Here is a 55183-nt window from a genome sequence, read left to right as displayed (position 1 = left end):
GCAGCCCGGCCGCGCTGGCCACTTCGCCAAAGAACGGCAACCGCACCGACGCGCTGGTTTCGCGATACGGTGGCAGCCGCCACCACACCAGCAGCGGCAAGGGCAGCAGCACGAACAGCCACGGGTACGCACACGCGATCATGCGGGTGGCGCCTGATGCAAGGCGATCCAGCGGCGGCAGGCGGCGGCGGTGTCGCGGGTCTGCTGCGCCGGCCAGCGTCCGAGTGCGGAACGGTCCAGGTATTCGGTTTCGATCAGCGTGGCCAGCGGCGGCACGGCATCCGCTGCGGAGCCGGCGTGGGCCAGCAGGAAATCGCGCCAGGACGCGCCGGAAAGCGCTGCCACGGTCTCGCGCGGCCAGGCCGCCAGGGCGGTTCGCTTGAGCAGTTCAGCCAGCGCCAGTAGCGCCTGCGCCCGATCCGGGCCCTCCGCGCCAAGCCCCGCCTGCAGGCGGGCCAGTTCCCTGATCGCGGCCCGCCGATAGCGATTGGCGCGCCAGTGGCGCCAGATGCGCCCGCCCAGCCACAGCACGGCGCAGAGCAGGCAGATGCCGACCACGAGCCATCCGGCCGTCTGGGGCCACCACGATGGCGGGGGCGGCGTGACGATATCGGCCAGATCGTTCACCGTGTGGATCCTCCCGTGACACGTCGGAACACGTCAAAACACGTCAAAACACGTCGAAACGCGCCGGACCAGGCCGGACCGACTGCATGCGGGCAGGTTACGCCGTGGCAGGAGGAATCCGAATTCAGAGTTTTTGGTGCCGATGTTTAGCGCTTTCGGTAACCGCCCGCGTGCACGGATGCTGCCGCCCTACAGGCCACGTGGCAGGAGGTCGTGTACCGCGTCGCGCATCACGCGCGCCAGCAGTTGCTGGCGCTCGCGCGGCATGCGGGCCAGCGTGGTGGCGATGCTGATGCCGGCCACCGGTTCGCCGTCGCGATCCGCCACGGCCATGCCCACCGCCAGCGCACCGCGCGTGGCGTGGTTGCCGATCACGGAATAGCCCCGCTCGCGCGTGGCGCGGATCAGGATGCGCATGCGGTCCGGCGTCATGCCGCCGTACTGCACCAGCGCGTCGGCATTGCTTGCGATCACGTCGTCCACGGCGCCATCTGGCAAGGCCGCCAGCAGCGCCAGCCCGGCGGCCCCCACGCCCAGCGGCTGGCGCGTGCCTACCTGGATCACCAGCACCTGCACCGGATGTGTACCGACATGGCGCGCGATGCAGCGCGACAGCGCGCCGTCGCGGACGATGCCGAATGCTGCGTCGCCGCAGGCCTGGCTGATGCGGGCCAGTACCGGATGGAGCCGCTCGGCCATGTCCGCCGACTCGCCGCGCTGCGGCAGTGCCGCCAGCCGAGGCCCCTTGACGTACCGGAAACGCCCGCGCTGCACCACATAGCCGCATTCGATCAGCGTGGCCAGCAGCCGATAGACCGTAGGCCGCTCCAGCGCTGCGGCGCGGCAGAGATCCACCACGCGCAGCCCGTCCTTGCCGCCGGCCAGTATGGCGTCCAGCAGTGCCAAGCCGCGCCGCAAGGCGCGCGTGCCCTCTTCGGTGGACTGGGCTTGAACGTCCGCCTGGCGGACGTTTTGATTCGCAGTACGAGCACGCATGGGAAAGAATTTGCTGGCCGGGAAGCAGTCCGCAGTATGCCGCAGAAGCATCGGGACAGCGGGTGCCGGCCACGATATCCAATAACAGGAGACAGCCATCATGACCATCCGCAGCCGGGCGCGCAGGCGCCTTCTTCGCCACGTCGCGCTTATTACCGCGCTCATTCCCGCGCTCTTTCCCACGCTCGTCGCCGCCACGCTGGCGGGCGGCACGACGCCGGCCCTTGCCGCCGATGCCGCGTTCCCCACCCGCCCGGTCCGGCTGGTGGTCGGCTACGCCGCCGGCGGCGCCACCGACGTGCTGGCCCGACTGGTGGCGCAAAAGATGGGCGAGGCGCTGGGCCAGCCGATGGTGGTGGAAAACCGCGCCGGCGCCAACAGCAACGTGGGCGCCGAGGTCGTGGCCAAGGCTGCGCCAGACGGGTACACGCTCTACGTCTACACCATCGCCAACACCATCAACGCCACGCTCTACGACAAGCTCGGCTACGACCCGGCCAAGGATTTCGAGCTGGTCGGCATGATCGCCCGCATTCCCAACGTGCTGGTGGTCAATCCGGGCCTGCCCGTCAAGACCGTGGCCGACTACGTGAAGCTGGCCAAGACATCGCCCAACGGGGTGACGTTCGCGTCATCGGGCAGCGGTTCGTCGATCCATCTGTCCGGCGAGATCTTCCGCACCCGCAGCGGTGCCAACATGCTGCACGTGCCCTACAAAGGCAGCGCGCCAGCCGTGACCGACCTCATGGGCGGCCAGGTGCAGTCGATGTTCGACAACACGCCCTCGGCCCTGCCGCATGTGAAGTCCGGCAAGCTGCGCGCCATCGCAGTGACCAGCGCGCAACGCATGCCGCTGCTGCCCGACGTGCCAACGGTGGCCGAATCGGGCTATCCCGGCTTCGACGTGCAGTCGTGGTTCGCCATCTCCGCCCCGGCCGGCACGCCCCGCCCCGTGGTGGACCGCCTCAACGCCGCGCTGAACAAGGCGCTTGGCAATGCCGACGTGCGCGAGCGCATGCGCGACCTGGCGGCCACGCCCGAACCCGGCACCCCCGAGCAATGCCGCACCTTCGCGATGTCCGAGATCAAGCGCTGGCACGACGTGGTGCAGCAATCGGGCGCGCGCGTCAACTAAGGAGTCCGACAGCACCATGTTTCCGATCGACCTGTTCTGGCGCGCCGCCGACCGCTGGCCCGACAACATCGCCATCGATGCCCCGGACGGCACCCTGCGCTACCGCGAGCTGGCCGCGCAGGTGGCCGCGCTGGCCGCGCACTTCATCAAGCTCGACCCTGCGCCGCAGACTTGCGTGGGCATCTGCGCCGGCAACTCGGCCCAGCACATCGTGGCGCTGCTGGCCGTGCTGGCCAGCGGCAAGATCTGGGTACCGCTGAATCCCAAAAGTACGCAGCCGGAGCTGCGCCGCATCATCGACGCCACGGAGCCCGGCATCCTCGTGCTGGACGCCGCGTACGACGCCTTGCTCGACGGCGCCTCGGGCGCGCGCACTTACACCGATCACGCGCCGGGGCGTGGCGAGACGCTGGCGTCGGCCATCGTGCAGCACGCCGATGCGGCGCGGCCGTTGCTGGGCCTGGACCGCGATGCCACGCAGGCCATCAAGTTCACGGGTGGCACCACCGGCGCGCCCAAGGGCGTGATGCAGCCGTATCGCGCCTGGCTGGCCAATATCGTCAACCAGATCCACGCATGGGGCTTCACCGAGGCGGATCGTTACGTGATGGCCGCGCCGATCACGCACGGCACGTCCACCTATGTGATGCCGATCCTGGCCCAGGGCGGCTGCCACGTGATCCTGGAAGGCAGCGGCGCCGAAGCGGTACGCGCCGCCTTCCGCGACCGGCGTGGCACGGTCTGTTTCATGCCGCCCACGCTGATCTACATGCTGATGGCGCTGCCCGGCACGTCGCGCGCCGACTATCCCGCCCTGCGCCGCTTGATCTACGGCGGTGCGCCGATGCCGCCGGAAAAGATCCGCCAGGCGCGCGATTTCTTCGGCCCGGTGGTGGCCACCACCTACGGCCAGACCGAGGCGCCGCAGTTGCTGACCGTGATCGGGCCCGACGATCTGGACGACGCGCGCAACCTGGCATCGGTGGGCCGTGCCACGTGGTTCAGCGACGTGGCGATCATGGCGCCGGACGGCCGTCTGCTGCCCGCCGGCGAGGTGGGCGAAGTGGTGGCCCGTGGCGATCTGGTCATGACCGGCTACTGGAAGCGCCCCGACCTGACCGCGGCCACCATCATCGACGGCTGGCTGCATACCGGCGACCGGGGCCTGATCGATGCGCGCGGGTTCCTGTACTTGAAGGACCGCCTGCGCGACGTGGTCATCACGGGCGGCTTCAACGTCTATCCGATCGACGTGGAGAACGCGCTGGGCCAGCACCCGGCGGTGCATGAATGCGCCGTGTTTGGCGTGCCGGACGACAAATGGGGCGAGGCCGTCCACGCGGCCGTGCAGCTGCGCGAGGGCTGCCAGGCCGCGGCCGCGGACCTGATCGCGTTCGTGCGCGAGCGGCTGGGCCCCGTGCAGACGCCCAAGCAGATCCATTTCCACGCCAGCCTGCCGCGCTCGACGGTGGGCAAGGTACTGAAGAATGCCGTGCGCGACCACGCCCTGGCCGCGCAGCCAACCGGAGACCAAGCATGAGCCAACAAGACAAGCCGGTGACCCGGCTCTGCAGCCATACGCTGACCAGCCTGCACTATCGCGACGCCAACCTCGTAGAAGACCTGCTTGGCAAGACCACGTTCACCGAGGTGATGCTGATGCAGATCCTGGGCCGCACGCCCCGGCCCGTGGACATGCGCATCGCCGACATGGTGCTGGTGGTGCTGATGGAACACGGCCTGACGCCCAGCGCGATTGCCACGCGCCTGATCTACATGAGCGCGCCCGAGAACCTGCAGGGCGCGGTGTCGGCCGGGCTGCTGGCGGTGGGCAGTTCCTTCGTCGGGACCATGGAAAACTGCTCGCAGCTGCTGGATCGCATCCTGGCCGCGCAGGACCCCGACGCCGAAGCGCTGGCCATCGCACGCGACTGCAAGGCGCGCAAGGCCCCGGTGCCCGGCTTTGGTCACCATCTGCACAAGCCGGTCGATCCGCGCGCCTACAAGCTGCTGGAACTGGGCGAAGCCGAAGCCGATCTGTCCGGGGCGCATATCGGCGCGCTGAAGCGCCTGTCCGCAGCAGTGGACGAGGTCTATGGCCGTGCGATCACGATCAATGCCACCGGCGCCGTGGCTGCCCTGCTTGGCGAAATCGGCGTGCCGACGGCCGTGATGCGCGGCTTTGCGGTGATCTCGCGTGCGGCGGGTCTGGTGGCCCACATCGTCGAGGAACAGCAAAGCCCGTCGGGCCGCTATATCTGGGATGTTGTCGAGGAAGCGATTTCCTACGTGGGCAACGCGCCGCACGGGGATCACGCATGAGCCCACACCCGAACGCCCTACCCTTGAGCCTGGCGGATCGCACCGTATTCGTGGCCGGCGGCGGCTCGGCGGGCCCTGGCTGGAGCATCGGCCGCGCCGCCAGCCTGACCTACGCACGTCTGGGTGCGCGCGTGTGCGTGGCCGATCGCGATGCGGCGTCGGCCACCGAAACCACGGCGCTGATCCGCGCCGAAGGCGGCGTGGCGGAGACCTTCGTCGGCGATGTGGCGATCGAGGACGACATCGCGCGCCTGTTTGCCGAGGCCCGCGAGCAGTTCGGGCCGGTGGACGTGCTGCACCACAACGTCGGCATCGGCAAGCCGGGCGGCCCGCTCGACACGTCGCTGGACGACTTCGACGCGGCCCAGAACGTCAATGTGCGCAGCCTGCTGCTGGCGTCGCGGCAGGTGCTGCCGTCGATGGTGGAGCGTGGGCGCGGTGCCATCGTCACCATCTCGTCGGTGGCCGGCACGCGCTACCTGGGCTATCCGCATCTGTCGTACTGCGTGACCAAGGCCGCCGTGATCCAGTTCACGCGCATGATCGCCCAGCAGTACGCGGGCCAGGGCATCCGCGCCAACTGCGTGGTGCCCGGCCTGATCGACACGCCGCGCATCGCCCATACCGTGGCGAAGCAATTCTCTGACAGCCTTGACGACGCCCGCGCGGCGCGCAGCCGGCAGGTGCCGCTGCAGCGCATGGGTACAGCATGGGATGTGGCCCACGCCAGCGCCTTCCTGGCGTCAGACGCGGCTGCCTATGTGACCGGCACCGAACTGGTGGTCGACGGCGGCCTGACCGGCAAGTACGTGTAGCGGACGGGGGCGCCGTTCAGCACCGGGGCGCGGCAACGGCGGTCAGAGCACGGATCAGTGCAGATCCGGATTGGCATAGGCTGCGCTGGTGCTGACCGACGCGTGACCCAGCTGGCGTTGCACGGCCTTGCGCCCAACGCCTCGCGCCAGCGCTTGCGCGCCGGCTGTATGCCGTAGCCAGTGCGCGCTGGCCTGCGCAAAACGGGTGGCGGCCGTGGGATCTTCGTCCGCCAGCGCCTGGCCGGCACGCGTGAAACAGCGCTTCCAGATTGCCGCCACCTGCGCAACAGACAGCGGCGTATCGTCGGCTTCGCGCAGTACGCGGCCGATCAGCGGTGTGTCGCCCGGCAGCCGCTCGATGTCGCGCCCCAGTCCGCGCGCTTCCATGTGATCGCGCAAGGCATCGATGACCGTATCGGGCAAGGCGTTCGTGCGTGGCCGATTGCCCGGCACATCCAGCCGCCAGCCATCGGCTTGCGAAAGATGCGCCACCGTCAACTGCGCCTGTTCGGAAACGCGCAGGCCCGTGGCATGCACCAGCCGCAGCATGAACTGCAGGCGCGCTGTGCGCGGGTCATCGGCCGGCAGCGCAGCCACATACCGCTTCAGATGCTGCCACTGGATGCGGCTCAGGCTGCGATCCGCCTGGATGCGCGGTGCGGCGGCCACCTCAGTTTGCGCGGCCGATGCGAACGGGTTGTCGCGCAGGTGTCCCTGCCGGGTCAGCCACGCGCACAGGGTCTTCAGGATCTTGGCCGCATGGCGAATGCTCGACGCCGACAGCGGGCCCTCGAACGGACGCCAGTCGTGGCGGTTGCGCGGCGTACCGCGTCGTCCCACCCATTGGCCAGCGGGTTGCGGATCGGCCAGGAAGGCCAGATAGGCCTCGGCATCGCTGGCGTCCAGGCCGGCCAGCGCACGGCCCCGCGCAAAAACGGTCCAGAGCAGGAAGCGCTCGGCCTGCGTGCGATAGGCACGCCAGGTGTGGCTGCCTTCCGGGCCGTAGTCCGCCAGCCAGGTCTGGATGGCCAGCACATCGGCCTGCGCGGCCGCGTGCCGCAGGGATTCGAGCGGAGCCAGCCCCGGCGGGGATGTATCCCGCGCGTCGGGCCTGTCGGCACGTGGTGGCGTCATCGCGTGCGCCTGCAGCCACGCCTCGATCTCGCGCGCAGTGGCCTCGCCAATGCCGTGGGCGTGGCGATACCAGCTACGCGGGTCCGCGACGATGGCGGCCCCGAGCGTCGCCAGCGTGGCCCAGCCCGTCTCCGCAAGCCGGCCGGCAATAGCCAGCGTGAACCAGCCGGCCACGGCATCGCCCGGCAAGGGGCGCACCAGCAGCAACGGCTGCAGGGCATCCAGCGCCCGCAGCAGCTTGCGCTGGCGTGTCCGGCGCGCGGTGGCGCTCTCGGTCGACGGCGGCACGATCATGGCCAGCCACGTCTTTTCCGTCAGGATGGCCGCCTCGCCATCGGAACGTGGACGTGTGGCCAGCCTCTTCACCCCGCGCGCCAGTTCCGTCTCGATCCAGCCCAGCGTGGTGCGTGCCTGGCGCAGGTCCAGTCCTGGGGCCAGATAGCGCGCGGCCAGCCGGCCAAGGTCGAGACCCTGCAGGTAGCCACGGTAGTAGGCAAAGTGATGTGGCCCGAGCAGCTGTGTCGGGGCCACCGGCGGGCGCTGGCGCCGGCGAACAGGCTGCCCGGCGCGGGGTACGGCGGAAGACAAGGGATAAAGGCGGGGAACCGCAAACGGCAAAGGGCGCGATGATACCCGATGGGCGAAAACAATCAGCCTGCGAGCGCCGCCGGCAGTCGCACGCGCACGCCCAGCCCGCCCAGCGGCGACGTGGCCAGCTCGAAGCGGCCGCCGTACAGCGCGCACACATCGCGCACGATGGCCAAGCCCAACCCGCTGCCTTCGGCCGATTCGTCCAGCCGCGCATACGGTTGCACGGCCCGCGTCATCGCGGCGGCGGGCATGCCGGGGCCGTCGTCGTCGATGCGGATTTCAAGCTCGGTGGCCTGCGTCACCAGATCGACGCGAATCCTGGCCTGGGCCCACTGCCACGCGTTGTCCAACAGGTTGCCGAGCATTTCGACCAGATCCTGGCGGTCGCCGGCAAAGCTGGCCTGGCCTTCGATATCGACGGAAATGGGCTTGTCGGCGTGCAGGCGGGTCAGCGCGCGCACCAGTTCGTCAACGGCGGGGCGCACCGCCACCGCGCCGCCCGCGGCCCCGCCCGCACCGGCCGCCCGGGCACGCGCCAGGTGCCGGTCCACCTGCTGGCGCATGGCGTCCACCTGCTGCATCACGCGCTGCGACGCGGGTGCGGGCAGCGTTGCCGCGTCGTTGGCCAGGATGGCCAGCGGCGTCTTGACCGCATGGGCCAGGTCAGCCGCCTGCCGGCGCGACCGTTCCACGGCCTCGTGATTGCGGCGCAGCAGCAGGTGGATCTCGTCGACCAGCGGCTGTACCTCGGCCGGCCAGGCGCCTTGCAGCGTCGGTTCCTGGCCCGCGTGCAACCGGGCCACCGCCGCGCGCAGCCGCGACAACGGCGCCAGCCCGAAGCGGATCTGCGCCCATACCGCGCCCAGAATGCCCAGGCCGAGCACACCCAGCGACAGCCACAGCAGATGGCGGAATGACCGCTTGGCCTGCCGCAGTTCGGTGCGGTCCAGTGCCACGGTGATATCGACCGGGGCATCGGCGCCGGTCAGTTGCAGGCGGAGCGACTTCACCAGCAGCGACTGGTCGCGTGGTCCGACGCGGATATCGGCATCGCCCTCGTCCACCCGGCGCTCCACGGCCACGGGGATTTCGACATCCCAGAGCGACCGCGAGCGCAGCGTCTGGCTGCCCGACGACGCCTGCCAGTAGGCCCCCGCATACGGCAGCTCGAAGCGTGGATCGGCGGGCTGGCGCGTCAGTTCCAGCTTGCCGTCGGTGCGCCATTCCAGCGCGGCAGCCAGGCTGGTCAGGTCGCGGTCCAGTTCGGCGATATAGGTGCGATCGACGTGGCGGCCGAACAGCGTGTCCAGCAGCCATCCGGTGGTGCAGAGCGTACCGGCGATCCACAGCGTGGCAATGCCCAGCAGGCGCCGGGCGATCGAGGCGCGTTTCATGCGGCGTCGGCCGGCGGCCGCATGCGGTAGCCCAGGCCCCGCACGGTCTCGATGACGTCGACGCCAAGCTTGCGGCGCAGGCGCCCCACGAAGACCTCGATCGTATTACTGTCGCGGTCGAAATCCTGCGCGTAGATGTGTTCGGTCAGCGTGGTCTTGCTGACGATGGCGCCCTGGTGATGCATCAGGTAATCGAGCACCTTGAACTCGTGCGCGGTCAGCGTGACAGGGTTGCCGTGCACGCTGACCTGGCCGCTGCCCGGCGCCAGCAGCACGGGGCCGCAGGCAAGCGTGGGCGATGTGCGGCCGGCCGACCGGCGGATCAGGGCGCGGATGCGGGCCAGCAGTTCTTCGGTGCGAAACGGCTTGGTCAGGTAGTCATCGGCGCCGGCGTCGATGCCCTCCACCTTTTCCACCCAGCTGTCACGCGCGGTCAGGATCAGCACGGGCACGTCGTTGCCGGCCTGGCGCCAGCGCTTGAGAACGGTCAGGCCATCGAGCCGGGGCAGGCCCAGGTCGAGTACGACCGTGTCGTAGGGATATTCGGTGCCCAGGTGCTCGGCGTCGACGCCGTCGGCGGCATGGTCCACCGCGTAGCCGGCCTGGGTCAGCGCCTGCGCAAGCTGGGCGGCCAGTGTGCTTTCGTCTTCGACTAGCAGGATGCGCATGGCGGTCAGGGCTTGCGGGCGCGGTCGAGATCGTGGCCCTTGGCCTTGAGCAGCCTGGCGTCGCGTGCGTCATATTCGAGCTTGGCGACGGTGCCGGTGGGCAGCAGCAGCTTGACTTCGTATTGCCAGATGCCGTCGTCGCGGTCCAGCTTCACATCGATCACGTCGCCGGCGTACTGGCGCGAGACGGTGTCCAGGATGCGGGCAAGCGGCAGGATTTCGCCGGAGCGGAGCGCGGCGCGGGCCCGATCGGCGTCGGTATCGGCCTGCGCCACGCCAGCACCGCCCGCCGCGCCAAGCACGGCCAGCAGGACCAGCATGCGGCAGGCGCCACGCAGGCGCGTGGCGGTACGGGGCGCGGGCAAGCCCGTGACGGCGGATGTGGGAGGGGGCGAGGCAGTCATCTGCGGCATTCTCGGCCGGGCAAGCTGAACGGTGCCTGAACGGAATGCTCAGGTGCCATTCAGGTGCCACGGCGCATGATGCCCTCAAGATTCCCACAACCCCGGCACCATGTCACGTTCCCGCACACTCCTGTCCCCGCGTTACCCCACCCTGCGCAGCCTCGGCGCGGGGCTGGCCCAGCTGGCCCCGCTGGCGGTGGCCATGGCGGGCGCCGGCCTGCCCTTCTGGCTCCAGACGCTGGGCCACTAGGCAGTGCCGGCGAGGCTTGGCCTCAGGAGCCGACCGTCACGAACACCGGGTTCGAGTAGAACCACAGGTCGTTGTAGTTGCGCGCATTGATCGCATCGAAGCGCGCGTTGTCCTCGGCAACCGTGATCTTCTGGTCCGGCAGCGGATCGCCGTTGGACGTTTCACCGGCCACATTCCTGCCCAGGTTGGTACCGCGCAGGCGGAAGTACTGGTTCTTCGCGGCCTTGTAGGTGTAGCTCACGGTGTTGTAGCCGTCCTTGTCCAGCTTCCAGTCGGTCGACGTGAACGTGGCGATCACCTTCGTCGAGTCGTTGGTGTCCTTGCTATACCCGGGGGTGCCGGCCGCGGCGCGCGGCGTGACATCGCCGGCGATCAGGTCGATATGGTCCACCACCGGGCGCATGTTGACGTTGGTGCCGCCATTGATCGGGTACTGGTAGTTGTTGCGATCCGGGCTCTTGAAGCGGATGGTCACAGTGACCGTCTCGCCAGCGCGGGCCTTGAGTTCGCCGCCCATCTCGCCCTTGGCGGTACCGCTGGCCAGGTTGAAGTCCAGCGCGTTGATCAGGTCGCCGAAGACCGAGAACATCTTGCCCGAGCGCACGCCTTCCAGCACGCCCTTGATGCCGGTGTTCTTGTTGTCGATCCAGACGTAGGTCTTGGCGTACTCGCCCGGGAAGTAGCCGCTGCTGTTGGCGCCGACCGTCTTGAAGTGGTGATCGGAGTCGCCCACGTTCCAGAAGCGGCGGCCGTCGCCCAGCAGCGCGTCCCAGATGCCGCCGACCTGTGCCACCACGTAGTCCACGCCACCATAGGCTCGGTTCTTGACGTTCGCGGCGATGTAGGCCGAGTTGTAGCCGCCACGGTCTGGTTCCATCTGGTTGCCGACCATGCCTTCCACGCCGAACACGATATTCGGGGCGGTGTCGTTGAATTCGCGGTAGTCGGCGACCGTGTATTTGGCGGGGTTGCGCGACGGGTGGTTGATCAGCGCGTAGCTGGTGTCGGGGAAGTTGTCGCGCAGCCAGGCCACGGCGCGCACGGCATCGGCATGGGTGGTATAGCCCTTGGTGCCCGAGGCGTTCCAGTTGGCCACGTCCACGGCGTCGAACTGGGCTGCCGCGCGGTCGGTGAAGTAATACTCGAACTGGTTGGCGGCCTTGGTGGCTGTGGCCAGCGGTGCGCCCGTGAAGATGCCCACGTTCATGTGGTCGTGCGTCGGCATGTCCCACTCGAACGCCGAGAAAATCAGCTTGCTGGTGTAGCTGCCATTGACCTGGAGCTGGCGCACGGCCGGGATCTCGTAGTCGGCCATGGCCTTCGAGAACGGCAGCGGGCCGCCCACGATGGCGGTGCCGTTCTGGTCGCGCGCGGACGAGCGCAGGTGGTTCGTGATCGCGGTCCAGTCCAGGTTGTTGGTGAGCATGGCCTGGTCCAGCACGTCGACGAGCTTGCTTTGCGCATCGTCGGATTCGGTCGTGTGGACGTGCAGGTCGCCCGTGGTCCATTTGCCGGTGACTTCGGCCTGCGGCGTCGAAGGCGTCGCAGGCTGAGTGGCGGGCGGCGTGGTGCCATTGTTGCCGCCGGTGCTGCTGGTGTCATCGCTGCCGTTGCAGCCGTAGAACGCAAAAGCGACGGTCATTGCCGCCGCCAGGCTGATTGCAGACTTCATGTGACGCATAAAACTTCCCCGCTATCCTATTGATATTTCGACCCAAATGCCGTGCGTCTTCGGCCTTGAGGTCAAACGTCAACGGATCGGCGCGCCCAAAGGTCCAGCCGCACTGACCGGTTTGTCTTTGGGCGCGATGATGACAATGTCATATGACGGGAAAGTGATGCTTTGGTGATAATTTCGGGTCGACAGCCGGGGCTCAGAACACCAGGGTGGCCGTGCCCATGACCGTGGCGGTGCTGTCCAGCCGGTTCTTGCTGGTCACTGTAGGCACCCAGCGCAGGCTGAAGGAAAGCGGCGCCTTGCCGCCCAGTTTGGTGTCGTACGTGATGATCGGGCCGATTGTGAAATCGTGGCCGCGGAAGCCGTTCAGGCGGTCGGCCGTGGGGCCGGTATCGTCGCCAAGCTGCTGGATCGTACCCATCACCAACCCCGCCCCCCACTTGCCGAATTTCTTCACGCCCATCACGTCCAGCGTGAACAGCGGCGCGTTCTGGTAGTCGGTGGCCGTATTGCGCGTATAGAACTGGAAAGCCGCCACGGCGTTGAATTCCAGCCCGTACTGCGGCATCAGGTGCGTGAAGGCCACCTGTGGCACGAAGGTCCAGTTGTTCAGGCTCGGGTTGGCCAGCGCGTTCTTGTCGTACTGGCCCGTGGGCGCCCAGACGTTGAAGCTCAACGCCATATGGGTGGTCTTCGAGAAATGGTAGCCAGCGATCAGCGGGCTGAAATACATGTCGTAGAGGTTCGACGCGCGGTCAGAGGCGCCGCGCGAGAACGTGTTGCCCCCGGGGCCGGCGAACACGGCACTGGTGTGCACCGTCGTCCAGACATACGGCAGCGTGAAGCTCGACGCGAAATTCCAGGCCCCGGGCCCGGTGTCCCAGACCCTCATCATGGTGGCCAGCGTGAACGCGATCTTGGCATCGATGCCTGCCGTGGTGCGCCCGCCAATCGGCACCTCGCGGCCGCTGCTGATCGATCCATCCATATAGAGCTGCTGCAGGTTGGCGATCCATACCGGCTGATCGGGAATCACCGCCACATTCGCCGACACGCTGGTGCCCGCCACGGGCCGCCCCAGCGCGCCTTCGGTGGCATGTCCGGCCAATGGCGACAGCAGACTTCCGACGGTCATGACACCGAGGACGGCCGAACGTGCGCGGTTCATGGAATCTCCTTGCGGGCGATGGGGGCTGGGATAACAGAAAGGGATGCTGCATCGTCTCAGATTCCCGCCCATCTTGAATTCACTTTTCTAAGTGAGTGAATTGAATGTTTTTTTGGAAACGTGGCATCGCCTTGAAATCCATTCCGCCATGGTTTCCGTATTGACCGCAGACAACGGTGCAACCGGCCGGTGCTGATGGAATCCGACGCGGGATTTTCTTATTCCCGCTTTCGTACTTTCCTTCCATCCATACCGTACTGGAGTTCACCATGATGCGAATCCATGGAGGTTTTCTCGCACACCGACGCTGGCGCGGCTGGCTCGCGACGGCTGCCTTGTTGTTGGCATCGAATGCATGGTTGCCGGATGCGAATGCGCAATATGCCTCGCAGCAACTCAAGCCGTCCGACGTATTCGATACCACGAAGAAAATCATCTACCGGGACGATTTTCGCGGCGATTTCCGGAAATGGACCTTGTCGATCGATGCGCTGTATGACCCCGCCGCGCGTCCGCTGACGTCCAATCGCGTGACCAGGGAACCAGTGGCCGGGCTGCCGGGCCGGCTGGCGGCGACATTCCAGCTACCCGGTACCCCGGGCGCATTCCGCTCGGAACTGGCGCTGCCCGCCGAGGAAGGACTGCAGGAGCGCTGGTACGGCGCACGCATTGCCGTGGATCAGATTGCCGATCCGGCCGGTTATATCGTCCTGCAATGGCATGCCGTCATGGGCAAGGACAAGGTGAACCGGAATTTTCCGAATCTGGCCATTCATCAGAAAGGCGACAAATGGGTGGTGGCCCGCGCGTGGGGCACGCCCGCCAATATTCAACGTTCCAGCACTGAGCTGCCGGGCCAGGTGGTGCCCGGCACGTTGACCAACTGGGTCATTCACACGAAATGGGCAACCGACGCCAGCGGTATCGTCGAGATCTGGAAGGATGACACGCTCGTCTATCAGCAGAAAGGCCAGAATGCGTACCACCTTTCCATCGACCGCACGCCCTATCTGAAAACCGGCATTTACCGACCGGCACGGAAGGATTCGACCATCAGCGAAGCGCCTATTGTCGTGCGTGTCACGGACATGCGGATCGGGCGTGCCGACGCCGGGTATGGCGAGGTGTCCCCGGTGCTCAGCGGCACGCTGGACAAATGGAACGGCATGCGGCGTACCGGCAGCCTGCTGTTCCCGATCGACTTTGGCAGGGAGGTCGATAAAGGCACGGTCGGATTTATCGTGCCCCAACAGGCTGGCGTCACGGGCGGGCCGGCGTCGCTGGTCTGGACTGCGGGCCCCGCAGATCGCGCGACGTTTTCAGTCGCGTTGACAAACCGGCTCGATGGCAGCAGCCGGAACGTCAATATCCGTGGCTATCGGCATAACGGTTGTACCTATGCGGCGATGCATGTCGCGGTGGACTGCCAGAATCGCAAGAACAGCCGGCTCGAATTGTTCTTTGATCGCGAAGAAAATCGCGGCCTGCCGGAAGGGCTTTATGAGGGAAATCTGACCGTCGAAGCGCTTGGCTGGAAAGATACGGCGTACCGGCGGACGATCAAGGCCAATATCCGAATATTCGTAACTGGCGCATGGCGTGAACTCAAGCCGGGAACGGTAACCGGGGTGCGAGGCCTGGATCGCCATATCCAGCGGGGTACGGTGGGCTTTCTGGTGCCTGCCCAATCCAGCGCCAGCGGACCACGAACCTCGATACTGGACCAGGTGGCACAGGACACAAAAATGACGGTCACCGTTGCAGATCAGGCAACCGGGGCGCGGTATCCGGTGGTGGTGCGCGCACGGCGCCTCACCGGAGAATGCGGCAAGGTCAGAATGAATAACATGTTCGCTTGCGGCTATAGCAAGCAAGGTGACCTGGAACTCGAATATCGCCCGGCTGATAATCCAGACCTGCCCGCCGGGCGCTATCTCGGCAGCGTTTTCGTATTGGCCCAGGGCAGTTATGAAACCTGGTTCCAGCGGCCCATCGCGATTGGGCTGGCCGTGCGGAAATAATGGCGATGCAGCCCAGCCCCTTGTGCCAACGGGGCTGGGTTATTTCAGGACTGCCGGCGACAACGCTCAGACCGCGCCGCGCGTCTCCACATACAGCGCGTACACCGAATGGCTGCTGGCCATGTACAGGCGATTGCGTTTCGGGCCGCCGAAGCACAGGTTCGGGCAACGCTCTGGCAGGTGAATATGGCCGATGGCCTTGCCCTGGGCGTTGAAGACACGCACACCGTCGAGCTTCGACGGATCGGCGCCCGGTGCGCCGCTGCTCCCCCAGCCCGCCCAGATATTGCCGTCCACGTCGACCTTGAAGCCATCGAGCGCGCCGGGCCCATTGGCGTCGATCAGCTTGGTCTTGTTGCCCAGTTGGCCGTCGGCGCCCAAGTCGTAGGCCCACATCACGCGATACGGCTGGGCGCGCGATTCGATGATGTAGAGCTTCTTTTCGTCTGGCGAAAATGCCAGCCCGTTCGGGCCGTTCAGGTCGGCGATGACCTGCGTCACGCTGTTGTCCTTCGGATCGATCCGATATACGGCGTGCGGCAGTTCCGAGGCCGCCTTGTCGCCCTCCCAGTCGCCGGCAATGCCGAACGGCGGGTCGGTGAACCACAGCGAGCCGTCAGACTTGCAAATGATGTCGTTCGGCGAATTGAAACGCTTGCCCTGGTAGCGGTCGGCCAGCACGGTGATCGAGCCATCGTATTCGGTGCGGGTCACGCGCCGCGTCAGGTGTTCGCAGCTGATCAGACGCCCCTGCTTGTCGCGGCAGTGGCCGTTGGTGAAGTTGGCCGGCGAGCGGAACACGCTCCACTGGTTCGACGTTTCGTCGAACTTGATGATGCGGTTGTTCGGAATGTCGGAGAACAGCAGGTAGCGGCCATCGGCAAAGTAGACCGGACCCTCCACCCAGCGGAATCCCGTGGCCACCTGCTCCACGGTGGAGCTGAACAGCCGGTACTTGCCGAAGCTTGGGTCCAGGATCTCGACGGCCGGGTCGGGGTAGCGCTGCGCGGCCTTGAAGTCGAAGGCCTGGGCCAGCGCCTGGCCGCTCGCGGCCACTGCGCCCATCGCGGCGCCCGCCTTGAGCAGGTGACGACGCTGGGCGTCCACACCCGTATTTTTCTTATCCATGCTGTCTCCTCATCGGATTGTGAATGGCCCATACGGGCCTCTATAGTTGTCCGACATCCTATGAGAAAAACCGCCTATCAGCAAGCACTTGTATGATGACATCCATTTCGGATGTGCCTTGCCCACATCGCCATCACGGGAAAGGTTCGGTGCTATGGTCTGGTTGTGCGCGTCCGGGACAGGACGCCTGACATGCCTTCTCAACTCTCCTGAAGCACGCCCGAACCATGGCAAGCGCTCTCCTCCTCGAAAACATTCACGCCAGCGGGCAGCAATTGCTGGGCCGCCACCATATCGACATTGCCACGCAGAGCAAGGCGCTGGCCGGCGATCCCCTGCTGGCCGCCGTACGCGACCATGACCTGCTGGGCATCCGGTCGGCCACGCACCTGACCGCCGAACATTTCGCCAACGCCCAGCGCCTGCTGACGGTGGGCTGTTTCTGCATCGGCACGTCGCAGGTCGACCTGGCCGCTGCTGCCCATGCCGGCGTTCCGGTGTTCAACGCCCCGTTCTCGAATACGCGCTCGGTGGCGGAGCTGGTCATCGGCCAGACCATCATGCTGATGCGCCGCGTGCCCGAGAAAAGCCGCGCCGCCCACCAGGGCGAGTGGCAGAAGTCGGCCAAGGGGTCGTTTGAAATCCGCGGCAAGACCATGGCGGTGATCGGCTACGGCAATATCGGCGCGCAGGTGGGCATCCTGGCCGAAGCCATGGGCATGCGCGTGGTGTTCTACGACATCCGCCCTCGCCTGTCGATTGGCGGCGCGGTGCCCATGCACTCGCTGGAAGACGCGCTGGCCGCCGCCGACGTGGTGACGCTGCACGTTCCGGCCACGCCGCAAACGCGTAACCTGCTCAATGCCAAGGCGCTGGCCGCCATGCGCCCCGGCAGCATCCTGCTCAATGCATCGCGCGGGACGGTGGTCGATATCGAGGCACTGGCAAAACTGCTAGATGATGGTCACATTGCCGGCGCCGCCATCGACGTGTTTCCGGAAGAGCCGCGCAGCAATGCCGACCCCTTTGTGACGCCGCTGCAGGGCAAACCGAATGTGATCCTTACGCCTCACGTAGGCGGCAGCACGGAGGAAGCCCAGGAAAATATCGGCGTGGAAGTGGCCACCAAACTGGCGAACTTCCTGGAAACCGGCGCCACGATCGGCGCGGTGAACCTGCCGCAGATCCAGCCCAATCCGCTGGATTCGCCGGCGCGGGTGCTGAATATCCACTACAACCGCCCCGGCACGCTGTCGCACCTGAACCAGGCGCTGGCCGAAATCGGCGCCAATATCGAGGCCCAGCAGCTGCAGACCGAAGGCGACATCGGCTACGTGATTACCGATATCAGCCTGGTGCCGCCGGCCGGCTGGGCCGAGAAGCTGATGGCGCACGACGCGTTCATCCGTTCGCGCGTGATCGAGAACCGCTAGGCAGTATTCCGTCCGCCGAAGCCCGCATGCACCTAACGCATGCGGGCGATGAAATCGGTGGATATGCCCGGCACCCCCGCCGTTTCCTGATAGCCGCCGCCCGGCGGCATTGTCATACTGCGCGAACAACCTCGCAGACCGGACATGCTTGATCCGGCAGACAATCAGGAGACAACACCTCATGCAACGACGTCGTTTCTTCCGCGTCGCGCTGGCCGCTTCGGGCCTGTCGCTGGCGGCTTCGCTCGGTACCCAGGCACTGGCGGCAGAAGACTTTCCCACCCGGCCGATCCGGCTCATCGTGCCGTACGGCGCGGGCGGCGTGACCGACCAGGTGGCACGTGCGCTGGCCGACGCGGCCGGCCGTGAACTGGGCCAGTCCATCGTCGTGGAAAACAAGCCAGGCGTCAGCGGCACGCTCGGTGCCACCCAGATGGTGACCACCGAGCCCGACGGCTACACGCTGAGCATGGCGCCCGTGGTGATCTTCCGGCTGCCGCACGTGCAGAAGATGCGCTACGACCCGCTCAAGGACCTGACCTACGTGTCGATGATCGCGGACTACAACTTCGCCGTGGCTGTGAAGAAGGACGCGAAGTGGCAGACCATGCAGGAGCTGATCGCCGACGCGAAGGCGAACAAGAAAGGCATCAGCTACGGCACCACCGGCATCTACGGCAGCCAGCACCTGACGATCTCCGAACTGGCGCGCGTGTCGCAATCGAACTGGACGCACGTGCCCTACAAAGGCGATGCCGAGGCCATTACGGCGCTGCTGAGCGGTTCGTCCGATGTGGCGGTGCTGTCGAACACGCTGCTGCCCTACGTGCAGAGCGGACAAATGCGCGTGCTGGCCACACTCTCGGAAAAACGCGCGGCGGATTTTCCGAATGCGCCGACGCTGAAGGAAATCGGCTATCCGGTGTGGTCGAATTCACCGTTCGGCATCATCGGCCCGTCCAACATGAAGCCGGCCGTGGTGAAACGCCTCGACGACGCCTTCCGCAACGCGCTCAAGGACCCGAAGTTTCTGAACGTGACGCGCCAATACGGCATGGTCACGAACTACATGAGCCCGGAACAATATGCAGCCTACGCGCAGAAGGCATTCAAGAGCGAGGGAGAAATCATCTCGCGCCTGGCCGAGGCGATGAAGAATCAGTAAGGGCTTTTTGATGGGGTCCTGGCGCCCGAGGCGCCAGGACCGACTCATGGGTACGACGCATACGCCGCCTACCCCTCAAGCCCCATCATAAAAAGCGTTCCGCGGACGATCGATCCGGGGCACGGTGTTGGCGGCGTGCATGGACGCCTTGATCGTCGGCTTCACCACCTGGGCGGGCTGGATGCCCTGTTCGGCCGCTACCTTGGCCTCGGCGGCCTGGATGTCGACCGGATAGTCGTCGTCGTTGCGGCCGGGATGGTAGCCGGCCTTTTCCACGGCGATCAGGTCGGCCAGTACCGAGGCCCGGGTGACCGGGGCCTGGGCGTTCTGGACGCTCTGGGCGAACGACATGGCGGGAGCCGCGACGATAGTGGCGGCGATCAGCAGTTTCTTCAGTGTGTTCATGATTTGCTCCTTGTTAGCAGGGGTTGCGAACAGGATTCATGATGGACGCCAGCGCCCAACTGCCTTTTTCAGATTGCACGAACTTGTCGGGTTGTCACGATCCGGCGCGAATGGGGGCCAATCATCGCTTTTTGGCGATTTGCCGAGGTTGGCAGGCGCCTTCCTCGATGTGTGCCCCCGGTCCCTGTTGCGCCATCATGTCCTGCGGGTTGCGCAACGGACATGCCTTGAGCGACAGGCAGCCGCAGCCGATGCAGCCGTCAAGCTGGTCGCGCAGCATGGTCAGCGTGCGGATGCGTGCGTCAAGGTCCTCGCGCCAGGCGGCGGACAGCCGGCGCCAGTCGGCCACCGTGGGGGCCTTGTTGGCAGGCAGATGCGCGAAGGCGTCGGCAATCGTCGCCAGCGGCAGGCCCATGCGCTGTGCCACGCGGATGACGGCCAGCCGGCGCAGGATGCCGCGCGGATAGCGGCGCTGGTTGCCGGTGCTGCGCGTGCTCGCAATCAATCCCTTCGACTCGTAGAAATGCAGCGCCGATACCGCGATGCCGCTGCGCGCGGCCACTTCGCCAACGGTGAGCGGGTCGCGCGCCCGTAACGGCCGGTCGGCGCGATGTGGGCCAGCATGGGGGACGATGTCGGGGGCGACGGTCTTTGGCATGGTGATCCCTAATTTTCGGAGAAAATTCTAAAGCCCTTGCACTTCGCGATGGTATCGCAACGGCGCTTGACCTCAAGCGCCCTTGAGGTTTGATACTGGCGCGACTTTGACTCAGGACCCTGCCATGCTGCTTGAATCGCCCCGCGCGCCGTACCTGCAATTCGTGAATCCGCCCGACCTCTACGATCCCCGGCTGAACGGCTATTCCCATGTGGCGATCGCCAACCGGCCCGCCCGGATTGTGTTCGCGGCGGGCCAGGGCGGCGAGGACATGTGTGGCGGCTTGCGCGCCGACTTTGCGGCGCAGGTCAAGCAGGCGTTGGCCAACCTGCGCGTGGCGCTGCAGGCTGGGGGCGCCGACATCCCCGATGTGGCCAAGATCACCGTGCTGATCGTCGACCATTCCATGGAGCGGCTGGCGATCTTCAGCCGGGCCTGGCAGGCGCTCCTGGGCGACTGGCCCGCGCCGGCATGTACGTTGATACCCGTGCCGCGGCTGGCGCTGGACGGCATGCTGTTCGAGATCGAGGCGGTGGCGGTTCTGCCAGACCAGGCGCGATAGCGATCCAATCGGGTCGAGCGGGACGCCGTACGGCCGTTTGGCGATCCGGCATGTCCCTTGCACTGCCACTGGTAAGCCCGGCCCCTCACCGGCTGGGCATCCCCAACACCGGTCGGCATTGCAAAAACATGGAAATTCCACATCCGCTGACGATAATTTCGCCGCACCTCGAAGATGCCGTCTTCAGCTGCGGCAGCCTGCTGGCCGCCAGCCGGCAGGCGCTCGTCATCACAGTCTTCGCTGGTTTGCCAGGCCCGGAACTGACCGCGCCGGCGCATGACAGCGCCGCCGGTTTTGCGTCGGCCCGGGCCGCCATGGAAGCCCGACGACATGAAGATGCCCGCGCGCTGTCGACACTGGGCGCAGACCCCGTCTGGCTCGACTTCCTGGAGCAGCAATATGGCCAGCGCTACGACGCCGTGAGCATTGCGCTGCGGCTGGGCCGCCTGCTGGCGCTGCAGCCAGGGGGCACCGTGGTGGCGCCGATGGGCCTGCGGCATGCAGATCACATGCTGGTCAATGCCGCCTGCATGCTGGTGCGCGAAGCCGCGTTTGCGGATCTGCCTGAAACGGTACCGCATGGCGATCACGACGGCCACGTTGCCCCATTCCGCTGGATTTTTTACGAGGAAGCAATCTACCGCCGCATGCCCGGTGCGACGCAAAGCCGCATGGTCGGATGGTGGCAGGAGGGACTGCTGGCATCGCCGGTTCACATGCCGATCAGCGTCTTCACGGCGCAGAAGGCGCGGGCCGTGCAGGCTTACGAAAGCCAGTTGGCCCTGTTCTCGCCGGCCCAGCTCGCCGATGTGTGCGCACCGGAACGCTACTGGTCGCTGGATGCCATCGACGTGCATCGGTAATGCACGTCGACCAGCAACGCGTGTCGATCGGCCCCGTTACGGTCGTTTCGGCGGCGCAGTCTTCGGTGCCGAGGCCGGGTAGTCGTAGGTCTGCGCGGACGAGGCACCCTGGTTGAGGGCCGGGCCGCCACCATAGGAGCGACGGCTATCCTTTGACAACCCCCACTCGCGCGCCCCGGGCGCCACATCGGACGCGGCCGTACCCGGCGCCCGGTTGTCCACCTTCGGCGTCAGGGACGGTGTCTGGCCCCATGCCAGCCCGCCAAGCGACAGGCAGGCGATGGCGCAAAGCGCGTGGCGGGTACGGATCGCAATCAGATGTTTCTGATGTCGCATGATCGGGCCTCCTGTCATCAAATGGCCAGATTACGAGCGGTTATCGACGGGCGGCGCGTCCGGGTCTCGGCTGTCGGGGTCCTGCAGGTCCTGGCTTCCGATGCCAGCCGAACTGTCGTCTTGCCGGGTGGTAGCCCGCTGGCCTTCACGGGCCGTGGGATTTTCCTCGCTGGAGGCCCGGCGGGTGGCCAATGGATCGCGTTCTTCGCGGGCCTCGGGTGCGCCTTCGCGATTCTGTGGGTTGGCGCTATTTTCCGGGGATTCGTTGGGGCGACGTCTGTCGCGATTCCTGCGGCGGCGGGTTCCTGCATAGGCGAAAGGCATGGGGCATCTCCTTGTTCGAGTGAGTGGTTATGGATGCTTGCAGGGTGAAGCCGCCAGCGCGCCGGCCCGTGCCGGGCGCGCGCTGACGGGGTGCGTGGGCGCTCAGCCGCCCGATTTGCCCGAGGTGGTTGAGTTGGTACCCGGCATGGCGCTGGACCCGAAACCGGAGCCGGCTGTGGAACCTGAATTGCTGCCGATGCCCGTCCCCAGGCTACCGGTGCTGCCCGCCGCGCTGGATGGCGCCGTGCCGCCCTGGCTGGCGGGGCTGCCCAAGCCTTGAGACAGACTCGAGCCGCCTGAGCGTCCCTGGTCGCCCATAGCGCCCCTGCCGCTCAGACCGCTCATACCGCTCGTATTGCCGCCCATTCCTCCGCCAACACGGCCACTCATGGCGGATTCGCGCGTGACACGGATCTGGTTGTGAACATCCTTCACGCCGAACACTTCCTCGGCCATGTCCTCGATGCGGTATTTCTGCTGGCGGTCCTGCACGGTGCCGCTCAGCGTGACCACGCCGCTGGCTACGGAAACTTCCACCTCGCGGACATCCACGCGTCCGCTCATCGCCAGGCGTTCGCACAGGTCTTCGCGGATGCGTTCGTCCGATCGCTGATAGCCCTTCGGGCCCGTGCGCTGGGCGCGCCGTGCCGCTGCGGAGCCACCCGCCCCGCCATAGCCGCGATTCAGGTCGCTCCGCTCATTGGCGCCGGTGAAGTGCTCGTAGGCCCGTTCGTTGGGATCGTAGCCGCCGGGGCCAGTGCTGCCGCGGTCGCCACGGTCACGCATGGGACCCTGCCCCGCCGCATGGCGCTCGCGACGCTCGCGCTCATTCAGCCAGTCGGCGGCGGCGCGGCGTTGCCAGGTCTGGTTGCTCTGACCCACGGGCGGTTCCTGATCCTGGTTGCCATAGTCGGATACCCCATAGCCGCCGCGATAGTGCGTGCGCATGTCGGGTTCCGACCCCGTCGGGCCCTCCCAACCGCTGCCGCCGGTATCCCGGCCCTGCCACTGGCGGCTCGGCGACTGGCGACCTTGCTGGCGGCCTTCGCGCCCTTGTTCCCATCCACCTTGGCGCTGCACCGATCCACCCCGTGCTGGCTGATCCCAACCGGCGCGGCCCTGTGCCCACTCGTCGCGCTGGCTGCCTTGCTGGCTCGACCATTCGCTGCCGCGCCTGCCGGCGTCTTCCTGGTGCCAGTCGCCCCACCGTTCGCGTTCGGCGTGACGCTGCGGGGTATTGCGCTCGCCGGTGTCGCGGCCAAACGGCTGGCGGCCGGTTTGCCGGCCTTCGCCATATTCGCCGTAGCGCCCTTCGCCGTAGCCTTCCTCATAGCGCCGGCCTTGGCCCTCATAGCCACCGTAGCCGCTTGACGACACCGATGTGGAACCTTGCGACGATTCCAGAGAACGCGGCGATTGCGACGATTGCGACGATTGTGACGAAGGGCCCTGCCCGCTCCACCGGTTGCCACCGGGCTGCTGGCCACTGGCTTGCCAGTCGCTGCCGCCCTGTTGACGATGTGTGAGCCAGTCGCCGCCGCTGTAGGCCTCCTGCTGGCGCTGCCGGCTGCCTTGCGGGCGGTGCTCGTCCGGATCGCCCCGATCGCTTCGATCATTTCGCTCGTCACGTTCTGCGCCATAGCTGCTGTAGCGGTCGTCGGAACCACTGCCCCTGTTGTTCCCCTGGTCCATGAGCGTCTCCAGTTTGCAGTTCAATACGGTCATACGGAGACGGGGGACGCAAATTCCATACCGCTGCGTCCGGCACCGGTGCAGGCGGGCGGGCCGACCTCCGGCGGGCGCCTGCTGCATCGCGCCCAGGGCCGGCGGCCGGTTCGATTTACATGGCCATATAAATCCTGCCAACGGCCTTCACATGCTGTAGTCAACGGCCTACACCCGATTCAGTGGTGTCCCCCTGAGCGCATGGGTGGCGGGGTCATATCGTGAAGTCACCGCCACCAATTTTCGGGAGACGAACGATGAAACGCCTGCTCACGACCACCGCTCTGGCCATCAGCGCCCTGCTCTGCATGCCAGCCATGGCGCAGCCCAAGAACGACCCGCCGCTCTCGCCCAGCGCACCGAACCCCAGCGCTCCGCCGGCCCCTGAAGGCCCGTCGACGCAACGCGGCAGTTCGGGCAGCGGCGCCATGATGAGCAGCGATGCGACCATGCAGCAGGACAAGGACGCGCAGGCCCAAAAGGCGCACAAGGCAAAGAAAAACACCGGCCAGCGGGCCAAGAAGCCACGCGAACAGGACGCATCGCCTGTTGCCACGCCGACTTCGCCGTCGGGCCCCAAGGGCGATTCGCCCGATCCGGTCCAGAAGCCGTAACCGTCAGGTCACGCCAACACGTCTGCCTTTCCACGGGGCGTCCCCCGAAGACCCGTTTGCGGCGCGCCGCACGTTGTCCCCCAAACCGGGGCAGCGTGCGGCGCGTTTTTTGCATGGGGCATTCCGGCGCGAAGGCAAGGACGACGTACGCCCCATATTGGCCATATCGAACGAAGTGAAGTCCGATCTGCAAAAGATTAACCACGCCGGCATCGTAATTCGGTCGCTGACCAGCCCTGCTCACCTACAGTTAGAGCATCAACCGGAGACGCACATGGATGCACTGAACACCAAGCTGGCGCGGCTTAGCCGTCACGCCATGCAGTGTGCAGAAGCGCTGTCGGCTGTGGCGGCGGCCGCATCGGACCCGCAGATTCGGGCGGTGCTGGCGCATCGTGCCAATATGCAGCGCTGTGCATCGGTTGAGCTGGCCACGCGCGCGGCAGCCACCGGTGACGGCATGGGCGATGGCATGGGCGACGGCGCGACGGGCCGCGCCCGCGACCCGCAACACGTACCGCCGCCAGCCGAATCCGGCGAACTGCCCCTGCTGCGCCATGCCGCCCAGCAGGCTGCGCGCGCTGCGGGCGCCTATGGCGAGTTGCTGCGAGAACCGCTTCCCGATCCGGCATTGCGCCTGCTTCTGGCCCACTACTATCGCGGTGCCACCGAACTGCAGCGTCTGCTGGAACAGCGCGCGATGGAATTCACGCCGGCGAGATCGCCCGGTGCCGGGGCGCGCCGCGTGGTGCCGCCGGTGCAGCACTAGCAGTGCCAAGGCACTGCAGGCCACCCGGACATCTTCCCTTCAGGTCGAGTGAGGCGGCGCCGTCAACAGCGCCTGACGGCGCGCGCCGAGTTCCTGCTGAGGTTGATAGGGCCGGATCACCAGGGCCACATAGTCTTCGTCGTCGGGATTCACCACCAGATAGACCAGGCCGGACATCACCAGGGCCACTTCCCCCAGTTGCCCCGCAATGCGCGCGGCAACGAAGTACTGCAGCAAGTTGGGCTCCACGGTGGCATCGATTGCGCGGGCGGCGGTGCAGATCGTCATCATGCACTGTTCGGCGGCCCGGCAGACCACCACCACCTCGTCGATGGCGTAGCCGGTATGCGCGGCGCGCACCATGACCGATACGCCCTCGCTGGTGTTGGCCCGGTGCCAGCCAGGTTTGGCCCGGAAATCGGGCAGCGTCAGCTTGGCGCCCACGTCGTGGGCGACCACATTGAACTGCTGGGCAAAGTCGTGCGGGCTGATGGCCAACAACTGCTTTTCCACGGGGGTGGAAGACACGGCCACGGAGGAAGCCACGCTGAGGGTGGCCAGGACGCCGGTCAGGTTCATCGTTATCTCCCTCGCACGATGCTTGCCTTGCTTCAGCAATTGCCCTTCCAGCCTCTTTGCGGGCAGGTCTGGCGAACTGGTTCTGCGGCGGTCCCCTGAGACCAATATAGGCGCCGCGCCCGCCGCGTGCGAATCCTGGACCGCGGCAGCGGGCGACGCCGCCATTGGCATGCAACTTGCCGCCTGTTCTGAATATCCGATGATGCAATACGACCAGAGGAGTGACGATGAGCAAGACCACCCGACACAGCCAGGCGGACGCCGACAGCAAGAGCCGGAACAAGGAAGCCGCAGACCCGGAAGGCATCCCCAGCACGCTGGACCCGCGCCTGGATTCCGAGGCAACCGAAGACATCGAGCGAGAACTGGGCGACGTTCAGCGCGAGCGGCATGAGCCGGACGACGAGGAACTGCCGGAAGACGAAATTTTCGACGAAGTACGACGCGCCGCCGAGGAACTGCCCGCCGATACCCCAGTGGATCGCGCCGATCAGACCGACAAGCGGATGGAGAATCCGCCGAGCGGCAGCGACCTGTAGCCCCTCCCGTCCCCCTTCCGCCCCCGTCCCACCTCCCGCCCGCCAACCACGCGGACAGCAAAAAGCCCCGGCCAGGCCGGGGCTAGCAGCGGGTGGTCCGGATACGCCGCAATGACTGTTTGACTATTCAGAAGCCAGTACGCCGTACGGACGCACGTTAATCTGGTTGACCACATCGGAAACGCCGTACGTATCGTCGGCCAGATCCTCGATCTCGTACTTCATGCGACGGTTGTCGACGGTGCCGGTCAGCGTGACCACGGTGCCAGACACGGCCACCGTCACATCGCTGACGTCCAGCGTCGGGGCGTGCGTCAGGCGTTCGCAGACTTCCTCGCGGATGCGCTCGTCCGAGCGCGTGTAGTTCTTGGGGCCTGCAGCGCGCCGGCCATAGGCTTCGGGCCCGCGACCGTGAACCGCCTCGCCCAGGCGCGGGCGCTGACGGAAGTTGCGGCCCGATTCCACGCCGTAATCCTCGTAACCGGAGCCCGTCCCAAACCGGCTGCCGTCGCCCCGCTCGTAGCCACCTTCATAGCCGCTGCGCGTGCCGCTCCAGCGTTCGTCGCGGCCCGGCACGGGCGAATTGGACGTGCGCGCTCCAGCGTCGTAGCCGTCCTCGTACCCGCTGCTGTAGGCGCTGACATAGCCCGGGCTATGCGGCGAGCTTTCGTCGCGCGACTCGTCGTATGTGGAGCGGCCCGGATAGTAGACCGCGGCGCCGCGTGAGCGCCATCCGCCGCTCAACTGCGCCGTTCGACCCTGGCGCCAGGCGCCACGGTTGCGCGGATCTTCGTTCCACGCGCGTGCGTCGCGATTCTCATAGGCATCGTACGGATTGCGTTCGGCGGCGTTGCCGTAGCGGCCTGCCGACAGATCGCGGTGTCGCCAGTGACGATCGGCGCCAGGTACGTTGCCATAGCCCTCCTCGTAGCCTCCGTACTGCTGATCGGGCCTGCGGCGACGGCCATAGTCGTCTGATCGGTTCATTGCCTTGCCTCCGTGAAGCCGGGGCGCAGATCGCCCCCGATACAGGCAGGCCAGCAAGTTTCGTACCGGAGCGCGCGACCATGAAAAATGGCGCCGGAGGCACCGGCGCCATGCAGTTTCTACAAGGCCTGCGCGCAGGTCTTGCGCAGGCCATCATCCACGGTCTAGGACGATTTGCGGGCGCCCTGCATTGCCGCGCTGTCCGCACTTTGCGGCGTCACGAGCCGCAGCCCGCTGGCCACGGCCGCCGCTGCCGCGAAGCCGGCACCCAGACTCAGCGCCAGAGTTGGCCCGTGTTCCCCGGCAATGCCGAACGACAGGGCCACCAGGGCCGCGCCGGTGGCCTGGCCCAGCAGTCGCGCAGTGGCGACTACGCCGCTGGCGCCGCCCGCGCGCTCCCGGGGTGCGCTGGCCATCAGCGCCTTCAGGTTGGGCGACTGGAAGAACCCGAATCCGGCGCCGCAAATCGCCATGCGGATGCCGATATTGAGCACGCTGGCATCGGCCGGCATCATCGCCAGCGACGCCATGCCCACGGCCATGATCGCCAGGCCGATGCCGCCGAGCAGGCCCGGCGGGTAGCGGTCGGACAGCCGGCCCGCGATCGGCGCCATCACGGCCACCACGGCCGACCAGGGCGTCAGCAGGAAGCCGGTCTCCACCGGGTTGCGGCCCAGCACATGCTCGAAGTAGAACGGCAGCGACACGAACGCCAGGCCCTGCGCGGCAAACGAACAGACGGCGGTGGCCGTGGACAACGCGAACATCGGCCGCTTGAGCAGATCCACCGGCAGCATCGGCGCCGGATGCCCGCGTTCACGACGCAGCAGCAGCACGAAGGCAATCACGAAGATGGCGGCGGCCGCCACCACGTATTCCACCGGCTCGCGTTGCACGCCCTCGCCCAGCGCGAAGATCAGCGCGGCGAACGTAATGCCGTTGAGCACAGCCGCGACCGGATCGAAACCGTGCTGGCTGCGCTTGGTCTGTGGCAGCGACGGCCACGCGATGAACAGCGCCAGCAGCCCGATCGGCAGGTTGACGGCAAACAGCCATGGCCACGATCCGAACGACAGGATGACCGATGCCACCGTGGGCCCGACAGCGAACGACACCCCCACGACCAGCGCGTTGAGGCCCACGCCCCGCCCGAGCCGGTGGATCGGGAAGAGCGCACTGATCAGCGCCGTGTTGACGCTCATGATGGCCGCAGCGCCCACGCCCTGCAGCAGTCGCGCCGCTGCCAGGGACGGCAGCGACCACGCCATCGCGCAAACGACCGACGACACGATGAATACCATCACGCCACCCAGATAGATGCGGCGATGCCCCAGCACCCCGCCCAGCGCGGCGAACGGCAGCAGCGTGGCCACCATCGCCAGCTGGTAGGCGTTGATGATCCACACCGAGGCGGCCGGTGTGCTGTTCAGGTCGGCGGCGATGTTGGGCAGCGCCGTATTGGCGATGGCCGTGTCCAGCGTGGCCAGCGACACGGCAATCATGATGGCGGCCATCCCGCGCTTTTCGCGGGCGGTCATCGGGCTGTCTGCGGGAGGTACGGTGGCGGCTGCGGCCGAACTGGCCGGGGCCTGTGTTTCGCCTTCGGCGGGCGGGCTTGCGTGGTTCTGCACGATATCGATCCGGGGGGCGGGCTGGAACGGATGGGGAGCTGCGGTACAAATGACGCAGCAATCATTGCACCGTCAAGTATCGCAAGTCGAGACGATACGACAAATCGCGCCCGCGTGCTGGCGCGCGATGCGGGCCGGCGGCGCCTGTTGGCGCAGCTATTGGTTCGATCCATGAAGATTGGCCCGTGTTCGTCGCCGAACACGGGCCAACACCGTGCAAATTTCTGGTGCTACGGCCAGATGGGAATGTGAGTCAGGCGCTCAGTGCGGCCCGTACTTCATCTGGACGTCGTCCACGCGCTGGGTGCGCATGTTGTAGAGGCAGGTGTAGCGGAAGGACATGGCCTCTTCACTGGCGTCGGGCTCGAACGTGCCTTCGCCGCTGATCGACGTCTGGTTGGTCGTTTGCTGCGCGATGCGCTCACGGTCCGGCATCATCATGACGCTGCCGGGCTGCGGATAGCGGGTCTTGACCGCATCGGCCACCCGTTTTTCGCAGGCATTGCCCGCTGCGTCCAGTTGCGCACGGCTGACACCGCCTTGCGGCGTCGTAATGGTGGTCGACGGTTGCGACGTCGTGCGAGGCGGCGTGGGCGGCGGCAGTGGCGAGCTGGCGCAGCCCGCCAGGATCAGGGCCAGCAGGGCCGTTGCAAACAGGTACGGAGGTGTAAAACGTGGCATCGGGTCTATCCGGAGTCGGCGAAAAAACCGTCGGAGGACGGGGTGCTGATCCCTTGGACTCTATGTCAGAAATGCTTTTGGAGCAACCTGACGCCGCAGCCATCAACCCGCCGATGGCGTCCCCGGCAGCGCCGCACGCCGCGCCTTGACCCTGGCGACCTCGGCAAGCTGGGCCTCGAATTCCTTGATCTTGCACGCCTCGACTTCGCTCAGCTTGCTGCGGTCGACATGCGCCAGCAGCACGCCCAGCGCATCGCCAATCTTGCCAAGCTGCGCGCCATACGAGCCCACTTCATCGAGGATGCGGGCCTCGAGTTCGGGGTTGGTGCTGCGTCCCAGGTTGATGTTGATCAGGCCAAACTGGCCGCCGACGGTGCGCACGAACCAGTTCCATGGATTGATCGACTGGATGACGTCGCCAGAAAGGGGCAGGCGGAAATCGGGCATGGCAGGCTCCTGCAGGGCAAGTGAAGGGGCAGAGGAAGACGTCCGAATTCACCAGAGTAGGATGCCCGGGCCGGCGGCGCCAGCCGGCTGTGGCGCCAACAAATCGCCTGCAAATCGCCTGCTGATGTCAGGCGGCAGGCGCCTTGGCCTTGGCCGGGACCGGGGTGGTCATGTAGGAAGCCGCCGATGACAGGCGGTCGCGCGTACGATCGTCCGCCGCGGGCCCTGCCCGCACCACGTGGCGCTTGCCCATCTGCAGCGGCTCGCCGTTGGCGGCATCCACCAGCTGGGGCTCGACAACCTTGCCCGTGTCGCGGTCGACGATCTGCACACTGGCCCCTTCCGGCGCGAAATTGCGGTTGCCCCAGGCCAGCAGTGCCAGCAACACCGGCCGGAAATCGCGTCCGCAGTCGGTCAGCACGTATTCGTAACGCGGCGGCCGTTCCGAATACTGGCGCTTTTCCAGCAGGCCCTCTTCGACCAGGCCATTGAGCCGGCGCGTCAGCATGTTCGGCGCGATATCAAGGTTGCGCTGGAATTCGTCGAAGCGCTTCGTGCCGTAGAACGCATCGCGCAGGATCAGAATGCTCCACCACTCGCCCACGCGTTCAAGGCTGCGAGCGATCGGGCATTGCATGTTGCGGAAAGTCTTGCGTTGCATGTCGGTCCCGTTTGTCGGTGTATCGGCCCGATGATACCCACCTTTCGGCGCGTATCGGCCAAAGGCCGACGGGAACGGGCGCTGGCGGGTGCCACGCCAATGAAAAAAGGCGCCGCAACCCATCGGTCGCGGCGCCGCAATGCCTGCGCGTCGTGGAGTGCGCGCCGGCCCCTCGCTTGCCTTCCAATCCCCCGGGTACGGCGCCGGGATCAGAAAATGTGGCGGATGCCCAGCGAAACGCCCAGCTGGCCGCTGGCGTCGGGCGTCTTGTAATAGACCTGGGACGTCGACGGCAGGTAGCCCACCGACTGGCCGTTCGGCAGATACGAAATGTTGTCCCAGTTCAGCGACGCGTTGCGCGCGTAGTTCACCGCGAAGAACACATCGGTCCGCTTGGACAGGCTGTAGTCGGCCAGTGCCAGGTACTGCTGCGGGTTCTTCGGGTTGGTCGTCACGCCGCCGATGCGCGCGGACTTGATGTCGTCGTAGTAGTAGGCCAGCGACAGCCGCAGCGCGGCGGTGGCGTCCCAGTTCACGCCGACCCAGTACATGTCGTCGCGGTGCGGCAGCAAGGTTGGCGTGCCGGTGGCCGGTGCCACGGAATTACCCCAGCGGTAGCCCGCCACCATCTTGACCTGCCCCAGCCGGTAGCTGGCACCGAGCATCGCGCGCATGTCGCGGCCATAGTCGTTCGATCCCGATGTGCCCGCAGCCTGCGCGGTGTTGAGCGTCTTGACCTCGTCATAGGCCGCCGCGATGCCGAGCGGGCCATTCGCATACGACAGGCCCACACCATAGGCCGAACCCGCCGCAAAGGTGCCCGCACGCTCGCCGAACGACCAGTGCGCCATGGCCGTGAGCGGGCCGAACGTGCCCTGGTACTGCACCACGTTGTTCTCGCGGAAGTTCGGGCCGGCGATCCCCACGACCGGCTCGAATTCCGGTGCGTAGGCCACCGGCGTGAAGCTGCCCATGGTCAGGAACGCCGACGTGTACTGGCGGCCGAACGTCACCTTGCCCCACTGGTTCTGCAAGCCCACGAACGCCTGACGGCCGAACAGCAGCCCGCCGTTGCCCATCTTGCCGTCATCGGCATTGAACTGGTTTTCCAGTACGAACAGGCTCTTCAGGCCACCGCCAAGCTCTTCGACACCACGCAGGCCGAAACGCGACTGCGCGATACCCGACGAATTCATGAACACGGCCGAGCCGCTGCCCGGTGCCAGCACCCCGTTGCTGGTGTTCTGCACGTGGTTGACGTACTGGATGCTCGTGGTGACGACGCCATAGAGCGTCACGGACGATTGCGCCCAAGCGGCGGGCGCAAGCAGCGCGCCGGCAATGGCGGCGAACAGCGTCTTCTTCATTGTTTTACGGTTCCGAGTGTGGTGGCTGATGGCGCCAGTGGTCTCCTCCGTCCAGCGCCCGGTTGCGGTCGACTTCGACCGCGCCATGTCAATTTAATCCCTCGTATTAAATCGACATCGACCGCAGGCTAACGGCATACGCCCGTTCAGTTAGTTAGGATTTTCCCGGAGAGGCGGCAAAATGAAGGAAATACGACGCCAAATGGATGTCGGACATCGGATTTTTCCGTATCCTTGCGAAGCTTTCATTTTGATAACGACAAGCCTGCCAGCGACGCCACCACGCCATGAAGCTCAAGCAAGCGCGCGCCATGATCGCGGATGAGCAACCCCCACCCGCACACGACACCCGCCGTACACCCGGCCGCAAGACCGCTGCCGATGCCGACCGCCCGGCAGGCGCCGACGCCGCCGAAGGGACCCAAGCCGCCGGCCTTGCCGCTCCCGCCGCCCTTGACGGCCTGACTGACACCGCGCGGCGCATCCTGGAAATCGCCGAGCGCCTGTTTGCCGAACAGGGCGTGGAACAGGTGCCGCTACGCCAGATCGTGGTGGAAAGCGGCCAGCGCAACCGTTCTGCCCTGCACTACCATTTCGGATCGCGCGAGGCACTGGTCAGTCATCTGCTGAACCGACGCCTGCACCAGGTGAACGAGATTCGCCACCGGCATCTGGACGAACTCGAAGCCCGTGGCCGACCGATCGACATGCACGGCGTGGTGGAAGCCACCATCCGGCCCCTGGTCGAGGTGGTGCTCGACACCGACTGGGGTACCAACTACCTGCAGGTGCTGGCCCAGACCACGTTCAGCCCGGGGCTGCTCAACAAGGGCCTGGTCGACAAGACCGCCATGAGCGCGCTGTATCGCGTGCGCGAACACCTCTATGCGCTGCTGCCCGACGTGCCGCGCGACGTCATGAAGCTGCGCATGATCTGGTTCATGGATACGGTGGTGTATTCGCTGGCCCACTGGGTGCGCGAGCGCAGCAAGCGGGCCCGTAACGGGCCGCCGGTTGAGGAACTGATCGATTTCTGCGCGGCGGCCCTGGCAGGGCCAAGGCCGCCTGCGACCGGGGCGGCCGGAGCGACTTCCCGGCCGCCGGCATCCCCCAGGCCGCCCAAGGCCCCGAGGGCGCGCTGATCAGCCCGTGGCGCGCGCCGCGTCCGGCGCGGTACGGGCCAGCACCGGCAACAATGCCGCACCGGTGTGGCTGGCCTTGATGCGCGACAGCGCTTCAGGATCAGCCGCCCCGACGATGGTGCCGCCATGGGCGCCGCCCTCCGGCCCCAGGTCGATGATCCAGTCCGCCTCGGCAATCACGTCCAGGTCGTGCTCGATCACCACCACGCTGTGGCCGCCGTCCGTGAGCCGGTGCAGCACACGAATCAGCCGCGCCACGTCGGCCATGTGCAGGCCCACGGTCGGCTCGTCCAGCACGTAGAGCGTGTGCGGGGCCTTCTGGCCGCGTCGCGTGATGTCGTCGCGTACCTTCGACAGCTCCGTCACCAGCTTGATCCGCTGTGCCTCGCCGCCAGACAGCGTTGGCGACGGCTGGCCCAGCGTCAGGTAGCCCAGGCCCACGTCCTTCATCAACTGCAGCGGATGGGCGATCTGCGTGATGGCCGAGAAGAACTCCACGGCCTCGTCGATCTCCATCGTCAGCACGTCGCCGATGTTCTTGCCGCGCCACGTCACCGCCAGCGTCTCGGGGTTGAAGCGCTGACCGTGGCAGACGTCGCACGGCACCTTCACATCGGGCAGGAAGCTCATGCCGATGGTGCGCACGCCCTGCCCTTCGCAGGCCGGGCAGCGGCCGTCGCTGGTGTTGAACGAGAACCGCGACGCGCTGTAGCCGCGTGCCTTGGCTTCCAGCGTCTCGGCAAACAGCTTGCGGATCGCGTCCCAGACGCCGATATAAGTCGCCGGGCAGGACCGCGGGGTCTTGCCGATCGGAGTCTGGTCCACTTCCAGCACGCGGTCGATCGATTCCCAGCCGCTGATGCCTTCGCAGCCATGCCAGGCGTGCTCCACGCTAAGCGCCCTCGTCGCCGTGGGCTTGCCGGCCTTTTCGGCAGCGGCCCGGGCCCGGCGCGTGGCCGGCGACGACATCACCGAGCGACCCACCGCATCCAGCAGATTGGCCATCAGCACGTCGCGCGCCAGCGTGGACTTGCCCGAGCCCGACACGCCAGTGATGGCCACCAGCCGCCCCAATGGAATCCGCGCCGTCACGTCACGCAGGTTGTGCAGGTGCGCGCCCTGCACCGTCAGCCATTGCGCCGGCTCCGCTTCCTTGCCGGCGCGCGCCGGCTTGACCGGCCTGCGCGGCTGCAGCGGGTGGATCATCGGGTGCGCCAGGAACCTGCCCGTGGTGGAATCGGCAGCGGCCGACAGCGCGGCCACGCCGCCCTGCGCCACCAGGTTGCCACCGCGCTTGCCGGCCCCCGGGCCGATGTCGATGATGTGGTCGGCCCGGCGGATGGTGTCCTCGTCGTGCTCCACCACAACAAGCGTGTTGCCCTTGTCGCCCAGCTTGCGCAAGGCATCGAGCAGGATCTGGTTGTCGCGCGGATGCAGGCCGATGGTCGGCTCGTCGAGCACGTAGCACACGCCCTGCAGGTTGCTGCCGAGCTGCGCAGCCAGGCGGATGCGCTGCGCCTCGCCGCCAGACAGGCTCGGGGCGGCGCGGTCCAGGCTCAGGTAGCCCAGGCCCACCTCTTCCAGGAACTGCAGGCGACTGGAGATTTCGGTCACCACATCGCGTGCGATTTCGGCATCGCGCCCCTTCAGGCGCAGGCCATCGACCCAGCTTCGGGTGTCCGACACCGTCCATTGCGCCACATCGGTAATGGCATTCGTGTCGAACGTCACCGCCCGGGCCACGTGGTTCAGACGCGTGCCGCCGCAGTCCGGGCATGGCGTATCGGCCACGCCTTCGGGTTCCTGCTCTTCGGATGGCAGGCTCTGCTCGCGGCCACGGTCGTCGCCGCCCAGCACGGTGTCGTCAAACGCCGCGCGTTGCTCGCCCGTCAGCGCCAGGCCCGTGCCGACGCAGGTGCCGCACCAGCCGTGCTTGCTGTTGTACGAGAACATGCGCGGGTCCAGTTCGGGATAGCTGGTACCGCAGACCGGACAGGCGCGCTTGGTCGAAAACACCTTGGTTTCGCCGACCTTGCCCGACCCCTTGCCGTCGTGCATGGCATCGTGCAATCCGTCCAGCGGCGCCAGCAAATGCATCACGCCCTTGCCCAGTTCCAGCGTCTGGTCCAGCAAGGCGCGCAGTTCGGCCTCGTTGTCTGGAGAAACGACGATGTCACCCACCGGCAGTTCGATGGTGTGCTCGCGGAAGCGGTCCAGGCGCGGCCAGGGGTCGACCGGCAGGAACTCGCCATCCACGCGCAGGTGCGTATTGCCACGCGCCTTGGCCCATTTGGCCAGATCGGTATAGACGCCCTTGCGGTTCACCACCAGCGGTGCCAGCAGGCCAACATGCTGGCCGCGATAGTCGCGCAGCAGCTGGGCCGCGATCGACGCCGGGCTCTGGGATGTCACCGGCGCCCCGTCATGCACGCAATGCTGGATGCCCAGCTTGACGTAGAGCAGGCGCAGGAAGTGCCAGACTTCGGACGTGGTCGCCACGGTACTCTTGCGGCCACCGCGCGACAGCCGCTGCTCGATGGCCACGGTGGGCGGAATGCCGTAGACGGCGTCCACCTCCGGCCGCCCCGCCGGCTGCACGATCGACCGCGCATAGGCGTTCAGCGATTCCAGATAGCGGCGCTGCCCCTCGTGGAACAGGATGTCGAACGCCAGCGTGGACTTGCCCGAGCCCGACACGCCGGTAATCACGTTGAACTTGCCGTGCGGGATGTCGACGTTGAGCGCCTTCAGGTTGTGCTCGTGCGCGTTGACGATGCGCACCACGCCCTCGCCCTCCACGGCACGGCGCGCCCGGGCGGCCTGTACGGCGGCCTGCAGCGGCAATCCGTGCTTTGCCTGCTCCTCGCGCTCGGCAGCGAGCGTGCCGGATTCGCCCATGGCCTTGTCATAGGCCAGCAGCGCGTGGCCGGTATGCGAGTCGGTGCAGCCCTTGACCATGTCGGGCGTGCCCACGCACAGCACCTCGCCGCCCGCGTCCCCGCCTTCGGGGCCCAGGTCGACAATCCAGTCAGAGGCGCGGATCACGTCGAGGTTGTGCTCGATGACGATCAGAGAATGGCCGCCGTCCAGCAGCTTGCCGAACGCGCGCATCAGCTTGGCGATGTCGTCGAAATGCAGCCCGGTGGTGGGTTCGTCGAACATGAACAGCCGCTTGGGCAGCACCACTGCCTTGCGGTTCTTCACCGGCTGCGCGGCCGCCGTTTCGGCCAGGAAGCCAGCCAGCTTCAGGCGCTGGGCCTCGCCGCCCGACAGCGTCGGCACCGGCTGGCCCAGCTTCACGTATTCCAGACCCACGTCGGCAATCGGCGCCAGCACGCGCAGCACGGCGGCATCGCCCTCGAACAGCGCGGTGGCCTCGCTGACGGTCAGTTCCAGCACATCGGCCACGCTCAGCGTGCGCGGCGGCTGACCGCGCGCGGCCCGCTCGATCTTCACTTCCAGCACTTCGGCGCGATAGCGCGTGCCATCGCAGTCCGGGCAGCGCAGGTAGACGTCGGAGAGGAACTGCATCTCCACGTGCTCGAAGCCCGAGCCACCGCAGGTGGGGCAGCGGCCGTCGCCCGAGTTGAAGCTGAACGTGCCGGCCGTGTAGCCGCGCTGCAGCGCCAGCGGCGCCTTGGCAAACAGCTTGCGAAGCTCGTCGAACGCGCCCACGTAGCTGGCCGGGTTGGACCGCGCGGTCTTGCCGATGGGCGACTGGTCGACAAAGACCACGTCATCGACCTGCTCGGCGCCCACCAGTTCGCGGAACGCGCCCGGCGATTCGGTGGCCTTGCCGAAGTGGCGTGCCATGGCCGGATACAGCACATCCTGCAGCAGCGTCGACTTGCCGGACCCTGACACGCCGGTCACGCAGACCAGCCGGTTCAGCGGGATCTCGACGGTCACGTCCTTGAGGTTGTGCTCGGTGGCCCCTTCGAGCTTCAGGCGCGGCGTGGTGTCATCCACGGGCCGCAGGCGCCAGTCCGTGGCATCGGTCACGCGCCGGCGTCCGCCCAGGTAGTCGCCCGTCAGCGTGGGCTCCTTGCGGATAGCGCCGGGGGTGCCGTCGAAAATGATCGAGCCGCCGCGTTCGCCGGGGCCGGGACCCATGTCGATCAGGCGGTCGGCCGCCAGCATCACCGACGGGTCGTGCTCCACGACCACCAGCGTGTTGCCGGCGTCGCGCAGGCGGTGCATGGCCTCGACAATGCGGTTCAGGTCGCGCGGATGCAGGCCGATGCTGGGTTCGTCCAGCACGAACAGCGTGTTGACCAGCGAGGTACCCAGCGCGGTGGTCAGGTTGATCCGCTGCACCTCGCCGCCGGACAGCGTGCGGCTCTGGCGATCGAGTGTCAGGTAGCCCAGGCCCACGTCGCACAGGTACTTCAGGCGCGTGCGGACTTCGGCCAGCAGCAGCTTGAGCGCATCGTCCAGCAAGGCGCTCGACAGGGTCAGGTCGTCGAAAAAGCGGCGGATGCGCGCAATCGGCATCAGCATCAGGTCATGCACGGTCAAACCCGGCAGGCTTTCCAGCTGCGGGCGGTTCCAGTCCACGCCCTTGGGCAGGAAGCGGCTGGCCGGCGCCAGCACGGCGTCGGCGTTGTCCTTGCTGCCCAGGCGCCACAGCAGCGCTTCGGTCTTCAGCCGCGCGCCACAGCAGGTCTCGCACGGCGTGTAGCTGCGGTACTTCGACAGCAGCACGCGGATGTGCATCTTGTAGGCCTTCGACTCCAGGTAGCTGAAGAACCGCATCACGCCGTACCACTGCTTGTTCCACTGGCCGTTCCAGTCAGGCGACCCGTGGATCACCCAGTGCTGTTCGGCCTCGCTGAGCTGGTTCCACGCCAGGTCGCGCGGAATGCCGGCCTTGGCCGCATAGCGCATCAGGTCGTCCTGGCATTCCTTCCAGGCCGGCGTCTGCATGGGCTTGATCGCCCCGTCGCGCAGCGACTTGCGGCCGTCCGGAATCACCAGGCCCAGGTCTACCCCGATCACGCGGCCAAACCCGCGACACGTCTCGCAAGCGCCGTAGGCGGAGTTGAAAGAGAACAGCGCCGGTTGCGGGTCCGCGTAGCGGATATCGCTTTCCGGGCTGTGCAGGCCCGTGGAGAACTTCCACACGGGACCGTCGCCCTCGTCGGTGACCACATTGACGCTGACCCGGCCGCCGCCGCGCTTCAGCGAGGCTTCGATGGCCTCGATGGCGCGCGCCTTTTCCACATTCCCGATGCGGAAGCGGTCTGCCACCACGTCCAGCACCTTGCGCTTGCCGGTTGGCGATTCAACGATGCGCTGCCCATGCACGCGCGTATAGCCGCTGACGGACAACCATTGCGTCACTTCGTCTTCCGTGGCCGATTCCGGCAGTTCCACCGGAAACGTCACCACCAGCCGGGCATCGGCAAACGGCTGCCCAGCGGCCGTCCGGGCCTGCAATTCGGCGTAGATGGTTTCCGGCGAGTCATGGCGCACCGGCAGCGCGGTCTGCTTGTCGAACAGTTCCGCCGCCCGCGCGTACAGCAGCTTCAGGTGGTCGTTGAGTTCGGTCATCGTGCCCACGGTCGACCGCGAACTGCGCACCGGGTTGGTCTGGTCGATGGCAATCGCCGGCGGAACCCCGTCCACCTTGTCCACCTGCGGCCGGTCCATCCGGTCGAGGAACTGGCGCGCATAGGCGCTGAAGGTTTCCACGTAGCGGCGCTGGCCTTCTGCGTACAGCGTGTCGAACACCAGGCTCGACTTGCCTGACCCCGACGGCCCGGTCACCACGGTCATTTGCCCGGTGTGCAGGTCGAGATCAACGTTCTTGAGATTGTGCTGACGGGCACCGCGAATACGGATCGTACCGGAATCTGACAATTTCTTGCCTCGAATCAGTGAGTTGGATGCAGAACTTAATGTTCGTTGGAAGCTTTTCACTACGCCGCGCGGGCGTAGAAGTGCCCTAACTATACTGTATAAACGTACAGGCTTCCTGACAGCCAGCAGACAATTCTGATTTCGGGAGCCGGGCGTCACGGCAGGCACATCTTGCGCGAAAATGCATCCCCACGTTCAAGTCGCCCCCGAATTGAGCAAACTTGGTTTGCATAAAATTAGCTATGCGCTAACATCGGGATGCAGCACGCAATCGGTTCACCAGAGAGGCGACACAGCAGCTGCTGTCGATGCCACGAAACGTGGCCCTCAATATCCGGGCCAAGGTGGGTCTGCTGGCAGCAGACCCTTACGCGCCAAACCAGAACGGACGAAAGCTGATGGGCCGGAGCGCCTTTCGGCTGCGCGTTGGCGATTGGCGCGTCCTGTACCGGATCGAGGCCGGACAATTGGTGGTGGTCGTGCTGACCGTCAAATCACGTGGGAGTGCATATCAATGACCGCGATACAGTTCATCCAGCGCGAGGGCAACCGTGAGTATGCGATCGTTCCGATCGACCTCTGGGAGCGTGTCCAGCACCTGTTTGAAGCCATGGAAGATGTCCGGATCCACGACGCCGCCGTTGCCGACGACGATGGCTTCCGGGTTCCGGCTGCCGTGCTGGACGCCCAGCTTGCCGGCGACCACCCGATCAAGGCTTGGCGCGACCATCGCCGGCTGACCCAGGACGCGCTGGCCGCCGCCGCCGGCGTCAGCAAGCCCTACCTGAGCCAGATTGAAAACCGCAAGCGCGACGGCAGTGTGGATGTGCTGCGCGGCCTGGCCACCGCGCTGGCGGTACCGCTGGACCTGCTGGTGGAAAACCGGGGCGCGTGAGTCACGCCCGGTCCGCTTACCCGCGCTGCGGCAGCTTCCAGCCCGGACGGATGAAGTGGCAGGTGTAGCCGTTCGGAAGCCGCTCCAGGTAGTCCTGATGCTCGGGTTCGGCCTCCCAGAACGGCCCGGCCGGGGCGATTTCCGTCACCACCTTGCCCGGCCACAAGCCCGAGGCGTCCACGTCGGCGGCGGTCTGTTCGGCCACGTTCTTCTGATCGCCGTCCAGGTAGAAGATGGCAGACCGGTAGCTGGTGCCGATATCGTTGCCCTGGCGGTTCCGCGTCGTGGGATCGTGGATCTGGAAGAAGAACTCAAGAATCTGGCGATAGCTGATCTGCGTCGGATCGAACACGATCTCGATGCCTTCGGCATGCGTGCCGTGATTACGGTAGGTGGCATTGGGCACGTCGCCCCCGGTATAGCCGACGCGCGTCGTCAGCACCCCGGGATAGCGGCGCAGCAGGTCCTGCATGCCCCAGAAGCAGCCACCGGCCAGGATCGCGGTTTCAGTTTGTGTGGTCATCGTGATATTCCATCGCAATACATCGGGCCTCGTAATATACGCATACCCCACGAAACTCGCTGACCGCCATGAAGTCCCCCCGACGCGCGCAGGGTGTCATACAGACCCTGCAGCGCGAAATTGCCGCCTGCACCCATTGCGCCGCCGCGCTGCCCGCCGGGCCCAGACCCGTTGTCCAGTTCAGCGCCACGTCACGGATCGTGGTCATCGGCCAGGCGCCCGGTTCGCGTGTGCACGCCAGCGGCGTGCCGTTTGATGATCCCAGCGGAGACAGGTTGCGAGCGTGGATGGGCGTGACCAGGGACGCGTTCTACGACGCCTCGCGCATTGCCATCATGCCGATGGGGTTTTGCTACCCCGGCAAGGGCAAGAGCGGCGACCTGCCGCCCCGGCGCGAATGTGCGCCCCTCTGGCACGAACGGGTACTGGCCTGCCTGCCCCACGACCGTCTGACCTTGCTGGTCGGCACCTATGCCCAGGCGGCCTATTTGCCGAAGCAGCCGGCGCAGTCCAAACGGTCCATGAGCGAACTGGTAGCCGATTTCCGAAGTTTCGGCCCGAATGTGTTTCCTCTGCCCCACCCATCGTGGCGCGTGGTGCTGTGGATGCGCCAGCACCCGTGGTTCGAGGCCGAACTCTTGCCCGCGCTACAGACCGCCGTACGGGCGCGGCTGTCGCCCTGAGGCTCAGAGGCTCAGAGGCCGAGCGACGTCAGGAACGCGTCGAGATCCTTGCGCCAGAACCGCTGCCCGTAGGACAGCAGCAGATGGCCATCGCGGCCAGGCACCTCTTCCACGCTGACCAGTTTGGCCGGGCTACCACCCGCCGCGAAGGCCTGATACCAGCCCAGCGGCGCCTCGGCCCCGAAGTACTGGTCGTTTTTGGCATAGAGCCACAGCCCAGGCACGGTTGCCGTCTTGCCGAACTCGGCCATCAAGTCGCGCAGCTGGTCGGGATCGCAACTGTGCCCCGGAGACCGCTCTGGCGAACCGCCGGCACCGCCCGAGAAATTGATGTAGCCAATCACGCCTTGCGGCCGGGTTGCCGCCGCCGCGACGCTGGCGAAGCCGCCGACCGAACGCCCTTCCAGCACGATTCGATGGGCGTCGGCCCAGGTTTGGGCGCGTAGCCACTGGATCGTGGCCAGCGTCGCGTCGTTGAGTGCCCCCGCTACGGCCCGGTAGTCCGGCTTGCTGGAGCATTGCCCCATCGTGCTGAAGCTCGCATGGTTGTTTTCGCGGTCAGGGCCGCCCGTTGCGCCGTAGCCGATCCGGATTGGCACCACCACGGCCACGCCGTGGTCCAGCCAGTAGCGGATATGCCAGTTCTGCAGCGGATGCTTGAGATTGGCGCGCTCCAGCCGGTCCGGGGCGCGGCCGTGCGAAAAAATCACGACCGGAAACGGTCCCGCGCCTTCCGGCTTGAAGACTTCGGTATGCATGCCGACCGTGCCACCGAACGCTCCCGCACCCGACACGGGAATCTCCACCGATTCGGCCACCGGCGCAGGCAGCTGTGGCTTGCCTTCATCTGCCGCCAGCGCGTGGGCCGATGCCAGGCTCATCACCAGTGCCGCCAAGATCGGGAGGCGACGGATACCGTGGAACTGTGCGAACGCGGGCATGAATACAGGGGGAGGAAAGAATGGCCGCAAGCCTATCACCGCGCCACGTGGCCGAATCGACCTGTTGACGATGTGCCGTGTGCCTGTTGCGCCGTTGCAACCGCGTCGCCCGGCGGGCGTGGCACCGCGTCAGTCCTCGCGCATCCGCAGGGCGGCCAGCGTAAATGGCTTGGCCAGGATCGTGGTGGCCAGTGCCATCAACAGCAGCCCGGAGAACGCCGGCGTGCTGATGAGGCGGTTTTCGAGAAGGATGGCCAGCACCACCACTTCCATCAGGCCCTTGGTCTGCGCCAGCGCGCCGGCCGCCCAGGCATCGCGCCGGCCCAGGCCAGCCCAGCGGGCCGGCAGCGCGGTGCCCGCCATCTTGCCGACCACGGCTACCACCGTGGTCAGCGCGAAAACGATCAGCGCGTCGATCCCGGCCGTATTGAGGTCGGTACGCAGGCCGGTCATCAGGAAGAAGAACGGCATCAGCACCACCACCGTGGTGGGCTCCAGTTGCCGGCCGATATCGGCGGCCAACTGGCGCGGCAGCGCCACGCCGGCCAGGAAGCCGCCAAGGATGTAGTGCAGGCCGATCAGTTCCGACGTGCACGCAGATGCGAAAATCAGCACCACCACCGCCGCCAGTCGCGCATCGTGCCCACGCATGACCGGCAGCCACCGCGCTAGCAACGGCCGCACCACCGCGAACAGCACCGCCAGATAAATGGCGCCGCCTATGACCAGCTGCAGCGGCTGCGCGGCGGCCTGGCCGGTGCTGGCCAGGATGCATGACAGCACGATCCATATCGCGGCATCGCTGAACGCCGAACAGGCCAGCGCCAGGCGTCCGGCGGTGGTATCGGTCAGCTTCATCTCGCGCAGGATGGCGCCAAGCACCGGCAATGCCGTGACGGCCATCGACACGCCCACGGCAATGGCGAACTGCCACGTCGTGGCCGCCTCGCCTGGCAGCGCCGGGCGCCAGACGGCAAGCACATAGCCCGCACCGACACCCAGCACGAAAGGCAGCGCCACACAGCCCGGCGCGGCCCACAAGGCGATTCGGCGTAGCCCCTTGGCCTCCGGCCCACCCACGTGCAGGCCCGACAGGAAGGCAAACAGCACCACCGCCAGCCATTGCAGCCCGGATAGCGCGGCAAGCTTCTGCGCGCCGAACAGCGCGTGCCAGCTATCGGGCCAGAACGCGCCCAGCACGGACGGCCCAAGCACGATGCCCCCGGCGATCTGCATCACCACCAGCGGCACGATGCCGCCCATCCGCAGGCCACGCCACAACACCAGCGGCACGCCGACGACAAGGCAGGCCTGCACGAAGAAAATCGCAGTGGGATTCAGCGCGGACGGATTCATGGGGCGTTTGCGGTATGGCGTGATGCTGGCGTGGCGGCCGCCCGCAGGCGGACCCGCGATGATACGGCAGTGCGGATGACGGCTGTCACCCCAGCGGCAGGGCCGTGCTGTAAAGCACCTGCTTCAGCGCGAAGCTCGACCGGATACTGGCCACGCCCGGAATCCGCGTGATCTGATCGATGATCAGCCGCTCCAGCGCTTCGACATCGGGCACCACCACGCGCAGCAGATAGTCGGCATCGCCCGACATCAGGTAGCACTCCATCACCTGGGGCAGCGCGCCGATTTTTCGTTCAAAGGTGTCGAGCGTCTCGCGCCGCTGCTTGTCCAGCGATACGGAGATAAACACCACCACCTTCAGGCCCAGCCGCCGGGCATCCAGCAGCGTCACGCGGCGCGAAATCACGCCGATTTTCTCCAGGCGCTTGACGCGCGCCAGGCATGGCGATGGCGACAGATTGATGCGACTGGCCAGTTCCACATTGGTCAGGCTGCCGTCGCGCTGCAGTTCCCCCAGGATACGAATGTCAGTGGCGTCGAGATCGATGTCCAGCATGTTCGGCTTTATAAGTTGAGTTTTCCGGCATTCTATGCCGTATCACAATGCAATGACAGAGTGATCCGGACAATGCTGCGGTGCGATGAATCGTAGACTTTTGGACATACGGCGACTCATTCGGTGACTCACCGGCCCGCCTCGAATCCACCCGATTTCATGTCCGTCTTTTCCTCCGCCGGCAGCGCCCGCTCTGCCACGCTCAAGTCGTTTCTGCCGTTGATCGGCGCCGTCATCATCTGGGGCGGCAACTGGCCCGTGATGAAATTCGGGCTGTCGCACGTCAGCCCGTTGTGGTTTGCCGCCCTGCGCTTCGGCTCGGCCGCCCTGATCAGCTTTATCGTCCTGGGCGCGCTCAAGCGGCTGCGCCTGCCGTCGCGCCAGGAGTGGCCGCTGGTGTTCAGCGTCGGCTTGCTGCAGATGGCCGCCTTTACCGCGCTGGCCCTGTGGGCGCTGCAATATGTGGCGCCGGGCCGCGCCTCGGTCGTGGCCTATGCCACCGCCATCTGGGTGATTCCGCTGTCGTCGCTGGTGCTGGGCGAGCGGCCGTCGCGCTGGCAATGGCTGGCCACGGGCTTCAGCTACGCCGGTATCGCGGTCATCGTCGCGCCTGCGCTGGGCGGCTGGGAACTGCATACCGTGATGGGTCTGACGATGCTGCTCGGCGCGTCGCTGGCCTGGTCCGTCAGCATCATCCACCTGCGTGCGCATCGCCATGTGCGGCTGGGCGCCGAAATGATTCCCTGGGAATGCGCGGTGGCGACGGTGCCGCTGGTGCTGCTGGCCGTTTTGCGAGACGGCGCGCCCGATCTGGCTGCCATGGGCGAAATCTGGCCCGCCGTGCTGTACACCGGCCCGCTGGCCACGGCTTTGACCTTTATCGTCGTGCTGAACGTTACCCAGTCGCTGCCGCCGGCCGCCACGTCGATCGCCATGCTGGGCGTGCCGCTGCTGGGCCTAGTGCTGTCCGCGGTGGCCTGGCACGAGCGCATCTCGGCAGATCTGTCGATGGGTCTGGGTTTGATCGCGCTGGGTGTGGTGACCACCGCGCTGGCACCCCGGCTGGGGCGCCTGGCGTCGCGCTGATCGCCGATCGCTGAGTGGCGCGACTCAGGGCTCTACCGAAAGCTCGCGTTTCAGCGTGCGCAGCACGAAGGTGGAATGGCTGTGCCGCAGGCCCGGCAGCTTGTAGAGCTTGTGGCGCAGGAATTCCTCGTAGCCTTCGGTGCCGGCCACCGCCACCTTGATCAGATAGTCGTACTCGCCCGTCAGCAAATGGGCTTCCAGCACCTCTGGCAATTCGGCCAATGCCTCGCCAAAGCGGTGCAGCATGTCGTCGTCGTGGCGGTCGAGCGTGACCTCGATCAGCACGGTGTCCGGCAACCCCAGCGCCTTCTGGTTCAGCAGCGCCGCATAACCGCCAATTACCCCCGCGTCCTCCAGCACCTTCACCCGGTTCCAGCACGGCGTGGCGGACAGCCCCACCCGCTCGGCCAGCTTGGCGTTGGAGATGCGCCCGTCGCGGCGCAGTTCGCGCAGGATGCGACGGTCGATGTCGTCGAGCTTGGGAATGTTTGTCACGGCAGATTGAGGATGAAAGATGAATTCACCGCCAATCTACACCAAGATGGCGGAATATTCTCCAATTGGCTACGGAGAGGAGAAAATTCAGAAGCCCATTTTTCGGCATGGCTGGTAAATTTACCGGACCCCTTGCACATCACATCGCACCCCGCCACGCACCGCCCGGAACCGCCCATGCCAGCCCTTCACCTCGCCCTCCAACTCGACCGTACCAACCTGAGCGACACCTTCGGCAGCCTGGAATGGGTGCTGGCCAATGCCCGCCGCACGGGGCTGACCCTGCAACAGATGTCTTTCGATGCCAGCCGCGCCAACGTCGCGCGGCTGGTCTGCCAGGCCGATACGGTGGAATTGCTGGAGCTGTTCGTGCGGCGCGTGGTCCATGGCGTGGACCTGGAAGTCCTCGACGCGGCATTCACCGGCGAGCAGGCATCCGTGGCCGAGCCCGAGGCCCTAGCCGCCTGATTGCGCCATGCGCGCGGTGTCTTGGAGCAGTTCGATGCCATCCAGTTCGGCCGCACAGATGTCGCGCACGATCGAGACGAAATCGTCCACATAGGGGCGATCCGCCATGGCGGACGGCAGCACCGCATAGAGTTCGCTCCACAGCCCCTTGGCGCCGATGCGCTTGGCCAGCACGTAGTCGTGGTCCACATAGTTCTTGACGCCCCAGTTCGGCAGCGCCGCCACACCGCGCCGGCTGGCCACCAACTGGAGCACCGCCACGGTCAGTTCGGCCGTGCGCCGTTCGAGCTGGATACCGGCGGGCTCCAGCACCTCGCGGATCAGGTCGATCCGCTGCTCGGGCACCGGATACGTAATCAGCGTTTCGCCAGCCAGGTCCGCGGCCTCGATGCGGCGCTTGTTGCGCAGCCGGTGTTCGTTGGCGATGACCGCCAGAATCTCGAAGCGGAACAGCGGCGCCACGGTCAGCCCGCGCCGGGCCGGGGGCTTCGACCCGATCACCATATCGGCCTTGCCTTGCGCCAGCAGCGCCAGCGGGTCGGCATGGAAGCCAGCCACGAGGTCAATCTCCACTTCCGGCCAGCGGCGTCGGAATTCGTCCATGACGGGCATCAGCCAGTCAAAGCAGGTATGGCATTCCAGCACCACGCGCAGTTCGCCGCGTGTGTCGCTCTTCAGGCGTAGCAGATCACGCTCGGCAGCGCTGATGGACGCCAGCGTTTCGCGCGCTAGCGTCAGCAGCCGCTCGCCGGCCGGCGTGAACCGCAGGCCCTGCCGCGTGCGATCGAACAGCGCCATGCCGTAGTGCGCCTCGATGGCCTTGATCTGATGGGACAGCGCCGACTGGCTGACATGCACCCGCTCGGCAGCCGTCGCCAGCTTGCCCGCGTCTGCAATGGCCACCAGCGATCGGAAATGGCGGACTTCAATCATCGCGGCCGCTCCAGGGGCGTCTGACTAGTTAGTTGAATAAAATTCATCCTTTGTTTAAAACATGTCGCTTGATTCATTCTAGCCGTGAATCGACACTGTGCGCCAGATCAGACATCACCGGAGCACGGCATGGCACGTACACACGTTTTGGGATTTCCGCGCATTGGCGCACGACGCGAACTGAAATTTGCCCAGGAAGCGTTCTGGCGCGGCGAAACATCGGAAGGTGCGTTGCGCGAGGTGGGTGCCACGCTGCGCCGCCGCCACTGGCAACTGCAGGCCGATGCGGGCCTGGCGACCGTGGCAGCCGGCGACTTCGCCTGGTACGACCAGATGCTGGGCCTGACCACGCTGCTGGGTGCCCTGCCCAAGCGCTTCGGCTTCGATCCGGCCGCGCTGACGCTGGCGCAGTACTACGAACTGGCGCGCGGCAATGCGGCCCAGCCGGCCATGGAGATGACCAAGTGGTTCGATACGAACTACCACTACATCGTGCCGGAGCTTGACGCCGACAGCACGTTCGACGGCGGTGCCAACTGGTATTTCGACGAGATCGATGAGGCGCTGGCGCTGGGTCTGTCCACGCGGCCGGTGCTGATCGGGCCGGTCACGTATCTGTGGCTGTCCAAGTCGCACGTGGCCGGCTTCGACAGGCTGAGCCTGCTGCCGAAGGTGGTGCAGGCCTATCGGCGCATCCTGTCGCAACTGCAGGCGCGCGGCATCGAGTGGGTACAGATCGACGAACCCGCGCTGTGCCTGGACTTGCCGCCGCAATGGCTGGACGCCTATGACCAGGCCTACCCGGCGCTGGCCGATACCGGCGTGAAGCTGCTGCTGGCCACGTACTTTGACACGGCGGCCGCTCATCCCACCCATCATGCCGGTCGAATCGCCACCCTGCCGGTTCACGGTTTTCATATCGACCTGGTGCGTGCGCCCCTGCAACTGGCCGCGTGGCAGGCCGTGCTACCAAGTAGCGCGGTGCTGTCGGTCGGTGTGATCGATGGTCGCAATATCTGGCGCGCCGACCTGCGCAAGGTGCTGGACGCCGTCGCGCCGCTGCATGCCCAACTGGGCGACCGCCTGTGGCTGGCGCCTTCGTGCTCGCTGCTGCATGTGCCGGTGTCGCTCGATGCCGAAACCCGCCTCGATCCGGAACTGAAAACCTGGCTGGCGTTTGCCACCGAGAAGCTCGACGAACTCCACACGCTGGCCACTGCGCTGAACCTTGGCGAAGCAGCCGTGGCCGAGCAGTTGGCCGCATCGGATGCCGCGCAGGCCGCGCGCCGTACCTCGCGCCGCGTGGTCAACCAGCAGGTGCAGAAGCGGCTGGCCGCCGTGACCGCCGACATGGCCGATCGCGACAGCCCGTTCGATGTGCGCATCGTCCGCCAGCGCGACGCGCTGAAGCTGCCCGCGCTGCCCACCACGACCATCGGCTCGTTTCCGCAGACGCCTGCCATCCGCCAGACCCGGGCCGCCTACAAGCGCGGCGATATCGGCGCGCTGGACTACCTGGACCGCATGCGCGCCGAAATCGAACTCGCCGTGCGCAAGCAGGAGGCACTGGGCCTGGACGTGCTGGTGCATGGCGAAGCCGAGCGTAACGATATGGTCGAATATTTCGGCGAACAGCTATGCGGCTATGCGTTCACCGAGAACGGCTGGGTGCAAAGCTACGGCTCGCGCTGCGTCAAGCCGCCGGTGATCTTTGGCGATGTGTACCGTCCCGAGCCGATGACCGTGGATACCGCGCGCTTTGCGCAGTCGCTGACCGACAGGCCGATGAAGGGCATGCTGACGGGCCCCGTGACGATGCTGCAGTGGTCGTTCGTGCGCGACGACCAGCCGCGCGCCGTGACCACGCGCCAGTTGGCGCTGGCCATCCGCGACGAGGTCTGCGACCTGGAGGCCGCCGGCATCCGCGTGATCCAGATCGACGAGCCCGCGTTGCGCGAAGGCCTGCCGCTGCGCCGCGACGACTGGGCGGCCTACCTGGACTGGGCCGTCAATGCGTTCCGGCTGTCGGCCTCGGGCGTGGGCGATGAAACGCAGATCCACACCCATATGTGCTATGCCGAGTTCAACGACATCCTGCCGGCCATCGCCGCCATGGATGCCGATGTGATCACAATCGAGACGTCGCGTTCGGCCATGGAACTGCTGGAAGGGTTTGGCGACTTCGATTATCCGAACGAGATCGGCCCGGGTGTCTACGACATCCACTCGCCGCGCGTGCCTTCCGTCGATGCCATGACGCGCCTGCTGGAGCGTGCCTGCGAGGTGATTCCGCCCGACCGTCTGTGGGTCAACCCGGACTGCGGCCTGAAGACCCGTGGCTGGACAGAGACCGAGGCGGCCCTGGCCAACATGGTCAGCGCGACGCGTGCGCTGCGCCAGAAACTGGCCGGCCACGCCCCCGCCAACTGGAAGCGCGTGTTGCCGCCTGCAGGGACGGCAAACCCCGCGTCGCATGTGCATGGCGCGGCATGCGGACCGTCGTGCGGCGGGCAGGCCAGCGTGTAAGGCGATAACCTGGGCGCCTGAGCTTATGCGCTGGAGCGCACGTTGCGTCGCTGTGTCGCATGGCGGCGCGCCGTGCGGCTCCGTATCCTTTCGGTCGAGCCAAACAAGAAAAGTGCGAGGTCGCGTCGGCATCCGGCGTGATCTTCGACCAAGAGGAATGAAACGAGCCACACCCTGGCGCCGCGTCGCGGCGCTTCCTGCAGCCGCACTGTCCAGCGCGGCCTTCGCCCAATCGGCAACCGTCACCAGCCCGGATGCCGCCCATGTCCCGATCCTGCCCGCCGTTACCGCCACCGCTGCCGCCGCCGGATCGCTGACCGCGCCGGGCGTGGCCCAGCAACGGCAGTCGCTGTTCCAGTCGGCCGGATCGGTCGGCTTTGTCGACGCCCAGTCGTTCACCAATACCTATGCCTACGACCTGCGCGATGTCCTGAAGGACTCGCCCGGCGTGTACGTGCAGGAACGCTATGGCCAGGAACTGCGCCTGTCGATTCGCGGTTCCGGCGTGGCGCGCGGCTACCATACGCGCGGCATCGAGATCCTGCAGGATGGCGTGCCCACCAACTTTGCCGACGGTAGTGGTGATTTCTACCAGATCGATCCGCTGTCGCTGTCGGCCGCCGAGGTCTACAAGGGCGGCAACGGCCTGGCCTATGGCAGCACCACGCTGGGCGGGGCGGTCAATTTCACCACGCCGACCGCGCTGACGGCCGAGGCGCCGAACCTGGTGCGCGTGGACGGCGGCAGCTTCGGTACGATACGCGGCAGCGGCCAGGTGTCGCGCCAGATTGGCCAGTGGGACTTTCTGGCGAACGCCACGGTCAGCCACTCGGAAGGCTGGCGCAATCACGAACGCGGCCAGTACGAGCAGATCAACGCCAACGTCGGCTATCGCTTCAGCCCCGCCGTGGAAACGCGCTTCTACTTTGGCGCGTATATCGTCGACCAGTTGCTGCCCGGCGCGCTGACGCTGAACCAGGCGCTGACCACGCCGCGCATGGCTTCGGCCAGTGCGCTGGCGGGCGACCAGGCACGCAATACGCGCACCGAGCGGCTGGCCAACGTCACGAGCATCAAGCTGGATAGCGGCCAGATCGACCTGACTACCTGGGGCATCCACAAGAGCCTGTACCACCCGATCTTCCAGGTGGTGGACCAGGACAGCTGGACTTACGGCTTCGCCCCGCGCTACACGGGCAACTTCACGCTGGGCGGCCTGCGCAACCAGCTGATCGCCGGCGCCCGCTTCTTCGGCGGCAACAACGACGCGCGCCAGTACGTCAACGTCAACGGCAACCGTGGCGCCCAGACGCTGAACGCGAAGCAGGATGCGTATAACTACGAGGCCTACCTGGAAGACCGCCTGTACGTGCTGCCCACCGTGGCACTGATGGCCGGCGCCAAGGCCTACCGCAACCGGCGCGAATATACCGACTACGGCGGCCTGCCGACGAATCCGACGGCAAAGTCCGATGGCGCCACGTTCAGCGGCGTCAACCCGAAATTTGGCGTGCTGTGGGAACCTAAGCCCGATATCCAGGCGTTCATCGACATCACGCGCAGCGCCGATGTACCGGACTTCACCGACCTGAGCCAGACCATCGGCGCCACGCAGCAGTTCGTGCCGCTGGCGGCCCAACACGGCTGGACGCTGGAACTGGGCACGCGCGGCAAGTGGGACCGCTTTGGGTGGGATGTCACGGCGTATCGCTCGCTGCTGCGCGACCAGCTTCTGCAATACACGGTGAGCGCCGATATTCCGGCGTCGACCTTCAACGCCAACAAGACGGTGCTGCAGGGCGTGGAACTGGGCGCCAGCGCCGAGGTGCTGCGCGATATCGTCGGCAAGGGCGACAAGTTCACCGTGTCGCAAATCTGGAACTACAGCGACTTCCGCTTCGACAACGATCCGGTCTACGGCAACAACCGCATCGCCGGGGTGCCGAAACACGTGCTGCGCACGACGCTGGCGTACAGCCGCAACAGCCGCCTGCGCGTGGCCGGCACGATCGACTGGGTGCCGACCGGCGCCTACGTGGACTACGCCAACACGCTCAAGGTGCCGTCGTACGTGCTGTTCGGCATCGAGGCCAGCTACGAATTCGAGCGCGGTGTGACGCTGTTCCTCGATGCCCGCAACCTGGCCGACAAGCGCTATATCAGCGACTTCAGCACCGTCACCGATGCCCGCACGGCCAACACCGCCGTGTTCTATCCGGGGGTTGGACGGGCGTTCTATGCCGGGGTGAAGTACAAGTTCTAGGCGGCTGCGCCAGGCCGGGCCCGCGCCCGTATCCGCAAACAAAAAAGCCCTTCCAGAGCGGGGTTTTTTCTTTCCGGCCGCGCGGGCGCCGCGAATCAGTTCACGCGCTGCACGGCAGGCGGCATCCATTTGCCGTCGAGCACAACCTGCTCGGGCCAGTACGCACGCAGCATCAGGCTGAACGCATCGGGCGGCGCCGGCAGCCAGTTCGTCACCTGGCTAGACGCGGGGCGCTCGTACTGGATATAGATATCCAGCGAGCCGTCGCGGTTATAGCGCAGTCGGTCACGGCTGCCAATCGTGTAGCGCTGCAGCGGATTGCTGGCGAACGCCTGCTTGTTGTTATAGGCGCTCAGCGACCAGAAGGCCCTGGCCGGCGGAAGCTGGCCCTTGTCGAAATGCAGCACGTAGCGGCTGCCGCCGTCGAACGGACGCCCCGACGCATCGGCGCGGGCCACGGGGTAGACCGCGTCTTCCGCCAGGTTGGCGCCCAGGCCGAACATCGCGACCACGGCACGGCGGTCAAAATCGGCACCGTAGGCGCCCGTGTCGCGCTGCAGCCGCCAGCCCGTGCTGCCCGCCGCGCTCTTGCGCGCGTTGGCGGTAATGCTGGCCAGCGCCGCCGTGGCGCCCTCCTGCACGGCGCGCGCCGTGGACGGCTCCAGCACCGTGGTCTTGAACGGCTCGCCGGCCTTGATGCCCATGCGTTGCATCTTCTCGAGCATCGCCACGTCATCGGGCCCGGGCGCATTCTCCGGCAGCAGCGCGGCCATGCGGCTGAAAAACGCCTGGGCATCCATCGCCGCCACCTGCTCGGCGGGCGGCGTTTCTGTATCGATCAGCCCAACACGCGGCGTGGCCGGCGGCGTGGCACGGCTGCCCTTGCGCCAGGCCGACAGCGGCACCAGACGAAACTGGTCCTGCAGGCGGTGGACGTTGGCGTAGTCGGCCTTGCTGTTGGTCTGGATACGACCGATCAGCCACACCATGTTGGTAGGCGCGCGGACTTCGGTCACGCCCTTGGGCAGCGTGCCTTCCCAGTCGGGGCCGACAATCGCAAACGCGCCGCGCCGCGTGCCCGTCGTGCGCTTGCCCGGCGACGCGAACACGTTGGTCCAGGCATCGAGCATCTGCATCACGTAGTAGCGGCCCGCCGTATCGGGCACGGACAGGACGACGGGTTCCTTGCCGACGTCCACCCAGGCGGTCGAGTACAGCGTGTCCGCGTTCGGGCTCACCACCGTGGTGTAGGTGGCATCGGGGAAGGCGCGACTGTGGTTGAACGTATTGACCGGCGTCCGGGCGGTCATCACCTCGCGCGTGACATCCATCAGCACCAGCGGATAGCCGTAGGTGAACACCTCGGCGGAGAGCGCTTTCATCGCCTGGTCGGAAGGCGGCTGCGCCGCGGCAGGAATCTCGGGCGCGGGCGGTGGCGCGGAGGCGCAGGCGGACAGGAAGACGGCAAGCGCGACCACGCTTGCCAATTGGCGTATCGATCGGTTCATGACCCCGTTTCCCAGTGTAGTGGCGGCCTTCCGGGTCGTCTGCACAACGGGTCCGGGGGGGACACGTGTAGCTCCGGAGGCGCATCTATTCCGAACGAATGATGTGCCCGCGACTCGGCCACTGTCAATGATTCCGGCGGCTGCCTCCGGGGGGTACCGAACACTGATACTGGCGAGGCCGGTGGCGCAGGGGGAATTGTGTGGGAGACGTCACGCCGGAAGCCCGGCGAGCAGTGGATACTGTACTGGGGGCCGGCTTGGGTGACAAGCGCACGGCGGGCGCGATGACGGCCCAGAATGACGAAGGGCCTCCATTGCTGGAGGCCCTTCTAATAGGTGGCGCGGCTGGCAGGATTCGAACCCACGACCCCTTGGTTCGTAGCCAAGTACTCTATCCAACTGAGCTACAGCCGCACGCGAGGGACGCATTGTATCGCAATTCAACTTGCCCGCAAGCGTTTTGCAAAAATTATTTCACTGGCCGCGCAGTAACGCTTCGGTGCCTGCTTACCAGCGATACCTGGCGCCCAACGTACCGCCTGCGTTGCGTCCGCCGCGCGCCTTCATCCAGAGCCTCAGGCCCGTGGTCGAACTGCTATGCGCGCCGATGTTGAACGAGAACAGGCCGCGCAGCAGATCGGTGTCGATACGCGTGCCGTTGATGTTGATCGTCTTCGCGCGGTTGTCCTGCCACCAGTCAGCCTCGACAAAGGGATACACGCCGTTGAGCCGGGTCGGCTTGGAACTGTAGAGCCGCACGGCAAGCCCGGTGGCACTGGCCTCGCCCGGGGGCGCATCCCAGTTGCCCTGCACGGGCGCCATGCCGGGCCGATAGGCCATCTCCACACGCGACTGCAGCGTCAGCCCGGTGCCGCTGCGCGACAACGGCGCGTCAAACGCCACTGCCATGCTGCGCGCCCGGCTGTCGACAAGGCCGGTGGCGGTCGTCGCATCTTCAACGTGGACCAGCGGTGCGCGCGGCGCGCTGCTGAAACGCTCCACCACGCGATCGATGCTCGCCAGGTTGATGGCGATGGGCTCGAATTCGGGTGCCGATTCCGGCGAACCGCGCGAGGCATGCACGGGGATCGGTAGGTCGGGGTCGTCGTCGACGATCACCATGCGCGGGGGCGCGAACGATGGGGCAGCGTCGTTCGGCGCCGTGGATCTGGGGGCCTGATCGGGCGGCGGATCCGGGGCGCGCGCATCGTGCACGAACTGCAGTGCATCACGTCCTGACATGCCGTCCGTATTCTCTTCGGCATGAACCACGGCGCAGGCCAGCAGCGCAAGTACGAAACACAGGGGGAGACTGGGGTGCGCAGCATGCAGGCAGGCGTAACACGCCCTGCCAGACAGCCGTCCGGCACGCTCCTCTCTCCCGTACATCAGCTGTACGGACATGGCGACCACCTCGTCGGGCGTTGTGTGGACCATGCCCGATCAGCTTGAGCATAGGTCAAAGGTCGCGTGATGGTTAGAGACGAATGTGGGGTGTGCCGCCCGCTAAAAGGCGGAGAGCGTGGATGAGAGAGACGATGTCGGACGAGGTCGCCAAATCGCCGGAATTGAAAGGCGTGGGAGAAATGAAAAAGCCCCGCTCGATGGGCAGGGCTTCAAATACTGGTGTCCCGGAGGAGAACTCGGTCGCCCCGGCCGGCGCTTGCAAGCGCAAGCTTTTCGAGTCCCCACGGGCAGTCCGCAGGGACTGCCCTTTCCGGGCCGGAAATGAAAAAGCCCTGCTCGTTGAGCAGGGCTTTCAAATATTGGTGCCCAGAAGAGGACTCGAACCTCCACAGTGTTGCCACCGCTAGGACCTGAACCTAGTGCGTCTACCAATTCCGCCATCTGGGCTTCGTTTCGCTGCAT

General features: G+C 66.4%; 53 protein-coding genes and 2 tRNA genes (1 of these 55 cut by a window edge). 21 read left to right on the top strand and 34 right to left on the bottom strand.

Annotated elements, in window-relative coordinates; translation table 11 throughout:
- The 3 genes from CYJ10_RS28200 to CYJ10_RS28190 form a co-directional block, all read right to left on the bottom strand.
- Positions 1-142 carry the beginning of a vWA domain-containing protein gene (locus CYJ10_RS28200; protein WP_101684732.1) on the bottom strand. Its footprint begins 875 nt before the window's first position, so only the first 142 of its 1017 coding nucleotides appear in the window; it begins with the start codon at positions 140-142; the stop codon falls past the left edge of the window.
- Positions 139-627, bottom strand: coding sequence for a DUF4381 domain-containing protein (locus CYJ10_RS28195; protein WP_101684731.1), 489 nt, complete (start codon positions 625-627; stop codon positions 139-141). The genes CYJ10_RS28200 and CYJ10_RS28195 overlap by 4 nt, the downstream gene beginning before the upstream one ends.
- A 189-nt stretch (positions 628-816) precedes the next feature.
- Positions 817-1623, bottom strand: coding sequence for an IclR family transcriptional regulator (locus CYJ10_RS28190; RefSeq protein ID WP_101684801.1), 807 nt, complete (start codon positions 1621-1623; stop codon positions 817-819).
- 100 nt (positions 1624-1723) lie between these two features.
- On the opposite strand from CYJ10_RS28190, the gene CYJ10_RS28185 reads away from it, so the two are divergent.
- The 4 genes from CYJ10_RS28185 to CYJ10_RS28170 are packed head-to-tail and all read left to right on the top strand — an operon-like array spanning position 1724 to position 5895.
- Positions 1724-2758, top strand: a complete 1035-nt coding sequence (locus CYJ10_RS28185) for a Bug family tripartite tricarboxylate transporter substrate binding protein (RefSeq protein ID WP_101684730.1) — start codon at positions 1724-1726, stop codon at positions 2756-2758.
- Between the two features lie 16 nt (positions 2759-2774).
- On the top strand, positions 2775-4298 hold the full coding sequence (locus CYJ10_RS28180; protein ID WP_101684729.1) for a class I adenylate-forming enzyme family protein: 1524 nt from the start codon (positions 2775-2777) through the stop codon (positions 4296-4298).
- A complete protein-coding gene (locus CYJ10_RS28175; RefSeq protein ID WP_101684728.1) occupies positions 4295-5080 on the top strand; it encodes a citryl-CoA lyase in 786 nt (261 codons plus the stop codon). The genes CYJ10_RS28180 and CYJ10_RS28175 overlap by 4 nt, the downstream gene beginning before the upstream one ends.
- Positions 5077-5895, top strand: coding sequence for an SDR family NAD(P)-dependent oxidoreductase (locus CYJ10_RS28170; RefSeq protein WP_101684727.1), 819 nt, complete (start codon positions 5077-5079; stop codon positions 5893-5895). The genes CYJ10_RS28175 and CYJ10_RS28170 overlap by 4 nt, the downstream gene beginning before the upstream one ends.
- 54 nt (positions 5896-5949) lie before the next feature.
- Here CYJ10_RS28170 and CYJ10_RS28165 read toward each other — a convergent pair whose 3' ends face one another.
- The 4 genes from CYJ10_RS28165 to CYJ10_RS28150 form a co-directional block, all read right to left on the bottom strand.
- Complete coding sequence (locus CYJ10_RS28165) at positions 5950-7560, bottom strand: site-specific integrase (protein ID WP_257993577.1); 1611 nt, start codon at positions 7558-7560, stop codon at positions 5950-5952.
- Positions 7561-7679: 119 nt separating this feature from the next.
- Positions 7680-9014: a sensor histidine kinase gene (locus tag CYJ10_RS28160; protein ID WP_101684725.1), complete on the bottom strand. Its 1335-nt coding sequence runs from the start codon at positions 9012-9014 to the stop codon at positions 7680-7682.
- Positions 9011-9682, bottom strand: a complete 672-nt coding sequence (locus tag CYJ10_RS28155) for a response regulator transcription factor (protein ID WP_101684724.1) — start codon at positions 9680-9682, stop codon at positions 9011-9013. The genes CYJ10_RS28160 and CYJ10_RS28155 overlap by 4 nt, the downstream gene beginning before the upstream one ends.
- A gap of 5 nt (positions 9683-9687) precedes the next feature.
- The gene (locus CYJ10_RS28150) at positions 9688-10086 is read right to left on the bottom strand and encodes a PepSY domain-containing protein (RefSeq protein ID WP_101684800.1); all 399 of its coding nucleotides are present in this window, start codon (positions 10084-10086) and stop codon (positions 9688-9690) included.
- 109 nt (positions 10087-10195) lie between these two features.
- On the opposite strand from CYJ10_RS28150, the gene CYJ10_RS34290 reads away from it, so the two are divergent.
- Positions 10196-10336 carry a hypothetical protein gene (locus CYJ10_RS34290; RefSeq protein ID WP_153949480.1) on the top strand — a complete coding sequence of 47 codons (141 nt, stop codon included), beginning with the start codon at positions 10196-10198 and terminating at the stop codon, positions 10334-10336.
- A 22-nt stretch (positions 10337-10358) separates the two neighbouring features.
- On the opposite strand, the gene CYJ10_RS28145 is transcribed toward CYJ10_RS34290, so the two are convergent.
- The 3 genes from CYJ10_RS28145 to CYJ10_RS33945 form a co-directional block, all read right to left on the bottom strand.
- Positions 10359-11978 carry an S-layer protein gene (locus CYJ10_RS28145; protein WP_257993575.1) on the bottom strand — a complete coding sequence of 540 codons (1620 nt, stop codon included), beginning with the start codon at positions 11976-11978 and terminating at the stop codon, positions 10359-10361.
- Positions 11979-12210: 232 nt separating this feature from the next.
- Positions 12211-13182: a SphA family protein gene (locus CYJ10_RS28140; protein WP_101684722.1), complete on the bottom strand. Its 972-nt coding sequence runs from the start codon at positions 13180-13182 to the stop codon at positions 12211-12213.
- A gap of 79 nt (positions 13183-13261) precedes the next feature.
- A complete protein-coding gene (locus CYJ10_RS33945) occupies positions 13262-13453 on the bottom strand; it encodes a hypothetical protein (protein ID WP_146002139.1) in 192 nt (63 codons plus the stop codon).
- Between CYJ10_RS33945 and CYJ10_RS28135 the strand changes: the two genes are divergently transcribed.
- Positions 13452-15203, top strand: a complete 1752-nt coding sequence (locus tag CYJ10_RS28135; RefSeq protein WP_101684721.1) for a heparin lyase I family protein — start codon at positions 13452-13454, stop codon at positions 15201-15203. The two genes, CYJ10_RS33945 and CYJ10_RS28135, sit on opposite strands and share 2 nt — an antisense overlap.
- Before the next feature lie 66 nt (positions 15204-15269).
- Here the strand turns inward: CYJ10_RS28135 and CYJ10_RS28130 are convergent, their stop codons facing one another.
- Positions 15270-16331 (bottom strand): SMP-30/gluconolactonase/LRE family protein, encoded by a 1062-nt coding sequence (locus CYJ10_RS28130; RefSeq protein ID WP_180863086.1) that lies wholly within the window; start codon positions 16329-16331, stop codon positions 15270-15272.
- Positions 16332-16558: 227 nt separating this feature from the next.
- Here CYJ10_RS28130 and serA point away from each other — a divergent pair, with 227 nt between their 5' ends.
- Together serA and CYJ10_RS28120 are read left to right on the top strand one after the other, a co-directional pair.
- Entirely contained in the window at positions 16559-17764 is a 1206-nt protein-coding gene (gene serA / locus CYJ10_RS28125; RefSeq protein ID WP_101684720.1) for a phosphoglycerate dehydrogenase, read from the top strand.
- 181 nt (positions 17765-17945) lie between these two features.
- Positions 17946-18929: a tripartite tricarboxylate transporter substrate binding protein gene (locus tag CYJ10_RS28120; RefSeq protein WP_101684719.1), complete on the top strand. Its 984-nt coding sequence runs from the start codon at positions 17946-17948 to the stop codon at positions 18927-18929.
- A 75-nt stretch (positions 18930-19004) separates the two neighbouring features.
- Here the strand turns inward: CYJ10_RS28120 and CYJ10_RS28115 are convergent, their stop codons facing one another.
- Together CYJ10_RS28115 and soxR are read right to left on the bottom strand one after the other, a co-directional pair.
- Positions 19005-19334 carry a DUF4148 domain-containing protein gene (locus CYJ10_RS28115; RefSeq protein WP_101684718.1) on the bottom strand — a complete coding sequence of 110 codons (330 nt, stop codon included), beginning with the start codon at positions 19332-19334 and terminating at the stop codon, positions 19005-19007.
- 121 nt (positions 19335-19455) lie between these two features.
- A complete protein-coding gene (soxR, locus tag CYJ10_RS28110) occupies positions 19456-19992 on the bottom strand; it encodes a redox-sensitive transcriptional activator SoxR (RefSeq protein ID WP_101684717.1) in 537 nt (178 codons plus the stop codon).
- Between the two features lie 124 nt (positions 19993-20116).
- On the opposite strand from soxR, the gene CYJ10_RS28105 reads away from it, so the two are divergent.
- Together CYJ10_RS28105 and CYJ10_RS28100 are read left to right on the top strand one after the other, a co-directional pair.
- Positions 20117-20554: a RidA family protein gene (locus CYJ10_RS28105; protein ID WP_101684716.1), complete on the top strand. Its 438-nt coding sequence runs from the start codon at positions 20117-20119 to the stop codon at positions 20552-20554.
- 128 nt (positions 20555-20682) lie between these two features.
- Positions 20683-21417 carry a PIG-L family deacetylase gene (locus CYJ10_RS28100; RefSeq protein ID WP_101684715.1) on the top strand — a complete coding sequence of 245 codons (735 nt, stop codon included), beginning with the start codon at positions 20683-20685 and terminating at the stop codon, positions 21415-21417.
- A gap of 36 nt (positions 21418-21453) precedes the next feature.
- Here the strand turns inward: CYJ10_RS28100 and CYJ10_RS28095 are convergent, their stop codons facing one another.
- The 3 genes from CYJ10_RS28095 to CYJ10_RS34990 all read right to left on the bottom strand — a co-directional run bounded on the left by CYJ10_RS28095 (position 21454) and on the right by CYJ10_RS34990 (position 23769).
- Positions 21454-21753 carry a hypothetical protein gene (locus CYJ10_RS28095; protein ID WP_101684714.1) on the bottom strand — a complete coding sequence of 100 codons (300 nt, stop codon included), beginning with the start codon at positions 21751-21753 and terminating at the stop codon, positions 21454-21456.
- A 30-nt stretch (positions 21754-21783) separates the two neighbouring features.
- Positions 21784-22077, bottom strand: a complete 294-nt coding sequence (locus CYJ10_RS33940) for a hypothetical protein (RefSeq protein WP_146002138.1) — start codon at positions 22075-22077, stop codon at positions 21784-21786.
- A gap of 102 nt (positions 22078-22179) precedes the next feature.
- Entirely contained in the window at positions 22180-23769 is a 1590-nt protein-coding gene (locus CYJ10_RS34990; RefSeq protein WP_257993574.1) for a BON domain-containing protein, read from the bottom strand.
- A 290-nt stretch (positions 23770-24059) separates the two neighbouring features.
- Here CYJ10_RS34990 and CYJ10_RS28085 point away from each other — a divergent pair, with 290 nt between their 5' ends.
- Both CYJ10_RS28085 and CYJ10_RS28080 read left to right on the top strand, forming a co-directional pair.
- Complete coding sequence (locus CYJ10_RS28085) at positions 24060-24416, top strand: hypothetical protein (protein WP_101684713.1); 357 nt, start codon at positions 24060-24062, stop codon at positions 24414-24416.
- A 274-nt stretch (positions 24417-24690) separates the two neighbouring features.
- A complete protein-coding gene (locus CYJ10_RS28080; protein ID WP_101684712.1) occupies positions 24691-25185 on the top strand; it encodes a hypothetical protein in 495 nt (164 codons plus the stop codon).
- Positions 25186-25224: 39 nt separating this feature from the next.
- On the opposite strand, the gene CYJ10_RS28075 is transcribed toward CYJ10_RS28080, so the two are convergent.
- Positions 25225-25764 (bottom strand): malto-oligosyltrehalose synthase, encoded by a 540-nt coding sequence (locus CYJ10_RS28075; RefSeq protein ID WP_101684711.1) that lies wholly within the window; start codon positions 25762-25764, stop codon positions 25225-25227.
- Positions 25765-25991: 227 nt separating this feature from the next.
- Between CYJ10_RS28075 and CYJ10_RS28070 the strand changes: the two genes are divergently transcribed.
- A complete protein-coding gene (locus CYJ10_RS28070; RefSeq protein WP_101684710.1) occupies positions 25992-26303 on the top strand; it encodes a hypothetical protein in 312 nt (103 codons plus the stop codon).
- 123 nt (positions 26304-26426) lie between these two features.
- Here CYJ10_RS28070 and CYJ10_RS28065 read toward each other — a convergent pair whose 3' ends face one another.
- From CYJ10_RS28065 to CYJ10_RS28040, 6 genes are all read right to left on the bottom strand, one after another.
- Positions 26427-27290: a BON domain-containing protein gene (locus tag CYJ10_RS28065; RefSeq protein WP_101684709.1), complete on the bottom strand. Its 864-nt coding sequence runs from the start codon at positions 27288-27290 to the stop codon at positions 26427-26429.
- Between the two features lie 164 nt (positions 27291-27454).
- Positions 27455-28828 carry an MFS transporter gene (locus CYJ10_RS28060; protein ID WP_101684708.1) on the bottom strand — a complete coding sequence of 458 codons (1374 nt, stop codon included), beginning with the start codon at positions 28826-28828 and terminating at the stop codon, positions 27455-27457.
- 354 nt (positions 28829-29182) lie between these two features.
- Positions 29183-29602 carry a short-chain fatty acid transporter gene (locus CYJ10_RS28055; protein ID WP_101684707.1) on the bottom strand — a complete coding sequence of 140 codons (420 nt, stop codon included), beginning with the start codon at positions 29600-29602 and terminating at the stop codon, positions 29183-29185.
- Between the two features lie 102 nt (positions 29603-29704).
- Positions 29705-30049: a hypothetical protein gene (locus CYJ10_RS28050; protein ID WP_101684706.1), complete on the bottom strand. Its 345-nt coding sequence runs from the start codon at positions 30047-30049 to the stop codon at positions 29705-29707.
- Positions 30050-30176: 127 nt separating this feature from the next.
- Entirely contained in the window at positions 30177-30710 is a 534-nt protein-coding gene (locus tag CYJ10_RS28045; protein WP_101684705.1) for a winged helix-turn-helix transcriptional regulator, read from the bottom strand.
- Positions 30711-30919: 209 nt separating this feature from the next.
- Positions 30920-32077 carry a porin gene (locus CYJ10_RS28040; RefSeq protein ID WP_101684704.1) on the bottom strand — a complete coding sequence of 386 codons (1158 nt, stop codon included), beginning with the start codon at positions 32075-32077 and terminating at the stop codon, positions 30920-30922.
- Between the two features lie 287 nt (positions 32078-32364).
- Here CYJ10_RS28040 and CYJ10_RS28035 point away from each other — a divergent pair, with 287 nt between their 5' ends.
- Complete coding sequence (locus CYJ10_RS28035) at positions 32365-33219, top strand: TetR/AcrR family transcriptional regulator (protein WP_101684703.1); 855 nt, start codon at positions 32365-32367, stop codon at positions 33217-33219.
- Here the strand turns inward: CYJ10_RS28035 and uvrA are convergent, their stop codons facing one another.
- Positions 33220-39081, bottom strand: coding sequence for an excinuclease ABC subunit UvrA (gene uvrA, locus CYJ10_RS28030; RefSeq protein ID WP_101684702.1), 5862 nt, complete (start codon positions 39079-39081; stop codon positions 33220-33222).
- A gap of 320 nt (positions 39082-39401) precedes the next feature.
- Between uvrA and CYJ10_RS28025 the strand changes: the two genes are divergently transcribed.
- Together CYJ10_RS28025 and CYJ10_RS28020 are read left to right on the top strand one after the other, a co-directional pair.
- Positions 39402-39599 carry a type II toxin-antitoxin system RelE family toxin gene (locus CYJ10_RS28025; protein WP_257993573.1) on the top strand — a complete coding sequence of 66 codons (198 nt, stop codon included), beginning with the start codon at positions 39402-39404 and terminating at the stop codon, positions 39597-39599.
- A complete protein-coding gene (locus tag CYJ10_RS28020) occupies positions 39596-39976 on the top strand; it encodes a helix-turn-helix domain-containing protein (protein ID WP_101684700.1) in 381 nt (126 codons plus the stop codon). The genes CYJ10_RS28025 and CYJ10_RS28020 overlap by 4 nt, the downstream gene beginning before the upstream one ends.
- A 16-nt stretch (positions 39977-39992) precedes the next feature.
- Here the strand turns inward: CYJ10_RS28020 and msrA are convergent, their stop codons facing one another.
- Positions 39993-40499, bottom strand: coding sequence for a peptide-methionine (S)-S-oxide reductase MsrA (msrA, locus tag CYJ10_RS28015; protein ID WP_101684699.1), 507 nt, complete (start codon positions 40497-40499; stop codon positions 39993-39995).
- Positions 40500-40567: 68 nt separating this feature from the next.
- Here msrA and CYJ10_RS28010 point away from each other — a divergent pair, with 68 nt between their 5' ends.
- On the top strand, positions 40568-41182 hold the full coding sequence (locus tag CYJ10_RS28010; RefSeq protein WP_101684698.1) for a uracil-DNA glycosylase family protein: 615 nt from the start codon (positions 40568-40570) through the stop codon (positions 41180-41182).
- Positions 41183-41193: 11 nt separating this feature from the next.
- On the opposite strand, the gene CYJ10_RS28005 is transcribed toward CYJ10_RS28010, so the two are convergent.
- The 3 genes from CYJ10_RS28005 to CYJ10_RS27995 all read right to left on the bottom strand — a co-directional run bounded on the left by CYJ10_RS28005 (position 41194) and on the right by CYJ10_RS27995 (position 44035).
- A complete protein-coding gene (locus CYJ10_RS28005) occupies positions 41194-42123 on the bottom strand; it encodes an alpha/beta hydrolase family protein (RefSeq protein ID WP_146002137.1) in 930 nt (309 codons plus the stop codon).
- 129 nt (positions 42124-42252) lie between these two features.
- Positions 42253-43479, bottom strand: coding sequence for a cation:proton antiporter (locus tag CYJ10_RS28000; RefSeq protein ID WP_257993572.1), 1227 nt, complete (start codon positions 43477-43479; stop codon positions 42253-42255).
- 85 nt (positions 43480-43564) lie between these two features.
- On the bottom strand, positions 43565-44035 hold the full coding sequence (locus tag CYJ10_RS27995) for an Lrp/AsnC family transcriptional regulator (RefSeq protein WP_066739987.1): 471 nt from the start codon (positions 44033-44035) through the stop codon (positions 43565-43567).
- A gap of 159 nt (positions 44036-44194) precedes the next feature.
- On the opposite strand from CYJ10_RS27995, the gene CYJ10_RS27990 reads away from it, so the two are divergent.
- Positions 44195-45121 (top strand): DMT family transporter, encoded by a 927-nt coding sequence (locus tag CYJ10_RS27990; RefSeq protein ID WP_101684697.1) that lies wholly within the window; start codon positions 44195-44197, stop codon positions 45119-45121.
- A gap of 24 nt (positions 45122-45145) precedes the next feature.
- Here the strand turns inward: CYJ10_RS27990 and CYJ10_RS27985 are convergent, their stop codons facing one another.
- Complete coding sequence (locus CYJ10_RS27985) at positions 45146-45616, bottom strand: Lrp/AsnC family transcriptional regulator (protein WP_101684696.1); 471 nt, start codon at positions 45614-45616, stop codon at positions 45146-45148.
- A gap of 177 nt (positions 45617-45793) precedes the next feature.
- Here CYJ10_RS27985 and CYJ10_RS27980 point away from each other — a divergent pair, with 177 nt between their 5' ends.
- Positions 45794-46084, top strand: a complete 291-nt coding sequence (locus CYJ10_RS27980; protein ID WP_101684695.1) for an AsnC family transcriptional regulator — start codon at positions 45794-45796, stop codon at positions 46082-46084.
- Here CYJ10_RS27980 and CYJ10_RS27975 read toward each other — a convergent pair.
- Complete coding sequence (locus tag CYJ10_RS27975) at positions 46073-47017, bottom strand: LysR family transcriptional regulator (protein ID WP_101684694.1); 945 nt, start codon at positions 47015-47017, stop codon at positions 46073-46075. The genes CYJ10_RS27980 and CYJ10_RS27975 overlap by 12 nt on opposite strands.
- Before the next feature lie 129 nt (positions 47018-47146).
- Here CYJ10_RS27975 and metE point away from each other — a divergent pair, with 129 nt between their 5' ends.
- Entirely contained in the window at positions 47147-49543 is a 2397-nt protein-coding gene (gene metE, locus CYJ10_RS27970) for a 5-methyltetrahydropteroyltriglutamate--homocysteine S-methyltransferase (RefSeq protein ID WP_101684693.1), read from the top strand.
- Positions 49544-49700: 157 nt separating this feature from the next.
- Positions 49701-51806 carry a TonB-dependent receptor family protein gene (locus CYJ10_RS27965; protein WP_101684692.1) on the top strand — a complete coding sequence of 702 codons (2106 nt, stop codon included), beginning with the start codon at positions 49701-49703 and terminating at the stop codon, positions 51804-51806.
- 95 nt (positions 51807-51901) lie between these two features.
- Here the strand turns inward: CYJ10_RS27965 and CYJ10_RS27960 are convergent, their stop codons facing one another.
- The 4 genes from CYJ10_RS27960 to CYJ10_RS27945 form a co-directional block, all read right to left on the bottom strand.
- Positions 51902-53314, bottom strand: coding sequence for a DUF1254 domain-containing protein (locus tag CYJ10_RS27960; protein WP_101684691.1), 1413 nt, complete (start codon positions 53312-53314; stop codon positions 51902-51904).
- Between the two features lie 337 nt (positions 53315-53651).
- Positions 53652-53728: transfer RNA gene (locus tag CYJ10_RS27955), tRNA-Arg, on the bottom strand.
- Between the two features lie 93 nt (positions 53729-53821).
- Entirely contained in the window at positions 53822-54556 is a 735-nt protein-coding gene (locus CYJ10_RS27950; protein ID WP_180863085.1) for a hypothetical protein, read from the bottom strand.
- 525 nt (positions 54557-55081) lie between these two features.
- Positions 55082-55168: transfer RNA gene (locus CYJ10_RS27945), tRNA-Leu, on the bottom strand.
- Positions 55169-55183: the final 15 nt, after the last annotated feature.

It is taken from the genome of Cupriavidus pauculus, from assembly GCF_002858765.1.
Classification (GTDB): domain Bacteria; phylum Pseudomonadota; class Gammaproteobacteria; order Burkholderiales; family Burkholderiaceae; genus Cupriavidus; species Cupriavidus pauculus_B.
This window is presented reverse-complemented; position numbering and strand designations above follow the sequence as displayed.

Bases quoted from the DNA above. Each gene is read 5' to 3' on its own strand.
- CYJ10_RS28190 (WP_101684801.1), bottom strand. From the start codon at position 1,623: ATGCGTGCTCGTACTGCGAATCAAAACGTCCGCCAGGCGGACGTTCAA.
- CYJ10_RS28185 (WP_101684730.1), top strand. From the start codon at position 1,724: ATGACCATCCGCAGCCGGGCGCGCAGGCGCCTTCTTCGCCACGTCGCG.
- CYJ10_RS28180 (WP_101684729.1), top strand. From the start codon at position 2,775: ATGTTTCCGATCGACCTGTTCTGGCGCGCCGCCGACCGCTGGCCCGAC.
- CYJ10_RS28175 (WP_101684728.1), top strand. From the start codon at position 4,295: ATGAGCCAACAAGACAAGCCGGTGACCCGGCTCTGCAGCCATACGCTG.
- CYJ10_RS28170 (WP_101684727.1), top strand. From the start codon at position 5,077: ATGAGCCCACACCCGAACGCCCTACCCTTGAGCCTGGCGGATCGCACC.
- CYJ10_RS28160 (WP_101684725.1), bottom strand. From the start codon at position 9,014: ATGAAACGCGCCTCGATCGCCCGGCGCCTGCTGGGCATTGCCACGCTG.
- CYJ10_RS28155 (WP_101684724.1), bottom strand. From the start codon at position 9,682: ATGCGCATCCTGCTAGTCGAAGACGAAAGCACACTGGCCGCCCAGCTT.
- CYJ10_RS28150 (WP_101684800.1), bottom strand. From the start codon at position 10,086: ATGACTGCCTCGCCCCCTCCCACATCCGCCGTCACGGGCTTGCCCGCG.
- CYJ10_RS34290 (WP_153949480.1), top strand. From the start codon at position 10,196: ATGTCACGTTCCCGCACACTCCTGTCCCCGCGTTACCCCACCCTGCGC.
- CYJ10_RS28145 (WP_257993575.1), bottom strand. From the start codon at position 11,978: ATGACCGTCGCTTTTGCGTTCTACGGCTGCAACGGCAGCGATGACACC.
- CYJ10_RS28140 (WP_101684722.1), bottom strand. From the start codon at position 13,182: ATGAACCGCGCACGTTCGGCCGTCCTCGGTGTCATGACCGTCGGAAGT.
- CYJ10_RS28135 (WP_101684721.1), top strand. From the start codon at position 13,452: ATGATGCGAATCCATGGAGGTTTTCTCGCACACCGACGCTGGCGCGGC.
- CYJ10_RS33945 (WP_146002139.1), bottom strand. From the start codon at position 13,453: ATGGTGAACTCCAGTACGGTATGGATGGAAGGAAAGTACGAAAGCGGG.
- CYJ10_RS28130 (WP_180863086.1), bottom strand. From the start codon at position 16,331: ATGGATAAGAAAAATACGGGTGTGGACGCCCAGCGTCGTCACCTGCTC.
- serA (WP_101684720.1), top strand. From the start codon at position 16,559: ATGGCAAGCGCTCTCCTCCTCGAAAACATTCACGCCAGCGGGCAGCAA.
- CYJ10_RS28120 (WP_101684719.1), top strand. From the start codon at position 17,946: ATGCAACGACGTCGTTTCTTCCGCGTCGCGCTGGCCGCTTCGGGCCTG.
- CYJ10_RS28115 (WP_101684718.1), bottom strand. From the start codon at position 19,334: ATGAACACACTGAAGAAACTGCTGATCGCCGCCACTATCGTCGCGGCT.
- soxR (WP_101684717.1), bottom strand. From the start codon at position 19,992: ATGCCAAAGACCGTCGCCCCCGACATCGTCCCCCATGCTGGCCCACAT.
- CYJ10_RS28105 (WP_101684716.1), top strand. From the start codon at position 20,117: ATGCTGCTTGAATCGCCCCGCGCGCCGTACCTGCAATTCGTGAATCCG.
- CYJ10_RS28100 (WP_101684715.1), top strand. From the start codon at position 20,683: ATGGAAATTCCACATCCGCTGACGATAATTTCGCCGCACCTCGAAGAT.
- CYJ10_RS28095 (WP_101684714.1), bottom strand. From the start codon at position 21,753: ATGCGACATCAGAAACATCTGATTGCGATCCGTACCCGCCACGCGCTT.
- CYJ10_RS33940 (WP_146002138.1), bottom strand. From the start codon at position 22,077: ATGCCTTTCGCCTATGCAGGAACCCGCCGCCGCAGGAATCGCGACAGA.
- CYJ10_RS34990 (WP_257993574.1), bottom strand. From the start codon at position 23,769: ATGGACCAGGGGAACAACAGGGGCAGTGGTTCCGACGACCGCTACAGC.
- CYJ10_RS28085 (WP_101684713.1), top strand. From the start codon at position 24,060: ATGAAACGCCTGCTCACGACCACCGCTCTGGCCATCAGCGCCCTGCTC.
- CYJ10_RS28080 (WP_101684712.1), top strand. From the start codon at position 24,691: ATGGATGCACTGAACACCAAGCTGGCGCGGCTTAGCCGTCACGCCATG.
- CYJ10_RS28075 (WP_101684711.1), bottom strand. From the start codon at position 25,764: ATGAACCTGACCGGCGTCCTGGCCACCCTCAGCGTGGCTTCCTCCGTG.
- CYJ10_RS28070 (WP_101684710.1), top strand. From the start codon at position 25,992: ATGAGCAAGACCACCCGACACAGCCAGGCGGACGCCGACAGCAAGAGC.
- CYJ10_RS28065 (WP_101684709.1), bottom strand. From the start codon at position 27,290: ATGAACCGATCAGACGACTATGGCCGTCGCCGCAGGCCCGATCAGCAG.
- CYJ10_RS28060 (WP_101684708.1), bottom strand. From the start codon at position 28,828: ATGACCGCCCGCGAAAAGCGCGGGATGGCCGCCATCATGATTGCCGTG.
- CYJ10_RS28055 (WP_101684707.1), bottom strand. From the start codon at position 29,602: ATGCCACGTTTTACACCTCCGTACCTGTTTGCAACGGCCCTGCTGGCC.
- CYJ10_RS28050 (WP_101684706.1), bottom strand. From the start codon at position 30,049: ATGCCCGATTTCCGCCTGCCCCTTTCTGGCGACGTCATCCAGTCGATC.
- CYJ10_RS28045 (WP_101684705.1), bottom strand. From the start codon at position 30,710: ATGCAACGCAAGACTTTCCGCAACATGCAATGCCCGATCGCTCGCAGC.
- CYJ10_RS28040 (WP_101684704.1), bottom strand. From the start codon at position 32,077: ATGAAGAAGACGCTGTTCGCCGCCATTGCCGGCGCGCTGCTTGCGCCC.
- CYJ10_RS28035 (WP_101684703.1), top strand. From the start codon at position 32,365: ATGAAGCTCAAGCAAGCGCGCGCCATGATCGCGGATGAGCAACCCCCA.
- CYJ10_RS28020 (WP_101684700.1), top strand. From the start codon at position 39,596: ATGACCGCGATACAGTTCATCCAGCGCGAGGGCAACCGTGAGTATGCG.
- msrA (WP_101684699.1), bottom strand. From the start codon at position 40,499: ATGACCACACAAACTGAAACCGCGATCCTGGCCGGTGGCTGCTTCTGG.
- CYJ10_RS28010 (WP_101684698.1), top strand. From the start codon at position 40,568: ATGAAGTCCCCCCGACGCGCGCAGGGTGTCATACAGACCCTGCAGCGC.
- CYJ10_RS28005 (WP_146002137.1), bottom strand. From the start codon at position 42,123: ATGCCCGCGTTCGCACAGTTCCACGGTATCCGTCGCCTCCCGATCTTG.
- CYJ10_RS28000 (WP_257993572.1), bottom strand. From the start codon at position 43,479: ATGAATCCGTCCGCGCTGAATCCCACTGCGATTTTCTTCGTGCAGGCC.
- CYJ10_RS27995 (WP_066739987.1), bottom strand. From the start codon at position 44,035: ATGCTGGACATCGATCTCGACGCCACTGACATTCGTATCCTGGGGGAA.
- CYJ10_RS27990 (WP_101684697.1), top strand. From the start codon at position 44,195: ATGTCCGTCTTTTCCTCCGCCGGCAGCGCCCGCTCTGCCACGCTCAAG.
- CYJ10_RS27980 (WP_101684695.1), top strand. From the start codon at position 45,794: ATGCCAGCCCTTCACCTCGCCCTCCAACTCGACCGTACCAACCTGAGC.
- CYJ10_RS27975 (WP_101684694.1), bottom strand. From the start codon at position 47,017: ATGATTGAAGTCCGCCATTTCCGATCGCTGGTGGCCATTGCAGACGCG.
- metE (WP_101684693.1), top strand. From the start codon at position 47,147: ATGGCACGTACACACGTTTTGGGATTTCCGCGCATTGGCGCACGACGC.
- CYJ10_RS27965 (WP_101684692.1), top strand. From the start codon at position 49,701: ATGAAACGAGCCACACCCTGGCGCCGCGTCGCGGCGCTTCCTGCAGCC.
- CYJ10_RS27960 (WP_101684691.1), bottom strand. From the start codon at position 53,314: ATGAACCGATCGATACGCCAATTGGCAAGCGTGGTCGCGCTTGCCGTC.
- CYJ10_RS27950 (WP_180863085.1), bottom strand. From the start codon at position 54,556: ATGTCAGGACGTGATGCACTGCAGTTCGTGCACGATGCGCGCGCCCCG.